At 30.4% G+C, this 57,671-nt stretch carries 48 protein-coding genes, 1 tRNA gene and 1 pseudogene (1 of these 50 running past the window's edge); 20 read left to right on the top strand and 30 right to left on the bottom strand.

Annotation, left to right across the window (positions count from 1 at the left end; all coding sequences use genetic code 11):
* Nucleotides 1–31 carry the 5' end (the start) of a tyrosine recombinase gene (locus tag AABM47_RS01925; protein ID WP_338409234.1) on the bottom strand. Its footprint begins 881 nt before the window's first position, so the window shows 31 of its 912 coding nt (coding positions 1–31); it begins with the start codon at nt 29–31; its stop codon lies beyond the left edge, outside the window.
* Nucleotides 32–117: 86 nt separating this feature from the next.
* Between AABM47_RS01925 and AABM47_RS01920 the strand changes: the two genes are divergently transcribed.
* The 3 genes from AABM47_RS01920 to AABM47_RS01910 all read left to right on the top strand — a co-directional run bounded on the left by AABM47_RS01920 (nt 118) and on the right by AABM47_RS01910 (nt 3,673).
* Complete coding sequence (locus AABM47_RS01920; RefSeq protein ID WP_338409233.1) at nt 118–660, top strand: porin family protein; 543 nt, start codon at nt 118–120, stop codon at nt 658–660.
* A 77-nt stretch (nt 661–737) separates the two neighbouring features.
* Nucleotides 738–1,151, top strand: a complete 414-nt coding sequence (gene aroQ / locus AABM47_RS01915; RefSeq protein WP_338409232.1) for a type II 3-dehydroquinate dehydratase — start codon at nt 738–740, stop codon at nt 1,149–1,151.
* 53 nt (nt 1,152–1,204) lie between these two features.
* Nucleotides 1,205–3,673 carry a DUF5686 and carboxypeptidase regulatory-like domain-containing protein gene (locus tag AABM47_RS01910; protein WP_338409231.1) on the top strand — a complete coding sequence of 823 codons (2,469 nt, stop codon included), beginning with the start codon at nt 1,205–1,207 and terminating at the stop codon, nt 3,671–3,673.
* A 26-nt stretch (nt 3,674–3,699) separates the two neighbouring features.
* Here AABM47_RS01910 and AABM47_RS01905 read toward each other — a convergent pair whose 3' ends face one another.
* From AABM47_RS01905 to AABM47_RS01890, 4 genes are all read right to left on the bottom strand, one after another.
* Nucleotides 3,700–4,467, bottom strand: a complete 768-nt coding sequence (locus AABM47_RS01905) for a TSUP family transporter (protein WP_338409230.1) — start codon at nt 4,465–4,467, stop codon at nt 3,700–3,702.
* A gap of 118 nt (nt 4,468–4,585) precedes the next feature.
* Nucleotides 4,586–5,899 (bottom strand): UDP-N-acetylglucosamine 1-carboxyvinyltransferase, encoded by a 1,314-nt coding sequence (gene murA, locus AABM47_RS01900; RefSeq protein ID WP_338409229.1) that lies wholly within the window; start codon nt 5,897–5,899, stop codon nt 4,586–4,588.
* 4 nt (nt 5,900–5,903) lie between these two features.
* Entirely contained in the window at nt 5,904–6,602 is a 699-nt protein-coding gene (locus tag AABM47_RS01895; protein WP_338409228.1) for a DUF4290 domain-containing protein, read from the bottom strand.
* A 21-nt stretch (nt 6,603–6,623) separates the two neighbouring features.
* Nucleotides 6,624–6,908, bottom strand: coding sequence for a DUF493 family protein (locus tag AABM47_RS01890; protein ID WP_338409227.1), 285 nt, complete (start codon nt 6,906–6,908; stop codon nt 6,624–6,626).
* Between the two features lie 126 nt (nt 6,909–7,034).
* Between AABM47_RS01890 and AABM47_RS01885 the strand changes: the two genes are divergently transcribed.
* The 5 genes from AABM47_RS01885 (at nt 7,035) to AABM47_RS01865 (ending at nt 11,557) form a co-directional block, all read left to right on the top strand.
* On the top strand, nt 7,035–7,574 hold the full coding sequence (locus AABM47_RS01885) for an ATP-binding protein (protein WP_338409226.1): 540 nt from the start codon (nt 7,035–7,037) through the stop codon (nt 7,572–7,574).
* 41 nt (nt 7,575–7,615) lie between these two features.
* A complete protein-coding gene (locus AABM47_RS01880) occupies nt 7,616–9,505 on the top strand; it encodes an ATP-dependent DNA helicase RecQ (protein WP_338409225.1) in 1,890 nt (629 codons plus the stop codon).
* Nucleotides 9,502–10,449: a methionyl-tRNA formyltransferase gene (fmt, locus tag AABM47_RS01875; RefSeq protein ID WP_338409224.1), complete on the top strand. Its 948-nt coding sequence runs from the start codon at nt 9,502–9,504 to the stop codon at nt 10,447–10,449. The genes AABM47_RS01880 and fmt overlap by 4 nt, the downstream gene beginning before the upstream one ends.
* 166 nt (nt 10,450–10,615) lie before the next feature.
* On the top strand, nt 10,616–10,891 hold the full coding sequence (locus AABM47_RS01870; protein ID WP_338409223.1) for an HU family DNA-binding protein: 276 nt from the start codon (nt 10,616–10,618) through the stop codon (nt 10,889–10,891).
* A gap of 111 nt (nt 10,892–11,002) precedes the next feature.
* Nucleotides 11,003–11,557, top strand: a complete 555-nt coding sequence (locus AABM47_RS01865; RefSeq protein WP_338409222.1) for a YqgE/AlgH family protein — start codon at nt 11,003–11,005, stop codon at nt 11,555–11,557.
* Between the two features lie 23 nt (nt 11,558–11,580).
* Here AABM47_RS01865 and AABM47_RS01860 read toward each other — a convergent pair whose 3' ends face one another.
* Complete coding sequence (locus tag AABM47_RS01860) at nt 11,581–12,417, bottom strand: aminotransferase class IV (protein WP_338409221.1); 837 nt, start codon at nt 12,415–12,417, stop codon at nt 11,581–11,583.
* Between the two features lie 49 nt (nt 12,418–12,466).
* Nucleotides 12,467–12,859, bottom strand: a complete 393-nt coding sequence (locus AABM47_RS01855) for an START-like domain-containing protein (RefSeq protein WP_338409220.1) — start codon at nt 12,857–12,859, stop codon at nt 12,467–12,469.
* A 143-nt stretch (nt 12,860–13,002) separates the two neighbouring features.
* On the opposite strand from AABM47_RS01855, the gene AABM47_RS01850 reads away from it, so the two are divergent.
* Nucleotides 13,003–13,076: transfer RNA gene (locus tag AABM47_RS01850), tRNA-Met, on the top strand.
* A 118-nt stretch (nt 13,077–13,194) separates the two neighbouring features.
* On the opposite strand, the gene AABM47_RS01845 is transcribed toward AABM47_RS01850, so the two are convergent.
* The 6 genes from AABM47_RS01845 to hisS form a co-directional block, all read right to left on the bottom strand.
* On the bottom strand, nt 13,195–14,373 hold the full coding sequence (locus AABM47_RS01845) for a TolC family protein (RefSeq protein WP_338409219.1): 1,179 nt from the start codon (nt 14,371–14,373) through the stop codon (nt 13,195–13,197).
* Nucleotides 14,363–17,458, bottom strand: a complete 3,096-nt coding sequence (locus AABM47_RS01840; RefSeq protein ID WP_338409218.1) for an efflux RND transporter permease subunit — start codon at nt 17,456–17,458, stop codon at nt 14,363–14,365. Before AABM47_RS01840 ends, AABM47_RS01845 begins: the two co-directional genes overlap by 11 nt.
* Nucleotides 17,459–17,468: 10 nt before the next feature.
* On the bottom strand, nt 17,469–18,965 hold the full coding sequence (locus AABM47_RS01835) for an efflux RND transporter periplasmic adaptor subunit (RefSeq protein WP_338409217.1): 1,497 nt from the start codon (nt 18,963–18,965) through the stop codon (nt 17,469–17,471).
* Nucleotides 18,966–19,024: 59 nt separating this feature from the next.
* Nucleotides 19,025–19,234, bottom strand: coding sequence for a hypothetical protein (locus AABM47_RS01830; protein ID WP_338409216.1), 210 nt, complete (start codon nt 19,232–19,234; stop codon nt 19,025–19,027).
* 124 nt (nt 19,235–19,358) lie between these two features.
* Complete coding sequence (locus AABM47_RS01825) at nt 19,359–19,736, bottom strand: hypothetical protein (RefSeq protein ID WP_338409215.1); 378 nt, start codon at nt 19,734–19,736, stop codon at nt 19,359–19,361.
* A 601-nt stretch (nt 19,737–20,337) separates the two neighbouring features.
* On the bottom strand, nt 20,338–21,711 hold the full coding sequence (gene hisS / locus AABM47_RS01820; protein ID WP_338409214.1) for a histidine--tRNA ligase: 1,374 nt from the start codon (nt 21,709–21,711) through the stop codon (nt 20,338–20,340).
* 154 nt (nt 21,712–21,865) lie between these two features.
* Here hisS and AABM47_RS01815 point away from each other — a divergent pair, with 154 nt between their 5' ends.
* A complete protein-coding gene (locus tag AABM47_RS01815) occupies nt 21,866–23,107 on the top strand; it encodes an ABC transporter permease (RefSeq protein ID WP_338409213.1) in 1,242 nt (413 codons plus the stop codon).
* Nucleotides 23,108–23,113: 6 nt separating this feature from the next.
* On the opposite strand, the gene prmC is transcribed toward AABM47_RS01815, so the two are convergent.
* Both prmC and AABM47_RS01805 read right to left on the bottom strand, forming a co-directional pair.
* Nucleotides 23,114–23,968: a peptide chain release factor N(5)-glutamine methyltransferase gene (gene prmC / locus AABM47_RS01810; protein WP_338409212.1), complete on the bottom strand. Its 855-nt coding sequence runs from the start codon at nt 23,966–23,968 to the stop codon at nt 23,114–23,116.
* Between the two features lie 18 nt (nt 23,969–23,986).
* Complete coding sequence (locus AABM47_RS01805) at nt 23,987–24,469, bottom strand: GNAT family N-acetyltransferase (RefSeq protein ID WP_338409211.1); 483 nt, start codon at nt 24,467–24,469, stop codon at nt 23,987–23,989.
* A 47-nt stretch (nt 24,470–24,516) separates the two neighbouring features.
* Between AABM47_RS01805 and ribD the strand changes: the two genes are divergently transcribed.
* Genes ribD through AABM47_RS01785 form a run of 4 tightly spaced genes read left to right on the top strand, consistent with a single transcriptional unit; the run spans nt 24,517 to nt 27,666 of the window.
* The gene (gene ribD, locus AABM47_RS01800; RefSeq protein ID WP_338409243.1) at nt 24,517–25,578 is read left to right on the top strand and encodes a bifunctional diaminohydroxyphosphoribosylaminopyrimidine deaminase/5-amino-6-(5-phosphoribosylamino)uracil reductase RibD; all 1,062 of its coding nucleotides are present in this window, start codon (nt 24,517–24,519) and stop codon (nt 25,576–25,578) included.
* Nucleotides 25,571–26,173, top strand: a complete 603-nt coding sequence (locus AABM47_RS01795; RefSeq protein WP_338409210.1) for an HAD family phosphatase — start codon at nt 25,571–25,573, stop codon at nt 26,171–26,173. The genes ribD and AABM47_RS01795 overlap by 8 nt, the downstream gene beginning before the upstream one ends.
* Before the next feature lie 3 nt (nt 26,174–26,176).
* Complete coding sequence (locus tag AABM47_RS01790) at nt 26,177–27,046, top strand: DMT family transporter (protein ID WP_338409209.1); 870 nt, start codon at nt 26,177–26,179, stop codon at nt 27,044–27,046.
* Between the two features lie 17 nt (nt 27,047–27,063).
* The gene (locus AABM47_RS01785) at nt 27,064–27,666 is read left to right on the top strand and encodes a YigZ family protein (RefSeq protein WP_338409208.1); all 603 of its coding nucleotides are present in this window, start codon (nt 27,064–27,066) and stop codon (nt 27,664–27,666) included.
* Here the strand turns inward: AABM47_RS01785 and AABM47_RS01780 are convergent.
* On the bottom strand, nt 27,663–28,064 hold the full coding sequence (locus AABM47_RS01780; protein WP_338409207.1) for a thioesterase family protein: 402 nt from the start codon (nt 28,062–28,064) through the stop codon (nt 27,663–27,665). The genes AABM47_RS01785 and AABM47_RS01780 overlap by 4 nt on opposite strands.
* Nucleotides 28,065–28,241: 177 nt before the next feature.
* Between AABM47_RS01780 and dnaA the strand changes: the two genes are divergently transcribed.
* From dnaA to AABM47_RS01765, 3 genes are all read left to right on the top strand, one after another.
* Nucleotides 28,242–29,669, top strand: coding sequence for a chromosomal replication initiator protein DnaA (gene dnaA / locus AABM47_RS01775; RefSeq protein WP_338409206.1), 1,428 nt, complete (start codon nt 28,242–28,244; stop codon nt 29,667–29,669).
* A gap of 3 nt (nt 29,670–29,672) precedes the next feature.
* Nucleotides 29,673–30,125 (top strand): low molecular weight protein-tyrosine-phosphatase, encoded by a 453-nt coding sequence (locus AABM47_RS01770; RefSeq protein WP_338409205.1) that lies wholly within the window; start codon nt 29,673–29,675, stop codon nt 30,123–30,125.
* Between the two features lie 62 nt (nt 30,126–30,187).
* Nucleotides 30,188–30,913, top strand: a complete 726-nt coding sequence (locus AABM47_RS01765; RefSeq protein ID WP_338409204.1) for an SAM-dependent methyltransferase — start codon at nt 30,188–30,190, stop codon at nt 30,911–30,913.
* Here the strand turns inward: AABM47_RS01765 and AABM47_RS01760 are convergent, their stop codons facing one another.
* From AABM47_RS01760 to dapF, 4 genes are all read right to left on the bottom strand, one after another.
* On the bottom strand, nt 30,914–31,558 hold the full coding sequence (locus AABM47_RS01760; protein ID WP_338409203.1) for a peptidoglycan-binding protein LysM: 645 nt from the start codon (nt 31,556–31,558) through the stop codon (nt 30,914–30,916).
* A 200-nt stretch (nt 31,559–31,758) separates the two neighbouring features.
* Nucleotides 31,759–32,802, bottom strand: a complete 1,044-nt coding sequence (gene mltG / locus AABM47_RS01755; protein WP_338409202.1) for an endolytic transglycosylase MltG — start codon at nt 32,800–32,802, stop codon at nt 31,759–31,761.
* Nucleotides 32,792–33,340, bottom strand: a complete 549-nt coding sequence (locus tag AABM47_RS01750; RefSeq protein ID WP_338409201.1) for a GNAT family protein — start codon at nt 33,338–33,340, stop codon at nt 32,792–32,794. Before AABM47_RS01750 ends, mltG begins: the two co-directional genes overlap by 11 nt.
* 109 nt (nt 33,341–33,449) lie before the next feature.
* The gene (gene dapF, locus AABM47_RS01745; protein ID WP_338409200.1) at nt 33,450–34,232 is read right to left on the bottom strand and encodes a diaminopimelate epimerase; all 783 of its coding nucleotides are present in this window, start codon (nt 34,230–34,232) and stop codon (nt 33,450–33,452) included.
* A gap of 134 nt (nt 34,233–34,366) precedes the next feature.
* On the opposite strand from dapF, the gene AABM47_RS01740 reads away from it, so the two are divergent.
* Nucleotides 34,367–35,755 (top strand): Do family serine endopeptidase, encoded by a 1,389-nt coding sequence (locus AABM47_RS01740; protein WP_338409199.1) that lies wholly within the window; start codon nt 34,367–34,369, stop codon nt 35,753–35,755.
* A gap of 148 nt (nt 35,756–35,903) precedes the next feature.
* A complete protein-coding gene (locus tag AABM47_RS01735) occupies nt 35,904–37,352 on the top strand; it encodes a glyceraldehyde-3-phosphate dehydrogenase (RefSeq protein WP_338409198.1) in 1,449 nt (482 codons plus the stop codon).
* Between the two features lie 150 nt (nt 37,353–37,502).
* On the opposite strand, the gene AABM47_RS01730 is transcribed toward AABM47_RS01735, so the two are convergent.
* From AABM47_RS01730 to AABM47_RS01700, 7 genes are all read right to left on the bottom strand, one after another.
* Nucleotides 37,503–39,767, bottom strand: coding sequence for an aconitate hydratase (locus AABM47_RS01730; protein WP_338409197.1), 2,265 nt, complete (start codon nt 39,765–39,767; stop codon nt 37,503–37,505).
* A gap of 277 nt (nt 39,768–40,044) precedes the next feature.
* Nucleotides 40,045–40,998 carry a MoxR family ATPase gene (locus AABM47_RS01725; protein ID WP_338409196.1) on the bottom strand — a complete coding sequence of 318 codons (954 nt, stop codon included), beginning with the start codon at nt 40,996–40,998 and terminating at the stop codon, nt 40,045–40,047.
* A gap of 41 nt (nt 40,999–41,039) precedes the next feature.
* Nucleotides 41,040–42,410 (bottom strand): peptidylprolyl isomerase, encoded by a 1,371-nt coding sequence (locus AABM47_RS01720; protein WP_338409195.1) that lies wholly within the window; start codon nt 42,408–42,410, stop codon nt 41,040–41,042.
* Nucleotides 42,394–43,245 (bottom strand): hypothetical protein, encoded by an 852-nt coding sequence (locus tag AABM47_RS01715; protein WP_338409194.1) that lies wholly within the window; start codon nt 43,243–43,245, stop codon nt 42,394–42,396. Before AABM47_RS01715 ends, AABM47_RS01720 begins: the two co-directional genes overlap by 17 nt.
* Before the next feature lie 4 nt (nt 43,246–43,249).
* Complete coding sequence (locus AABM47_RS01710) at nt 43,250–45,217, bottom strand: peptidylprolyl isomerase (protein ID WP_338409193.1); 1,968 nt, start codon at nt 45,215–45,217, stop codon at nt 43,250–43,252.
* Between the two features lie 155 nt (nt 45,218–45,372).
* Nucleotides 45,373–47,325, bottom strand: coding sequence for an OmpA family protein (locus AABM47_RS01705; protein ID WP_338409192.1), 1,953 nt, complete (start codon nt 47,323–47,325; stop codon nt 45,373–45,375).
* A gap of 10 nt (nt 47,326–47,335) precedes the next feature.
* Entirely contained in the window at nt 47,336–48,265 is a 930-nt protein-coding gene (locus tag AABM47_RS01700; RefSeq protein WP_338409191.1) for a type IX secretion system membrane protein PorP/SprF, read from the bottom strand.
* Nucleotides 48,266–48,478: 213 nt separating this feature from the next.
* Here AABM47_RS01700 and AABM47_RS01695 point away from each other — a divergent pair, with 213 nt between their 5' ends.
* The gene (locus tag AABM47_RS01695) at nt 48,479–50,068 is read left to right on the top strand and encodes a peptide chain release factor 3 (RefSeq protein WP_338409190.1); all 1,590 of its coding nucleotides are present in this window, start codon (nt 48,479–48,481) and stop codon (nt 50,066–50,068) included.
* 156 nt (nt 50,069–50,224) lie between these two features.
* Here AABM47_RS01695 and AABM47_RS01690 read toward each other — a convergent pair whose 3' ends face one another.
* From AABM47_RS01690 to rpoB, 3 genes and pseudogenes are all read right to left on the bottom strand, one after another.
* Nucleotides 50,225–50,536 (bottom strand): DUF3467 domain-containing protein, encoded by a 312-nt coding sequence (locus tag AABM47_RS01690; RefSeq protein ID WP_338409189.1) that lies wholly within the window; start codon nt 50,534–50,536, stop codon nt 50,225–50,227.
* A gap of 93 nt (nt 50,537–50,629) precedes the next feature.
* A pseudogene (rpoC, locus tag AABM47_RS01685) lies at nt 50,630–54,939 on the bottom strand (DNA-directed RNA polymerase subunit beta').
* Nucleotides 54,940–55,037: 98 nt separating this feature from the next.
* Nucleotides 55,038–57,671, bottom strand: a 2,634-nt coding sequence (rpoB, locus tag AABM47_RS01680; RefSeq protein ID WP_338409188.1) for a DNA-directed RNA polymerase subunit beta, incomplete at its 5' end; no start/stop codon positions are given.

Genomic DNA, 57,671 nt, shown 5'->3' with positions numbered 1-57,671 from the left:
ATTCTTTGATATAAGGCTGCCAATTATTCATATATCAAATTTACAAAAAAAAATAATTTAAACGCTTTACAAATATAATTTTAAAATATTACTTTATATTTGTTAAAATATATTTCAATGAAAAAAAATACCCTCTTAATTGTTGCAATATTATCATTAAGCACAACTATACATGCTCAATCTAATTTTAATTTTGGCGTAAAAGCTGGATTAAATTATGCAAATTTCATCAATACTGAAATACAAACAGATGCCATTACAAGTTATCATGTAGGTATTTTATATGAAATGCAATTGTTTGATAATCTTGCCATACAACCCGAATTGTTTTACTCTACTGTTGGTGCAACTTACACAAATACTATAGAAAACATTAAAAGTGAATTGGGTTATATTTCTATTCCACTTATCGCAAAATTTAATTTATCGGAATTATTTTATATAGAACTTGGACCACAAGCCTCTTTTTTGTTGATCAATAAAGACGACGTTTATAATGACTATAACAAATCAGATTTTTCTGTAAATGCTGGTTTAGGAATTAATTTATCAAAAAACATATTTGCATCAGCGCGTTATAATTTAGGCGTTACTGAAATTAGAAGAGATACTGAAATTAAAAATGCTGCAGTACAGTTTTCTGTTGGCTTTATATTTTAATAGAAATAATTTCATAAATTAATATTAAAACATATATATCCTAAGCAGGTTTTTATATTTTTACACAAAGAAAAAATATGAACATACTTATTATTAACGGGCCTAATCTAAATTTATTAGGTAAAAGAGAACCAGAAGTTTATGGGAATATCACTTTTGAAACTTATTTAACTCAACTTAAAACAAAATATCCGAATATTAATTTTACTTATTATCAAAGTAATATTGAAGGAGAGTTGATCGATAAAATTCAAGAATTTGGTTTTACTTCAAATGGAATAATTATTAATGCAGGTGCCTATACGCATACTTCCGTTGGAATTGGTGATGCTGTAAAAGCAATTACAACTCCAGTAATTGAAGTACATATATCTAATACTTTTTCAAGAGAATCTTTTCGCCATCAATCTTTTATTTCTCCAAATGCAAACGGAATAATCATTGGCTTTGGGCTTAAAAGTTATGATTTAGCCGTTGAGTCTTTTTTGTAGTTTATTTTTAATCTTTAGTTCCCTTTTTAAATCCATTTTTTCAAACACCTTTTATGAACAACAACTTATATACACTAATATTATGTTTTTTTTCAATTTCTTTTTTTGCCCAAATTAAAGGTAGTATAACCGACAACAAAGGCCAACCTTTAGCATTTGTAAGTGTTTATATTGAAAATACCTATACAGGAACCACTTCAAACGAAAACGGAAATTACGAACTTAACTATTCCGACAAAAAAAACATTACACTTATTTATCAATATTTAGGCTACAAAACGCAAAAAAAAACAATATCAACTGATACATTCCCAGTTATCAGTAATGTTACACTGTTGGAAGAAAGTTATAATTTAACCGAAATAGTGTTGACAAATGGAGAAAATCCTGCAAATCAAATCATCCGAAATGTCTTAAAATTTAAAAAAATTAACAGCTCAAAAACCGACAAATTTGAAGCCGATTTTTATTCTAGAGGTATTTTTAGGGTAAAAAATCTTCCAAAAAAAATTATGGGTCAACAAATTGGCGACATGGACGGCGATATAGATTCATTAACCAGAAGTGGCGTTATTTACTTATCAGAAACCGTTTCAAAAATAAAAGTTCAAAAACCAGATAAATTAAAAGAAATTATTGTTGCTAGCAAAACTGCTGGTGACAGCAAGGGATTTAGTTATAACACCGCATTAAACACCAATTATGATTTTTATGAAAACTATGTTGATTTTGATTTTAACATGGTTTCTCCAATTGCAGATAATGCTTTCAATTATTACAAATTTAAGTTAGAAAGCACTTTTTATGATGACAATAATAATTTGATTAATAAAATTTTAGTAACACCTAAACGCGATAAAGAACCTGTTTTTGAAGGCTATATCTTTATTGTAGAAGATTCTTGGGCTATATATGGTGTTGATTTAGACATAAAAGGATATCGTATGCAAGAACCCATTTTAGAAAACATGAAATTACAACAAAATTTTAGTTTCAATAAAGTAACTAATTTATGGGTTAAAAATGTGCAATCTTTAGATTTTAGTGCCGGAATTTTTGGAATAGGCTTTACAGGAAAGTTTACACACGTATTTTCAAATTATGTATTTAAAGAAGAATTTGCTTCTAAAACCTTTGGAAAAGAGGTTATCTCATTTGAAGAAAAGGCTAATAAAAAAGAAGATTCATATTGGACATCAAACAGACAAGTACCTTTATCTAATGAAGAAACAGTAACGTATGTTAGAAAAGACAGCATTTCAAAATTGCGAAATTCTAAACCCTTTTTAGATTCATTAGACACTAAGAATAACAAATTCAAACTTTTTGACCTCATCAATGGATATACATTTAAAAACAGTTTTAAAAATTGGTCTTTAAGCTATAAAGGAATTTCCGACATTATGTCAACTAGTTTTAATACGGTTCAGGGTTATAATTTTAATACAGGTTTTTCTTTTTCGCGATCTAATGATGACAACGGAAAAAAAACTTTCATAAACTCAAACTTCAATTATGGCTTATCTGACGATAAATTACGCGTTTCGGGAAGCTTTAATCATAGGTTTAACCTTCAAAATTTTGCTTCGTTTTCAATTTCAGGGGGTGTAGATGTCGCTCAATTTAATAATGAGGAGCCCATTAGTAAATTTTTAAACAGCATTAGCACCTTATTTTTCAAAAATAATTTCATTAAAATTTATGAGAAAAAATTTGCGCAGGTATCTTATGGTCAAGAAGTTACAAATGGATTATATATGAGTACTGGATTAATTTATGAAAAAAGAAAATCTGTATTCAATACAACAAATTATACTTTAATTAAAAAGGATGATGTATACACCTCAAATGATCCACTGCAGCCGTTAAACAATACTTCTGCACCATTTAACGAACACCACATTATTAAAGGGCAAGTATCAGCAAGGGTTAGATTTGGACAAAAATACATATCAAGACCTGATAGAAAAATTACGTTGCAAGATGCAGATTTTCCAACATTGTATTTTAATTATCAAAAAGCATTTTCAGCTAGTAACGAAAATTATAAATACGATTTTATTTCGGCAAGCATAACATACAACAAAACACTAAGCAATAAAGGGAGTTTTCGTTCTATGATACATGCTGGGATGTTTTTTAATGCAGACCAAATTTCTTTTGTAGATTACAAACACTTTAATGGAAATCAAACCCACATAAACATAGACCGAAAAATTAACTCGTTTAGCATATTGCCTTATTATACAAGTTCTACAAATGATGGCTTTATTGAAACCCACTTGGATCATAATTTTAAAGGCTTTATAATGAATAAAATTCCGTTATTAAATAAGTTACAATGGAATTTAGTTAGCGGTTTTCATCAATTAAATGTTCCCAACTACAAACCCTACCAAGAGTTTAATGTAGGCTTTGATAATATTGGTTTTGGTAAGTTTCGCATATTGCGCATTGATTATGTAAGAAGCTATCAAAATGGATATCAAGGAGATGGTTTTATGTTTGGTTTAAAATTTTAAAATTAGCAGAAAAGTAGCTGTTTTTTTTATTTTATAAACACATCATATCCAAAACGAAGCAATGCAATTCCAACAATAAGTAAAAAGAAAATACGTATAAAACCATTGCCTTTTGAAATGGCTAATTTTGCCCCAAGCCAAGCGCCTGTTGAGTTACAAATTGCCATAGGAATTGCTACTGACCAAATTATTTTTCCTTTCATAGCAAACAAGGTTATAGAACCAATGTTGGTAGCCAAGTTAACTAATTTAGCATAAATATTAGCTTGAAGAAAGTCAAATCCTAAAACAGCAATAAATGCCATTATTAATAAACTTCCTGTTCCTGGACCAATAAATCCATCATAAAAACCAAGAAAAACACAAATAATAATTGCATAAGTGTAAATTTGCTTTTGCGATAATTTATTCACTTGAAATTGTCCAAAATCTTTTTTGAAATAGGTATATAGAAGTAATAAAACCAATATTACAAACAACAAAGGTTTCATAAAATCATTTTGCATCACATTCAATAAACTGGAACCTAAATAAGCAAAAACGAATGACACAATTGCCATTAATCCAAACAACTTCCAGTTAACCGTTGCTTTTTTTAGGTAATGGTATGAAGCGATACTTGTGCCACTAAAACCAGGAATTTTTAAAGTTCCAATAATAGATGCAACACTTTGATTAGGCATTAATATTAAAGCTGCTGGCGTTTGAATTAATCCACCACCACCAACAATAGCATCAATAAATCCTGCAACGAATGAAGCGATACAAAGTAAAATTATGATATAGGTTTCCATTAGTACTTATAAAAAAATCCCAATTTATTTCTTAATTAGGATTTTGATTATTATTTATAGGGCATCTAATTTTTCAAGAAATTAACAACACCAATAATAAAGTTGATATAACCCTCTATTAACTAACCCTTACAATATGAGCACCTATAGCTCTTAATCGTTCATCAATTCGCTCATAACCTCTGTCTATCTGTTCAATGTTTTGAATGGTTGAAGTGCCTTTTGCAGAAAGTGCTGCAATTAATAACGAAATTCCGGCTCTTATATCGGGTGAAGACATAGTTGTAGCTTTTAATTGCGATTCAAAATTGTGTCCCATAACCGTTGCTCGGTGTGGATCACAAAGAATAATTTTAGCACCCATATCTATTAATTTATCAACGAAAAACAATCTGCTTTCAAACATTTTTTGATGAATTAAAACATCTCCTTTTGCTTGTGTTGCAACCACAAGAATAATACTCAATAAATCGGGTGTAAACCCAGGCCAAGGAGCATCGGAAATGTTTAAAATAGAACCGTCAATATCTGTTTTTACTTCGTAACCGTCTTTATGTTCTGGTATATAAATATCATCACCTCTTTTTTCTAAAGTAATTCCTAGTTTTCTAAATACGTTTGGAATTTGACCTAAATTATCCCAACTCACATTTTTAATAGTGATTTCGCTTTTTGTCATGGCAGCAAGACCAATCCACGAACCTATTTCAATCATATCAGGCAAAATTTTATGCGAACAAGCACCTAGTTTTTCAACACCTTCAATGCTGATTAAATTAGAACCAACACCTTTAATATTTGCCCCCATTGAATTTAACATTTTACACAATTGTTGTAAATACGGTTCGCAAGCAGCATTATAAATTGTAGTTGTTCCTTCTGCTAAAACGGCAGCCATAACTATATTTGCTGTTCCTGTTACTGATGCTTCATCAAGCAACATATAGGCTCCTTTTAATCTTCCAGTATTTTCTACACCATAAAAGTGATCTTCGTTGTTGTATCTAAATTTAGCTCCCAAATTTATAAACCCTTCAAAATGAGTATCTAATCTTCTGCGTCCTATTTTATCACCACCTGGCTTTGGAATATATCCTTTTCCAAATCGAGCTAACAAAGGCCCAACTATCATAATAGAACCCCTTAGCGAGCCACCTTCTTTTTTAAAGGCTTCTGTTTCTAAATAATTTACATTTACCTCATCGGCTTGAAAAGTGATATTTCCTTGGCTATTTTTAGTTATTTTTACTCCTAAATTTTCTAAAAGTTTAATTAGTTTATTAACATCAATAATATCAGGAATATTTGAAATTGTTACTTTTTCTGAAGTTAATAAAACAGCACATAAAATTTGCAATGCTTCATTTTTTGCTCCTTGTGGTGTAATTTCGCCTTTTAATGATATACCTCCCTCAATTTTAAATGTTCCCATAGAATTATGCTTTTCTATTTTTTTGATTCGTTTTTTTTACAATTTTAATTTTAGGACTTGTAGAAGATTTTCCGTTTGAAGCAAATTGAGTTTTGTTAGATTGTTTCTTGTTAACTTTTAATAAATCAAAAGAAGTAGAAAGTTCTTCATTGGTTTTAGATAAATCAATTTTACCATCAGAGAGCTCAAATAAATGATGAAATACAGCCGAATCTTCGACCGTGTCCTTATTCCAGCTCAGATAACTCTTTTTCATGTGATTTGCTATCACGATAATGAGTGCGTTTTTTAATTCCCCTTCTTCCCATTTGTTGGCAACGTCTATCATATATTTGATATTGTTTCCATAAAAACGATATTTCGGGTAATTTTGAGGATATTTTAAACGATCTGGTTTTTGATTTAAAACTTCTCTTGAAGGTATGGGGTATGGGGAATCAACTTCTAATCTAAAATCAGACATGATGAACAATTGATCCCAAAGTTTATGTTGAAAGTCAGGAACATCCCGTAAATGAGGATTTAATGTTCCCATTACGTCTATGATATATTTAGCCGCTTTATTTCGTTCGTCTTTGTCTTTAACTTCTGTGGCTAAATCTATTAATTTTTGTAAATGTCTGCCATATTCCGGAATAATTAAATGCGAACGCTCGGCATTATATTCTAGATTAAAAACAGCATCTTGTGTATCTAGTTTCATGTATTGATATTGATTTATATTTTATAAAGAAATTATTCCTTCAATAACAGTCAATTCTTTGTATTTATCTATTATAGATTGAGCATTTTTCATGGTTACATTGACAGAAATACTGGTATATTTTCCGTTTTTAGAAGTGTTTGTTTTAATAACAGCTCCTAAATTATCAAAAGATTTTTCGATTGTAAGAATTTTATTTTTGTCGGTTGGTACAATAAACTTAAATAAATATTCTGAAGGCCAAATTGTAGAGTTTGTTAATTCATTTTTAAGCCTAATATAAAAATCTTCAGTTTTGTTATCCATTTATCACATAATTTCTTGAAGCAAATATACTTTTTTATGTTCATACTTAAAAGTAAGTAACTTATAATTTTTTAATCGTGTATGTTTTTTAAAAAATAAACTATTTTTGTAACTTATTTCAAAGCAATGAATAAGCAAATCATACTTCTTATTGGAGGTCCTAGCTCTGGCAAAAGCACATTAATAGAACAATTAAAACAAACTGGCTATGTTTGTTATCCCGAGATATCGAGACAAGTTATCATAGAAGCACAACAACAAGGAATTGACCAATTGTTTTTAGAACAACCCTTACTTTTTAGTGAATTATTATTAAAAAGCAGAATAAAGCAATATAATTTGGCCCAAGGAGAAAATGCAAATTTAATTTTTATTGATAGAGGCATACCTGATGTTATTGCCTACATGGACTATATTGGCAACCCTGTTCCAGCCTTTTTTGATGATGCCTGCAAAACACATATATATTCTAAAATATTTATTTTACCCATTTGGAAAAAAATTTACGTTAGTGATAGTGAACGTTATGAATCCTATGAGCAGGCAATCTTAATTCAAAAACATTTAATAAAAACTTATAAAAAATATGGCTATGAGCTAATTGATGTTCCAAAAGATACTGTTGAAAACAGATTGCAATTTATAATAGAAAATTTAAATTTTTAAATAACATTTGTATTTTTATACTTTTTTATAACTAAATCTAAATGTCTAAAGCCTTACAAATTCTTCAAAAATATTGGAAACACGATGCCTTTAGAGATCCTCAAGAGCAAATTATAAATGCTGTTTTGGAAGGTAAAGACACATTTGTTTTATTACCAACTGGTGGAGGAAAATCGATTTGTTATCAAATTCCAGGAATACTTTTAGATGGTATTTGTTTGGTTATTTCTCCCTTGATTGCATTGATGAAAGATCAGGTAGAAAATCTTCAAAAAAAAGACATAAAAGCCATTGCATTAGTTGGTGGTATATCACAAAACGAAATCATTGATGTTTTAGACAATTGCCAATTTGGAAATTATAAATTTTTATACCTTTCACCAGAAAGACTACAACAAGATTGGATTGTGGATAGACTTAAAGAATTAAAAATATCTTTAATTGCAATTGACGAAGCTCATTGTGTGAGCCAATGGGGTCACGATTTTAGACCAGCATACTTAAAAATATCAAAGCTTAAAGAAGATTTTCCTGCGATACCATTTTTAGCTTTAACCGCCTCGGCTACAGCAAAAGTTCAAGATGACCTAATTAAACAATTGGCTTTACAAGATCCTAAGATATTTAAAAAATCGTTTGAACGTAAAAACATAGCTTATCATGTAATTAAAACAGAAAATAAACTCTCCAAAATTAAACAAACGCTTAGTCGCAATTCAGAGTCTTCTATAATTTATGTAAGCAATAGAAAAGCATGTATAGATATGTCGAGTCAATTGAACCATTTGGGATTTGGCTCAACTTATTATCACGGAGGATTATCACATAAAGAAAAAGAAAAAAACAGATTGCTTTGGATGGAAAACAAAGTTCAAGTTATTGTGGCTACCAACGCTTTTGGAATGGGTATTGACAAACCAGATGTTAAAACGATTATTCATGTTCATTTGCCTCAAAATTTAGAAAATTATTATCAAGAAGTAGGTCGATCTGGTCGAAACGGTAAAAAAGCATTTGGTATTTTATTAACCAGTTCTTCCGATATTATTTCAGCGAAATCTCAATTTATTTCGATTTTACCAGACACTTCTTTTCTCAAAAATGTTTATATTAAACTCAACAATTACTTTCAAATTGCTTATGGCGATGGCTATAACGATAATTTTTCTTTTAACCTTAATCATTTTTGTTCGCAATATCAGTTTCCAATTTTAAAAACATACAACAGTATTCGGTTTTTAGACAGACAAGGGATTATTACTTTGCAAAATTTATTTTCAGAAAAAATTTATTTGCAATTTATTATCCCAAGCAAAGAAGTGATTCGATATATGAGTTTAAACACACACGATGAAGAAATAATTGCAAGTATATTAAGAACGTATACTGGGGTTTTTGAAATGGAAACTGCAATAAATCCTATTTTAATAGCAAAAAAATCAAACACCACAGAAAAAAATGTTTTAGAAGCAATTTACAAAATGCATCAAAGCAATGTGATTCATTTAAAAATTCACACTAATGATAGTAATATTACATTTAATGAAGCTCGAGAAGATGAATTAACGATTAATAGAGTTCGGAAATTTTTAGAAACACAAAATCAACAAAAAGAAGAAAAATTTAAAAAAATAGTAGACTATATTGAAAATGTTAGCATTTGCAAAAACAAGTTACTTCTCACCTACTTCAATCAAGAAACTATATTAGATTGTGGCATTTGCTCTACATGTATTTTGAAAAACAAAAAAAACAACATAAATTTAGTACACCAAGTAGCAGCATTACTTCAATTAGAACCTTATTCATCTTTGGAAATTGAAAATAAACTTTCTATAACTACCGAAGAAACTATCTTTGCATTGCAGGAACTATTAGAGCAAAATAAAATTTTAATCCACTCAAATAATAAATATTTTTTTAAACAATGAAAAAACTAAAAATAGTATTCATGGGAACACCTGACTTTGCAGTTGGAATTCTAGATACCATTAATAAAAATAAATATGAAATTGCAGCTGTAATTACAGCTCCAGACAAACCTTCTGGACGTGGACAAAAAGTTAGCATCAGCGCTGTAAAAGCTTATGCTTTGGCAAACAACTTGCACATATTACAACCCATTAATTTAAAAAACGAAGATTTTTTATCTGAATTAAAAAGCTTAAACGCAAATTTACAAATAGTTGTTGCATTTAGAATGCTTCCTGATGCCGTTTGGAAGATGCCTAAATTAGGAACTTTTAATTTACATGCATCCTTGTTGCCTGAATATCGAGGTGCAGCACCTATTAATTGGGCGATAATAAATGGAGAACTAAAAACAGGAGTAACTACATTTTTTATAGATGATAAAATTGATACCGGTGCCATTATATTAAAAAAGACTACAGAAATTGGTACTACAGAAATAGTTGGACAGCTTCACGATAGATTAATGCTACTAGGTAGTACAGCAGTTTTAGAAACCTTATCGTTAATTGAAAATGAAAAAGCTACGCCAAGCATACAAACTGAATCAAAGGTCTTAAAAACGGCCTACAAACTCAATAAAGACAATTGCAAAATTGATTGGTCAAAAACTGGAGCTGAAATATATAATTTAATTAGAGGTTTAAATCCATATCCGGCAGCTTGGACCTATTTTATTGATGGAGAAAACAAAATGAATGTTAAATTATTTGACGTTGCTTTCACAGAACAAAAACACCTATTTGAAGCAGGCAAAATAGTGGTTACAAAAAAAGAAATTTGGATTTATACTTTAGATGGTTATATGGATGTAAAAGCCCTACAAATGCCAGGAAAAAGAAAAATGGATGCTAAGGAATTGTTAAATGGCTGGAATTTTTCTGATGAAATTAAAGTAAATTGAAGTCAAAAAACCAATAAACACACTAAATCAGGCTTGGTTTATTAACATTTACTAGAATTTATTAACATTATTGCACAAAACGTAAGCAAATACTTGCGCCGTTGGGAGATACTGCTAAATTTGTAAGAAGTAAAATTAAGTATAACCAAATATTAAAAACAGAATTATGAACAAATCAGAATTAATTGATGCAATGGCAGCAAGTGCTGGTATCACAAAAGCAGCAGCTAAATTAGCATTGGAGTCATTTTTAGAAAATGTTGAAGGAACTTTAGCTAAAGGCGGAAGAGTTTCATTAGTAGGTTTTGGATCATGGTCAGTATCTAACAGAGCTGCAAGAGATGGGAGAAATCCTCAAACTGGAAAAACTATAAAAATTGCTGCTAAAAATGTAGTGAAATTTAAAGCAGGGTCAGATTTAGAAGGATCTGTAAACAAATAATAATGTTTCAGACTTAAAACTTAACCTCTCCCTAGTGAGAGGTTTTTTTTTACATGTATTTTAATCATTTATAAAATTATTTTTTTTAACTTTAATTAATAATACAAGCTTATGAATAAAATAAAAAAAGGACAACTATTAGTTTCAGAGCCTGCTTTAATTGGCGAAAACACTTTTAACAGATCTGTTGTTTTATTAGCAGCATATTCAAATGATGGTGTCGTGGGTTTTATACTCAACAAACCTCTTTTGTATTCAATACATGATTTACTTCCAGAAATAAATTCAAATTTTACTATTTATGATGGAGGGCCTGTTGAACAAGATAATTTATATTTTGTCCATACTGTTCCTTTAAAAATAAAAAACAGTTTAGAAATTTCAAATGGTCTTTTTTGGGGTGGAGATTTTGAATTATTAAAAGTTTTACTAAACGAAAATCAAATATCAAAAACCGAAATACGCTTTTTTCTTGGATACAGCGGTTGGAGTAAGGGCCAACTAGAAATGGAATGTGACCAAAAAAACTGGCTTATAATAGACAATAAAGAACATACAACTCTTTTTTCAAAACCTGCAAAGAAATTTTGGAAAGAAAAAATTGAAGCACAAGGCGGAGACTATATTTTATTTTCTAATGCACCCGAAAATCCAATATTGAATTAAAATAAATTTAATTTAAACTTTTTTTAGACTTTAAAAGTTAGATTTAACTTGTCTATTAATTGCTTTGAAACGTTAGTTTCAAAAATCTTTTTTCTATATTTTGTAATCGGCTGAATGCCTTTTATTACATTAGAAATAAACAACTCATCTGATTTTTGCAAATCAAAAGGAGAAATTGGTTTTTCTAAACATTCAAAACCATCTGTTTTATTTATTAACCCTATTATTTGTTTTCTCATAACACCATTTAAACAACCTTCAGAAATTGGTGGTGTAATGATTGTGTTATTCATTTTCATAAAAACGTTTCCGTTGAGAGCTTCAACTACATTTTTATCATCATTTATTAAAAAACAATTGTCATAATCGTTTTCTTTTGCAAAAATACTACCTGTAATATGGATCATTTTATTAGTAGTCTTTAATGTAGAAAGCAAATGCTTAGAAACATAAAAATCTTTATACAATTCAACTTCATAGGCAGCGTTTGAATACAAATAGGACTTTAATTTTAAAGATTGCGCTTGTATTATAAAGTGAATATCATTTGTGTTTGGCAAATATAAACCGCCAGAATTTCTATAAACACTCAAACGTACTCTAGCAGAATTACTAATTTGCAATGAATTGGTTAAAGATAGTATTTGATCTTCAAAATATTCAAAAGTAAAATTCATAGGAATCTCCATTCGACAAATACGCATTGATGCCATAAGTCTAAAATAATGGTCTTCAGCAAATAATACATTTCCATCTACCATTTTTATGGTTTCAAAAATAGCATCTCCAAAAAGAAATCCTCTGTTATTTTCGATTAAATGATTGCTTGAATCTAATATAGTTCCGTTAAAATTTATCATAAAAAAATCCCGATTAAAATCGGGACAAATATACCTTTTATATTTATTATTATACTGATCCTAATACATGTTTAAGATCAGAAATTTGATTTTCCCACAATAATTTAGATTCTTCAACTTCATCCTCGTCAGCAAAATCAACAATTACTATAGATACATCTTTAGTAATTTCGTCAACCATTAATTTTATTTCAAAATAGTACTCGGTTTCTGAATTATCGTAATTTAACCACTTAAATTTTATTCTTTCATCTGCCTTTTTAGACATCAATTTTGCTTTTTCTTCACTATCTTCCCATATAAAAGTAAAAAACTCACCTCTTGAGTTTACATTGTCTGCAAACCATTCAGACAAACCTGACGGAGTTGATATATAAGGATATAACAATTGTGGTGAAGACTTTATTGGAAACTCTATTTCATATTTTACTTTAACTTCCATCTATATAATTTAATTTTTTTCGAATATATAATAATTCTATTGAAATAAAAACTAAAAACAGAAAATAATTTTTAATAAAACATTTGAATTCGAAGCAAATAATTATATATTTGCACCCGCATTGAGAAAATGCTAAACCTTTTGGCGAGGTAGCTCAGTCGGTTAGAGCGCAGGATTCATAACCCTGAGGTCACGGGTTCAATTCCCGTCTTCGCTACAAAAAAAAACCTTAAACAACAACTGTTTAGGGTTTTTTTTTATTGTTTAAAACTCTATAAAAATCAAAAACCTCTTTAGCATGGAGCGAGAAAACAAAGTAATGAATTTGTTAAATACTAAAACTGATACTTCAGCAAAGTAGCTACAACTTCATAATATTCTTTTTCAATTTTAAGAAAAGAATTATAAGAGTCATTATAATAGTTCAATTCCACAAAGTATTCCAAAACGGATATTTGACCAGCTGCTAAAGCTTTATCCAAAAGCGGCATAGGTGCAACAGATTGATATATATATTGATACTCATCCAAAATACTTTTCAAACTTTCATAGCGACCATACAATTGCTTAATTTCATAATAATGTTCGTTAGTATGGTCTGTTAAAACACTTTCAGCAAAAGTCATTTTAGCCTTTTGAAGCTTTACGGTGTTTCTACTTTCCCAAAGGGGTAACGAAATACCAGTATGAATTCCGTTATAGGTTTGTCCCAAAATACCTTGATAATGATACCCAACTTCCATTTTTGGCAAAGCCATAGCCTTACTTACATCCATTTGTTTTTGAGCAATTACTTTTTCTAGCTCTAACTTTTTTTTGAGATAATCATGTGCATCAATTTCCTTTTCTAATGTTTCAAAATCAGGAATCACAGGAATATCAAAATAAGCAACATCAGTAATAACAAGAGCATTACCACCATTCAAACTTGTCAATTGTTCATTAAGTTTAGCAACAGCAGAAGCATTGTCTTGAAACTGTTTTTTAATTTCAAGCAACTGTATTTCGGCTTTGTTTATATCTAAAATAGTACCATCACCAACTTCCAATTTCTTTTTAAAATGAGCTAACCATTTTGCAGTAGCTTCTTTCCTTTTAGTTAAGGGAAGTTGTAATTTGTTTCGATAAACCAATTCAATACAAACTTTTTTAGCTTCAAACAACAAGGTTTGATTAGCCGCTTTTAATTCAAAATCAGCTTGATTAGTCAATTCTTTTGCTAATTGATTTTTCTTTCCATAAACGGTTGGAAAATCAAAAGATTGTGTAATAACAATATCCGTTTGATTTCCTGCATTTGCAGGAGTACCTTGCAAATAGTCATACTCTACCGTTGGGTTATACAAAGAATTTCCAGTTTTATACTGTACTTTCTGTGCATTCCAATAGTTAGTATTCGCTTGTATGGTCTTGTTGTTTTTGGCAATCTCGGTTAATGCTTTATCAATAGTTGATTGAGCAGTAATAGTACCAAACGACAAAAGGACAAAACCAAGTAGTATGTTATATTTCATTTGTTGCTTTTTTACGATTAGACAAATAATACACTACAGGAACAATAAAAATGTTCAATAATGTAGAAGTAAATAAACCACCTAAAATAACTTTTGCCATCGGACTCTGAATTTCATTTCCTGGCATATCACTAGCTATAGCTAAGGGTATCAAAGCTAATCCTGCCGTTAGTGCAGTCATTAAAATAGGACTTAATCTATCTTTTGAACCTTGAATTACGGTTTCATAAAGTGCTAATCCTTCTTTTTCCAATGTTTCATAATGCGATACCAATAGAATTCCGTTTCGTGTAGCCACTCCAAAAAGTGTAATAAAACCTATAATAGCAGGAATACTCAAAATACCACTGGTAAAATAAATACTAAACACACCACCAATTAAGGCTAAAGGAAGATTTAACAAAATGATAGAAGCAGTTTTTACTTTTTTAAATTCTTGGTACAGAATTAAGAATATAGCCAATAAGGATATAAACGAGGTTAAAACCAATGTTTTTGAAGCTTCAGCTTCGGCTTCAAATTGTCCACCATATTCAATATGATATTCTTCTGGTAATTGTACTTCGTTATTTATGATTTTCTGAATATCAGCCACAACGCTTTTTTGGTCACGACCAGAAACATTAGCAGAAACCACTGTTTTACGTTGCACGTTTTCACGATTGATTGTGTTTGGTCCAGATGTGCTAACAATATCTGCAACATAGTATAAAGGAATTTTTTTACCAACATGCGTATCAATCATCGCATTTTTAATGTGCTCCATTTTACCTCTATTAGCATCGTCAAATCGAAGAATTAAATCAAACGTTTTGTTACCTTCATAAATTTCAGATACTTTTTCTCCTGCAAAAGCAACATCGACAAACTCATTAAATTGACCAATGGTAATACCATAATGATTTAAAATATCTCGTTTTGCCTTAATCTGAATTTGTGGAATTTCTACTTGCTGCTCTACGCTCAAATCTACCAATCCTTCTACATTCTGAATTTTAGTTTTAATTTCGTTTGAAAGCGTAAACAATTTATTCAAATCAGAACCAAAAATTTTAATAGCAATATTCGCTCTCGTACCAGATAACATGTGGTCAATTCTATGCCCAATAGGTTGTCCAATAGTAATATTAGCACCAGTAACTCCTGCCAATTTTTTACGAACATCAGCCATAAATTTCACTCGGTCTCTTTCTTCTAAAACAAAAGGTGCTTCTACCTCTGATGAATTTACACCTTGTGCATGTTCATCCAGTTCTGCTCTTCCTGTTCTTCGAGTAGTAATTTTTATTTCAGGAACAGATAGCAATGCTCTTTCCACTTGCGTGCCTATTTTATTACTTTCCTCTAAAGAAATTCCAGGTAAACTGACCGCACTAACGACTAACGAACCTTCATTAAATTCAGGCAAAAAACTTCTACCTAACTGACTCATTACTAATAAAGCAACTAAAAATAATACACCAGCACTAATAAGTACTGCTTTTTTCATTTTCATTACTCTTTGCAAAGCATTGGAATAACCTTTTTGCAAATGTTCAACCAGCCAACTTTCCTTGTGCTGTTTTAAAAGCATTTTGTCACTAGTTAATAAGTAACTTGCTAAAACGGGGGTAAGTGTAATAGAGACAATCAATGAAGCAAACAAGGCAACTATAAAAGCTATTCCAAGTGGTGCTAACAATTTGCCTTCCATTCCAGATAAAAAGAATAAAGGCAAAAAGGCAACAATGATAATAAAGGTTGCATTAATAACCGAACTTCTAATTTCAAACGAACCGTCAAAAATAACGGTGATTTTATCTTTCTGTTCTGTTTTAGGTTTTAACGCATTTTCTTTGAGTCGTTTAAATACGTTTTCTACATCTATTATGGCATCATCTACCAAATCACCAATAGCAATAGCCATACCTCCTAAACTCATTGTATTGATAGTGAAACCAAGCCATTTTAAAGTTAATATGGCAACAATTAACGAAATAGGAATAGCTAATAAGGATATAAAAGTCGCTCTCCAATTCATTAAAAATAAAAACAGAATAATAATAACAAATGCTGTTCCTTCCAACAATGTTTTCTTAATATTGCTGATAGATGCATTGATAAAATCTGCCTGACGAAAAATTTTTGTATTAACCTTAACATCGCTTGGGATATTTTTTTGAATATCAGCAATGGATGCGTCTATTTTTTCGGTTAATTCTAATGTATTAATACCTGGTTGTTTTGCAATTGCCAATACTATAGCTGGTTTTCCATTGTTTGAAGCATCTCCAATTTTAGGAGCTGCACCAATTTTAATTTCGGCTACATCTTCAATTTTAATTGGGTTTCCATTTTGGATTTTTATAATTGACTTTCCAATTTCTTTTATATCATTAGTTCTACCAATACCTTTAACAATATATTCATTATGGTATTCATTCAAAAAACCACCAGACGAATTACCATTAGAATCTTCACTTGCTTTCAATAATTCATTTAAAGAAACATTGTAGTAACTCATTTTTTGAGAAGAAGCCAATATTTGATATTGTTTATATTCTCCACCAATAACTGTTACTTGTGCAACTCCACCAATTGCAAGAAGTCTTGGTCTAATAGTCCAATCTGCAATGGTTCGTAACTCTATTTGACTAGTTGAATCCGCAGACAAACTAACGTACATGATTTCCCCCATAATACTTGATTGGGGCGCCATTGTAGGATTACCAACACCTTGTGGTAATTTTTCAGATACTGCTATTATTTTTTCATTTACAATTTGTCTTGCCCTAAAAATATCAGTATCCCATTCAAACTCTACCCACACAATAGAAATTCCTGCGGAAGAGGAAGAACGAACTCGTCTTACATTCGTTGCACCATTTACTGAAGTTTCTAACGGAAATGTAACTAGTTTTTCTACTTCTTCTGGAGCCATACCATGTGCTTCTGTAAGTATTACAACCGTTGGAGCGGTTAAATCAGGAAATACATCCACTTCCATTTTAGAAGCGACAACACTACCAAAAATTAACAGTAAAATGGATGCTATCACTACAAAAAATCGATTGTGTAATGAAAATTTAATTATTTTATTTAGCATAAGTTATAGATTAATGTTCGTGTCCGTGAGCAGGCAAAGTGCCTGATGCACTAGATAATTTTATTTGATAACCACCTTTTGTAACTACTCTTTCACCTTGTGTTATCCCTGACAAAACTTGCACATTTACACCATCGCTAGCACCTAATTTTACTTCTCTTTTTTGAAAGCTTTCACCGCCTGTTTGCACATAAACATAAAACAATCCTTGTTCTTCAATTAAGGAAGTTGTAGGGATTATCAAGGCATCTGGTATAGCAGTAGATTTTAGATAAACTTCCACAATTGAACCAGCTATAAAATTTCTCGTATTATTAATTTCAAAAGTTACAGGAATATAAGGAGTTGAGGCAGAAGTACTCTTTCCATAAGAAACAATTTTACCATTTAATTCTACAGTATTGTAAACTACATCATTTTGTGGTGTTTTAAAATTAGCAGAACGAATACTAGATAAACTACTAAAATTATTTTGAGATACATTAGCTTGTAATAGTAAATTCTTGTTTTTTGAAATAGTGGCTAATGGTGTTCCAAAAGATACATATTGTCCTTCCGTTACCAATACATTTTTAACAAAACCAGATATTGGAGAAAGTACATTCTGACCTTTAGTAGTATAGTTTTTTGATACTGTATTATAAGCAGTTTGAGCATTATCAAATTGTAATTTCACATGTTGATGGTCTCTTTCCGAAACAATTTTATCTGCTACCAATAATTTCGAACGCTCATAATCGGCTTTGGCTTTTAAATAATTGGTTTTAGCTTCTTTAACTGAAGCATCAATATTACTTTCTGTCATATCAGCACCAGTAATAGTAAAGAGTAAACTCCCTGAAGTTACAGAAGAACCAACAATAGTATTTTTACCAGAGAAAACAACCACACCACTTGCTTTTGCGGTGACTATCCTTTCATCTCCAGGTGCAGAAAGAAGTTGACCGCTTGTTTTGATAACAGCATTAAAATTTTGTTTTGTTACTGCCGTATTGGCAAATTCAACTTTCCATGCTTGTTCTTTTAAATAGGAAATATCCCCACTTTCTAAATGTTCAGGTTGCTTGGCTAAAGCTGTTTTTTCATCAGGATTAACCACTACATTTTGTATGGTAATTTTTTCCGTATATTCTTTAGTTACAATATCAAAAACTAAAGTTCCTGTTCCAGCAGTTTCGGGTGCTAGAACCAATCGGAATATACCAGGAGAACTTGGAGCAGCAACTGAATTTTTAATACCATTACTTCCAACAATCAAACTTACTGTAATTTTTGCATCGGTTAAAGCTTTAAAATTTTCACCCAAAATAGTAAAATGAGCAGCAAAATTTGATGTGCTACCAACAACCAAAGGTTTAAACTCTACAAACAATTCAGTATGTGCTGTATAAAGTGTATAGGCTAATGGTTCAAGGGAAGAAGCATTACTAGCTTGCTCCTTATTATTGCAACTTGTAAATCCTATCATAAAGAAAACAAGAAGCGTTATGTTTTTTATTATTTTCATATATATAAAAGTAAAATTAGATGTCTGTAAAAAAATAAATATATAAGCATCTAATAAGATTAATGTTCGTGTTTTTCTCCATTTTTATGTTCATGATCGTATGCTTCTTTTGCAGCAACACTATCATTCGAAACTGTAAATTTTTCTTGATTTACCGTTTGGTCTGCATGACTCACATGTACTTGCCCATCTTCATGTTGATGAGTTCCATTCATATAGTTATGCCCGTGTTTGATTCTTTTTTTTTCATTACATGCAGTAAAAAGCATAGCGATAACTGTTATTGAAAGTAATAATTTTTTCATTTTTTTGTTTTTAAAAATTAAGATATATGAAAATAACTTATAGCTTAGAAATGGCAATAAGAGTCTTGTAATTCAAATATTGAATAATTTAGATAAAAAGTGTGGGTGGCCCTCGAAATTGTAAGGAATGTAAGTGGGGAGAAATAAAGACATGCGAATCTTTATTTTGAATCACCTCTTTTTTAAAATAAAACCCAATTGAATTGGTAAAAGATAAAATTCCTTGAACTAAAACAATTGAATCAGGAACTTTTTTATTGGTTTTTACAGTATCTTCTATATGATTATTCGAAAAAAAATCACAAGAATGATTAAGATGACAAAAGAAATGTGACAACGTGTTATCTTCAGAACCTTCATTATGATGATGGTGCTCCTCTACATGAGTATGAAGAAACAAGCTATGTCCTAAATAAAGAGAACTAGCCAAAACAAGAAATAATATAGATACTGATTTCTTAAACATCTTTACAAATGTAGGGAAAAAAATATTGAAAATAGTTTTTACTATTATATAAATACAGCGTGAGGTAAGGAAACTAAAAGCTTTAAAATTGATTTTTAAACATTCATGTATCCTAAAAATAAAGGATTACTGTGTTTATAATTGATTTTTACAACCCTGGTTCCCGTCTTCGCTACAAATGTTAAAATCATAATATCTAGATTTATAAAGGATTAATTTTTAATCCTTTATTTATGGCTTATTTTTTCGAAAAAATATTTTTATACTTTATCGCATTTTTAAATATTAGACGTAAAAAACAAAATTTATCCAATTTTGATTAAATTAATTAACAAAAAAAGAGTTTTAAGCCACGTTAACGATAAAAAATTGCATTTTAACGATTTTTTAAATAAATTTAAGTACATTTCTTCAACAAATGTGTAAATATTAAAAAACATTTAGTTATATTTGTACTATAATTACAATAAGGAGTTAGGGGACTTTATTGTTTAATTTATAATAAAAAATTGAAATTTTAATTTTGATTTTTATTAGGAGTTTGTATGTTTATTATAAATCCAACCTAACGGTTGGATTTATTTTTTAGTACACCTCAAAATTATTTATTTAATTCTTCAGCAAGTTTTTCTAAGCTTAATTTTATTTGTTCTCCTGACTTTAAGTTTTTTAGTATAAACTCTTGTGTATTCATTTCATGATCACCAACTAAAACAGCGAAAGGAATGCCTCTTTTATCTGCATATTGAAATTGCTTAGCAATCTTTGCATTATCAGGATACAATTCAACTTTTATATTATTAGACCTTAGTTTAGTTATAGCCTTCATGCTGTATAAAGCTTCTTTATTTCCAAAATTTATAAACATAGCTTTTGAAGTTGACAAAACAGTTTTAGGAAATAAGTTTAATTCTTCGATTACTAATGCAATTCGGTCTAAACCAAAAGAAATACCCACACCGCTCATGTTTTTTAATCCAAAAATCCCTGTCAAATCGTCATATCTTCCACCTCCACCAATTGAACCCATGGCAACTTCTTTTGGTGCTGTAACTTCAAAAATGGAACCTGTATAGTAATTTAGTCCACGAGCTAAAGTAACATCTAAATCTAATGACGCTGTTTGCAATCCTAAATCTTGAACAGCAGAGCAAATAAACTTCAATTCTTCTACTCCTTTCTTTCCTTCTTCAGAAGATGCTAGCAAATGAGATAGTTTTTCAATTTTTTGCTGAACTGTTCCCGTTAAATTAAATAATGGTTGAACCTTTTCTATAGCTATTTCAGAAATACCTTTTTCTAACATTTCCTTTTTAACACCATCTTCGCCAATTTTATCTAACTTATCTAAAGCAACAGTAAAATCAATTAATTTATCTGATGCACCAATCACCTCAGCAATACCTGATAATATTTTTCGGTTGTTAATCTTAATTATTGTTTTATGTAATCCTAGTTGACTAAAGACACTATCATATAATTGAATCAACTCTATTTCTTGCCATAAAGATGTTGAACCTACAACATCAGCATCACATTGAAAAAACTCTCTAAAGCGTCCTTTTTGAGGCCGGTCTGCTCTCCAAACGGGTTGTATTTGATATCTTTTAAATGGAAAGTCAATTTCGTTTTGATGTTGCACCACGTACCTAGCAAATGGAACTGTTAAATCGTAACGCAATGCTTTTTCAGAAATTTTAGCACTTAACTTTTTGTAGTTAATAGCCTCTAAATCGTCCGAAGAAACTTTATCTAAATAATCACCAGAGTTTAATATCTTAAAAATCAATCGGTCGCCTTCTTCGCCATATTTACCCATTAAGGTATCTGAATTCTCAAACGAAGGCGTTTCTATAGGTTGGAAACCAAAATTTTCAAAATTTGATTTTATAACATCAAAAATATAATTACGCTTAGCTACTTCTGTAGGTGAAAAATCTCTTGTTCCTTTTGGAATACTGGGTTTTTTTGACATATTATTGAATTCTAGAGTTATTAGGTTTTTCAGATTATTGAGCTTCAAAAACAAAATTAATCCTTATTCTTTTGCAAATATCTTACTTTTAATAGAATTTAAAGAATTGTAAACTAAATTTGTAACAAAAAAATATTTTTTAAGTCTTATAGCCATGGTAGGATTATTTAAAGAAAACACAAAAATTGCAATAGACTCTATTAGAAGTCAAGCTTTGCGAACGTCTTTAACCGTTTTTATTATCGCATTGGGAATAACGGCATTAGTTGGTATTCTTACCGTTGTTTCTGCCTTAAAAAACACAATATTAAATGATTTTGCATCAATGGGCGCAAATACATTTTCTATAAGTAGATACGATTTTTCTTCGGAAATTAATAAAAATGATGTTGATGTTCGTGTAAATCCCATATTAAATTATCCTCAAGCCAGAGATTTTCAAGAAAAATACAACTTCCCGTTTACCACTACATCATTGTCCTTTTCTGCAGCCAGCGGGATTGAAGTTAAATATAAAGACAAAAAAACAGATCCTGAAATTAATATTATAGGTGTTGATGATAATTTTTGTCCTAATAAAGGTTTAAATATTGCAAAAGGGCGAAATTTTAATTCATTTGACATTGCTAATAATAATTATGTGTGCGTTTTAGGCTCAGATTTTGAAAAAGGTTTGTTTAATGGCATTAATCCTATAGATAAAATCATCTCTATTCGTGGAGCCAAGTTTAAAGTTATTGGTGTTTTAAAAGAAAAAGGATCCACTTTTGGAAACAATCAAGATTTACGTGTTTTAATTCCAAATCAAGTGGCTCGTTCTTTATTTTCGGTACCCAATATAAATTATGACTTAAATGTTATGGTTACTAACGAAGCTTTGTTAGACGAAGCTGTTGAAAACGCTTTAATTACCATGCGACAAGTGCGCAAACTAAGTCCTGTTGAAAAAGAAAATTTTGGTATTGAACGAAGTGATGATTTAATTCAAACATTGTCATCAAATACAGAGGTTTTAAGTATTACAGCATGGGTAATAGGAATTATAACTGTTTTTGGCTCATCGATTGCCTTAATGAATATTATGCTGGTTTCTGTTAGCGAACGAACAAGAGAAATCGGAATTAGAAAATCGTTAGGAGCAAAAAGCAGTACCATTGCTTGGCAATTTTTTACGGAAACACTAGTAATAGGTCAATTAGGTGGACTTGTAGGTATTATTCTTGGAATTTTGATAGGTTATGCTATAGCTGTTGCTATTGGTTTTGTTTTTACAATACCTTGGATGGCAATGATAGCTGCCTTTATTACCACATTTGTAGTTACCATTGTTTCTGGCGTATATCCTGCTATGAAAGCGTCTAAATTAGACCCTGTTGAGGCTTTGCGTTACGAATAACAAGTTTTATCTTTGACAACTAATCATTCTGTCGTTTCCATACACATCTTGAAACAATTGAATAGTATTAAATCCTAAATTTTTAAGTAAATCAACCGTTTCCTTTGCTAAGTATTGATTGATTTCAAAATATAACTTTCCGCTTGGGGTTAAATTTTTTAGTGCTAATTGTGCAATTTTTCTATAAAATAATAAGGCATCTGTATCTTCAACAAATAGTGCTAAATGAGGCTCATAGTCTAAAACATTTTTATTGATTGCTACTTTTTCTAAATTTCGAACATATGGCGGATTAGAAACTATAAGGTCAAATTCTTGAAAAAGATCATCTGTTTTTAAAATGCTTTGTTGTAAAAACACAATTTCAACTTTGTTATCCAAAGCATTTTTTGTGGCAACCGTTAAGGCTTTTTTAGACACGTCTAAGGCATAAACTTCTGCGTTTGCTATATGTTTAGCTAAACATATAGCAATGCAGCCTGATCCTGTTCCTATGTCTAAAATTTTAGGTTTAAAAGTTGAACTGCTCCTTTTATTATTTGAAAGAATTAATTCAACAAGCTCTTCGGTTTCGGATCTTGGGATTAACGTATGCTCGTTTACAAAAAAGCGCAAACCAAAAAACTCTGTTTCTCCTAAAATATATTGAATGGGTTTTTCTTGTTTAAGTTCATCTACTATAGATTTCCATTTTTCTAATTCTGTTTCAGTTAAAACAAAATTGGGATTTAAAGCTAAATCTACTCGCTTTTTTTGATGTAAATATTCAGTTATAATGTAAAAAAAACTGTCTATTTCATGATTGTCATAAATTAGAGCTAACGACTCAATAAACTTATTTTTATATTCTTTTAATATCATGTTTTTTATTCTATTCAATTAAGCATTCAATTCCTTTATCATCCATACTGGACAACTGGTATGACCTGTTCCTCCCATTGGTTTAGTTAAGTAAACAAAACCGAGTTTGTTGTATAATTTTTGAGCAGCTAGCATTTCGGGTAGTGTTTCTAAATAACATTTTTCGTAACCCATTACTTTTGCCATAACCAAGCATTTTTGAATCATTTCAAAACCAACACCTTTGCCTCGAACTTCTTGTAAAAAATACATTTTTTGCAATTCGCAAATATTTTCACTTGAGTTTTCTAACTGACTTATACCTGCACCGCCAATAATGACATCGTCGTGTTCCACAACAAAATAAATAGCTTTTGGCCTATCATAAGCTTCATACATAAAATCCAATTGAACATCCGCAAAAGCAGTTCCTGACTTAGGGTAGTTGTCCGATATAAAAACGGCTCTAATTACTTGTGCAATTTGTTCATTATCTTTTTTTTCAATCTTTCTAATTACCATAAAATAAAAAATAAAAATTCTAAATACAAATGTACTATTTTTGCAGAGTGAACAAACATCAAAAATATATAAATCGTTGCATTGCCTTAGCTAAAAATGGTTTAGGCACAACCTATCCAAATCCTTTGGTAGGAAGTGTTGTTGTATTTAACGATGAAATTATTGGTGAAGGTTGGCATAAAAAAGCAGGTGAGCCTCATGCAGAGGTTAACGCAATTAAATCTGTAAAAGACAAAACATTACTTTTAAAATCAACTATTTATGTTAGTTTAGAACCCTGCAGTCATTTTGGAAAAACACCCCCTTGTGCCGATTTAATAATACAGTATAAAATTCCAAATGTAGTTATCGGAACTTTAGATCCAAACGAGAAAGTGGCTGGAAATGGCATTAAAAAATTAATAGAAGCAGGTACACATGTTACAATTGGAATTTTAGAAAAAGAATGTGCCAATTTAAATAAACGCTTTTTTACATATCATCAAAAAAAACGTCCATATATTATACTTAAATGGGCTGAAACAGATGATGGTTATATCGCCCCTGATAAAACACTGAGACAAGTAGATCATACCAAATTAGAACCGATTTGGATTACCAATAACCATTCCAGACAAATGGTTCATAAATGGAGAACAGAAGAACAAGCTATTTTGGTAGGCACAAATACAGTTTTAAATGATAATCCTAGTTTAAATGCACGCAGTTTTTATGGATCAAGTCCAATACGAATTGTGTTAGACAAGTCTGGCAAAATTAACGAATCATTTCATGTAAAAAACAACAGCTTAAAAACCATATTTTTAACCGAAAACAAAGATTTTAAATCAACTAAAAATTGCATTTATGAGTATTGTGCTTTTGATTCTCATTTGATTCAAAACATAATAGAAATTTTAGTAAAACACAACATTCAGTCACTTATTGTTGAAGGAGGAAGTCAAACCATTCAAACTTTTATTGATGAAAATACATGGGATGAAGCACGTATTTTTAAAGGGAAAAATATGTTTAAAAAGGGATTAAAAGCTCCTATAATAAAAGGTTTAACAGTTAAAAAAATAAACCTACTAGATGACCAACTCATACTTTTAAAAAATCATGATTAATACTATTATTTTTGACTTTGGTGATGTTTTTATCAATTTAAATAAAACTAAAGTTGAGCAAGAATTACAAAAATTGGGTTTAACCCAATGGAATGATAATTTAAATCATTTAAATTATCAATATGAAATAGGAGCAATAAATGAAATGGAATTTTTGAGTGGATTTCAAAAAGAAATTCCACATATTGATCCTATAAGCATTAAAAAGGCATGGAATAGTATTTTGGTCAATTTCCCTTTATATCGATTGGAGTTTTTAGAGCAACTTGCTTCAAAATATAAATTATTTTTATTAAGTAACACTGATTATACCCATATAGAAGAATTTAAGCGAAAAGTGGGATCTGCATTTTATAATCGTTTCATCAATTGTTTTGAACATGTATATTATTCATTTGAAATGGGCCTGCGCAAACCCGATAAAAACATATATAAATTTATCATTGAAAAACACCAACTAATTGCAAAAAACACTTTATTTGTAGACGACAAAAAAGAAAACACAGATGCTGCAAAAAAAACCGGGCTTAGTGTGTGGAATTTACAAGTCGGAAAAGAAGATGTAACCAACTTATTTGATAATTTCATTCCTTAAACAGTGATATATTTAATTTTAAGCATTTTTTTTAATGCTATTCTTTTTGTTATTGTAAAATTATTTGCAAAATATAAAATTGAAGCTCTTCAGGCCCTGGTAGTCAATTATTTTGTAGCTTTTTTGGTTGGTGTATCCTTTTTGCCAAATTCCTATCATTCTATTAAATTTAATGAATTTAGTAATGAAAGCTGGTTTATAGGCAGTGTACTTTTGGGCCTAATTTTTATAGGTACCTTTTATGTAACGGCTTTAACATCTCAACAAAATGGTCTTTCTGTAGCTTCGGTAGCTTCAAAAATGTCAGTAATTATTCCTATTATTTGCGGCATCGTATTGTATAATGAAATCCTTAATTTTATTAAAATAGCAGGAATTATATTAGCGTTAATAGCAGTCTACTTTAGTTCTAAAAAAGAAATAGGAGAAATTCAAAAAAAGAAGGACTTAATTTTTCCGGCTTTAGTCTTTATAGGAGCAGGAACAATTGACTCCAGTTTAAAATTTTTACAAACATATCATGTAAGTTCAGAAAAAGTAACTTTATTTTCTTGTATTACTTTTTTATGTGCTTTTATTGTAGGTATTATACTCATTACAATTCAATTTCTAAGAAAAAAGATTAAATTAGAAGCACGAAATATCATTGCAGGCATAATATTAGGGTTGCCTAATTATTTTTCTCTATATTATTTAGTAAAGATGTTAGAAGCGAAAGCATTTCAAAGTGCTACTTTGTTTACAATTCACAACATATCAATTGTAATTATTACTACACTTGTAGGATTATTGTTTTTTAAAGAACAATTTTCAAAACGAAATGCTTTTGGAATTACTTTAGCTATAGTTGCAATAGTACTAGTGACGATTTAAAATGAATAAAACGGAACATGGAAAGCTACAAAACCATATCACAACCTTCTGAAGAAGTACTTTTTAAAGAAAAAAATAGTAAATTTTTTAGCTATGCCTTTCCAGTTTCTAACGAGGATGAAGTCAAAGAAATCATTTTGTCATTAAAAAAAAAACATCATACCGCACGACACTTTTGTTACGCCTACCAAATTGGAACAGAAAATCCATCGTACAGAGTAAATGATGATGGAGAACCTAACAATAGCGCTGGTATGCCAATATATGGTCAAATTCAGTCATTTGAGTTAACAAACACCCTTATAGTTGTCGTTCGTTATTTTGGCGGAATAAAGTTAGGCGTCGGTGGCTTAATGTCTGCTTACAAAACCGCTGCTCAATTAGCGCTTGAAAATTCACTAATTACCAATAAGACAATAGACATTAATTTTATAATTTCATTTGATTATAAAAACCTTAATAATGTAATGCGTGTTACAAAAGAAAAAAATATACAAATTACTTCACAAAAAATGGAACTAAATTGCGAAATTGAAATAAGCGTACCAAAAAAAAATGCCCAAAATATATTCACCATTTTTAGTTCTTTTTATGAAGTTATTATTAAAAAAAAATGTTAAATACAATTTAATTTATCCTTAATATAATTCGGTGGAATTATTGGTTTACTAGTTTTCATATCAACAAAAACCAACATGGAATATGCAGTTGTTAACAATTCTTGCTTTTCATTATATATTTCATAGTCAAATTCTATCTTTACAGACGTCTGCTTTTTAAAAATAGTCTTAACGGTTATAAGGTCATCGTATCGAGCTGGCTTTTTATAATTTATAGTTAAAGAGACAACAGGAAGCATTACACCACTGCTTTCCATCCATTTATAAGAAATACCAATGTTTCTGAGCCACTCAACTCTGCCCATTTCAAAATATTGAGCATAATTACCGTGATAAACAACACCCATTTGGTCTGTTTCAGCATATCTAACACGTACAGAAAATTGATATTCTTTCATATATATATATATTTTTTTTTTATACATTATACTATACAATTTTAATTTTTAATAATCAACCCCTATTTCATTTTTTTTATTAAAAAAATGTTCACATATTTGTGTCCCCGATTTATTGGAGCCACAATTGTTAATTTTAACAATTAAAAACATACAAAACCTTATAGAATTTCATTTATGACAAAAACTGCGCAATCAGTATGGAAAAACTGTTTAGAGTTTATCAAAGATAATATTCAAGACCAAGCTTTTAAAACTTGGTTTGAACCTATCAAATCAGTTGAACTAACCGATAACGCGTTGTATATTCAAGTGCCAAGTAAATTTTTTTATGAATGGCTTGAAGAGCATTATGTTAAATTATTAAAGGTGGCTCTTACCAAAGAGCTAGGTCCAACGGCTAAGTTACTATATAAAATTAAAATGGAAAACACTTATGGTAATAATGTTCCGTATACGGAACAATTACCAAGTTCGCAACGATCAAGTGTAAAGCCTCAAGAAGTAGATTTTCCTGTTGTAAATAAAAATACTGAATTAAGAAATCCGTTTGTAATTCCTGGAATTCGTAATTTAAAAATTGAATCTCAATTAAATCCCAATTACAGCTTTGATAATTTTCTTGAAGGTGATTCGAACAGACTGGCTCGTAGTGCTGGAATGGCCGTTGCAAATAAGCCTGGAGGAACATCATTTAATCCCTTACTAATTTTTGGCGGAGTTGGTTTAGGAAAAACCCATTTATCTCATGCTATTGGTGTTGAAATAAAAGACAAATATCCTGAGAAAACAGTTTTGTATATCTCTGCTGAAATTTTTACGCAGCAATATATTGACTCTGTAAAGAAAAATACAAGAAATGATTTTATTCATTTTTATCAATTAATTGATGTTTTAATTATTGATGATGTTCAATTTTTATCAGGAAAATCAGGAACTCAAGATGTATTTTTTCATATTTTTAATTATTTACATCAAAATGGAAAGCAAGTAATTCTTACTTCTGACAAAGCTCCTATTGACATGCAGGATATTGAGCAACGCTTACTTTCTCGCTTTAAATGGGGATTATCAGCAGAATTACATCAACCTGATTATGAAACAAGAATTTCTATATTAAAAAATATTTTATATAGAGACGGTGTTGAAATGTCTGATGATATCATTGAATATGTGGCAAAAAACATCAAATCTAACGTAAGAGAATTAGAAGGAGCTATTATTTCTTTAATTGCACAATCTTCTTTTAACAAAAGAGAAATAACCGTTGAACTGGCTAAACAAATCGTAGAAAAATTTGTTAAAAATGTAAAAAGAGAAATTTCAATTGATTACATACAAAAAGTAGTGTCAGAATATTTTCAATTGGACTTAGATATTTTACAATCAAAAACAAGAAAAAGACATGTGGTTCAAGCACGTCAATTGGCTATGTTTTTTGCTAAAAAATACACTAAAAATTCGTTAGCAAATATTGGTTCACAAATAGGAGACAGAGATCACGCAACAGTTCTTCATGCCTGTAAAACAGTAGATAATTTAGTTTCAACAGACAAACAATTCAAAAAATTTGTTGAAGACATAAACAAAAAATTATCGTTATAAATCATGATTAAAGTTGTAATGGTTTGCTTAGGAAACATTTGTCGTTCTCCATTAGCAGAAGGTATTTTACAATTAAAGGTTGATTCAAAAAAAATTAGTGTTGATAGTGCTGGTACTGCTAATTACCATGTAGGCCTCCATCCCGATAAAAGATCTATTGCTGTTGCTAAAAAACACGGTATTGATCTTAGCCATCAAAAATGCAGACAGTTTACAAAAAATGATTTCAAATTGTTTGATTATATTTATGTAATGGATAAATCTAATTATGAAAACATAATAAAACTTACATCTTCAAAAAAAGAGACACAAAAAGTTAAACTTATATTAAACGAATTACCTCCTTACAAAGACATGGAAGTTCCAGATCCTTATTATGGTGGTAATGAATATTTTGAAGTAGTATATCAAATGTTAGACAAAGCTTGTAATGTAATTGCAGATAAATTAAAATAAATATTTAAGGTTAATTTTAAACTAAATCACATTACAATTTAATTTGTAAAAAATCAGATCATATGTTAGGCAAACTCTATTTAATTCCGTGTACGTTAGCTAACCCAGGAGAAATAACATGTTCGCCTGATGATGTTTTGCCTCAAAGCATTAAACGCACAATTGACTTTATAGATTATTACATTGTTGAAAACGAAAAAACAGCCCGTAGATTTATTAAAAGTATTAATCCTGAAAAAAAACAACCCTCGTTGCATATTTCATTATTAAACAAACATACCCAAGTTTCTGATCATTTTGAAATGATAAAACCTTTATTAGATGGAGAAAATATAGGATTATTGAGCGAATCGGGTTGTCCTGGAATTGCTGATCCTGGTGCTGTAATTGTAAAATTAGCACATGAAAAAGGAATTCAAGTAATTCCGTTAGTGGGGCCTAGTTCTATTTTATTAGCCTTAATGGCCAGCGGAATGAATGGGCAAAGTTTTACTTTTAATGGCTATTTACCTATTGATAAAGATGAAAAAAAAGTAGTTTTAAAAAACTTAGAACGATTGTCTTTTGAGAAAAATCAATCGCAACTATTTATTGAAACACCTTATAGAAATAATAAAATATTAGAAGATATTTTACAAACATTACAGGCAAATACGCATTTATGTATTGCTTGTGACATTACACTACCTACCGAATTTATTAAGACAAAAACCATCAAAGAATGGAAAAAACACAAGGTCGATTTACATAACCGACCTTGTATTTTTATTATGCATAAAATGTATTGATTAATCCAGTTTTACTTTTGCGTTCTTATCTGCTTTAATATGAGAGATGTCATAAGAAGCAAATTTCTCCATATAACTTCTTAATGAAGTACCAAAACCATCTTTAAAACCACTATTGCCATTACTTCTTAGATATTTTTTTACAGAACCAGCACCTCCTAAATGGGCCGCTGCTATTATACCCGATTCGGTAATTTCAATTCCATTGATTACTCTTCCTGAATAAGTTGAAATTTGTTTACGCAATTCCCACTTATTTTTAGCTACTAGAGCAGTAAATGCTTTATCTTGAATTTTTACATTGTTCAAAAAGGCATCGAAGTCATAAACACCAATTCTTCTTAAAGTGCTTTTTCCAAATTGATATTTTCCCATATAACCAAAAGGGTTTATCAAATTAGATTTTCCTCTAGACTCTCTAAAAGCTAGTGCTTGTCTAAAACCTATAAATGTTTTTCCTACATAAGGAATTTTTGTTACGGATTCCATTTTATCAGTTTCACCTTTTGTAGGAACATGATAATTAATTACTTCATCATAATTGATGTGAAATCCATCTACTTTAACAATTTTAAAGCTGCTAAAACCAAAAAAGGCTAAAGCAAGAGAACTTATAAAACTTATAAAAAATATATATTTTTTCATTTTCGTTTGATTAAATAAAAAGGTTTAACATTCTTATTAATTCAGCATGCAAATATACAAAAAATATTATTTAATTGATTTTCAGTGTGTTAAATTTCGTTAAACGAAGTAAACACAGTGTGTTAGTCCCCTTTTTTAACTCTTAATGAGATCGAAATTTAGTGTAAAACAGTTTTAAAAAAAAGGAAAAATCTTGTTTTTTATCGTTTTATTCCTATTTTATTTACCCAGATTGAATATTTTTTAGCATTAACTTGATGTGCCGCATAATTTGAAGCAAAATCATGATATCCAAAGCGTTCAACACTTGCGCAAAAGTATATGTAGTCGTGTTTTTCTGCATTTAAAACAGCATCAATAGCCGAAATATCAGGCATGGATATTGGTCCTGGAGGCAAGCCTACATATATATAGGTATTATAAGGAGATATTGCACCTTTTGTGTCTTTAGAGTACACACGTTTGATAATTTGATCAAAATTTCCTGAAATTTTTTTCATAGCAAAAATAACAGTTGGATCTGCTTGAAGCGGCATGTTCTGAGCTAATCGGTTTAGATAAACGCCTGCTATTAAGGGTCTTTCGCTTACTTTTACTGTTTCTTTATGAACAATAGATGCTAATACCGACACTTGAATAGGTGTTAAATTTTTTTCAAATGCTTTAGCTTTTCGTTCGTTGTTCCAAAAATTATGGTAGTTTTTTACCATTTTTTTTGCAATCTTTTCCGCGCTGGTATTCCAAAAAAATTCATAGGTATTTGGAATAAAAAGAGCTAAAATAGTTTCTTCATTAAATCCATTTTCTTTCATAAAAGCAGGATTTGTAAATGCTTTAATTAAACTGGGGCCATTCGGTTCAACTTGAGTAGTTAATCGCTGAACTAGTTTTTCTAAACTTTCTTGATTGTTAAATACTACTTTAACTGGAATATTATTTCGCAAAGCTTGTATAACATCAAAAGAAGTCATGTTCTTTACTAATAAAAATTTTCCCGACTTAACATTGGCTTCATAATTTCTTTTATGAGATACAAAATCAAGTTTATCCATGTCTTTTATAAAAGGATCTAAAATTTTTTTTACTTGTTCATAGGTGGAGTTTGAGGGTATAAATACAAAAACTTCGTTTTGTGTAAAAGTCGTGTTAGCCGTAAATGCCTTATTGTATAAGTAATAAGTTACAATTCCAAGAATAAAAACACTTGCAATTGTGGCTATAGAAATTAATTTTTTAAAGTTCAAAGTCTTGATATTTCGTGTTAATTAATTGGTAAAAGGCTTCATCTTTATATTGATTATTGACCTTATTCCATTGTTTTTTTATGCCTACTAATTCAAATTCAAATTTAGTAAAAAGATCAATACTACTTTTATTTTCAGTACTAATATTTGCATAAATTTGATGCAGTTGCAATTGAAAAAAACTATAATTAATTAGCAATCTTAATGCTTCTGATCCATATCCTAACTTTTTATAATTGTCGTTGTGAATTACAATTCCGATTCCTGCTCTATTATGTAACGGATCAAAGTCAAATAAATCAATTAATCCAATAGCATTATTTGAATTAATCAAACAAATAGCCAACCTCAATTGTTTCGCTTCAAAAATATCTTGATGGGCATTTTCTAAATATTGTTTCAATACAAAACGGCTATATGGAGCTTGAGTATTGCTTACACTCCATATAGACTCATCATTTTCTATGGTGTATATAAATTCCAAATCGTTTGGCTCTAATGCTCTTAAAAAAACTGAATTTCCTTTTAATGTTATCAAGTGTTATTTGTTTTTCTTGTTAAATAAAACAGCCACTGCTGTGCCTACAACAAGCATTAGTAAAATTAAAAACACAACAAAAATTGCCATCATACTACTTTATTTTAAATTAAAAAGTTAAAATTCCTTCAAAAACAAAAACGGCAGGGCCAGTTAAAAAAACATGGGTAAATATATTGTTTTCAATTTCAAATTTAACTTTTAATTCGCCTCCTTCTACTAATACGTTTATTTCTTTACAATCTGTTTTGTTTGTTTGAAACATCGCTATTGCAACTGCTGTAGCACCTGTTCCACATGACAACGTTTCATCTTCAACGCCACGCTCATAGGTGCGAATTTTAAAGGTGTTGTTTTTTATTTGATGAACAAAATTTATATTACTTCCTTCCTTTTTATACAATTCTGAAAATCTTATTTTTGAACCTCGACTTTTGACATCTATACTTATTAAATCGTCTACCAGTTCAATATGATGTGGTGAACCTGTATTTAAAAATGTATAATTTTTTTCAATTTTAATATCTTTCACATCTTTCATTTGAAGCGATACAACTTCATCAGCATCAATAGTGGCATAGTGATACCCATCAATCGCTTCAAAAGAAGCACTATTTTTAACAACGTTCATTTTTTTTGCAAAAGCAACCAAACATCTTCCGCCATTTCCACACATGGTACTTTCATTTCCGTCAGAATTATAGTAGACCATTTTAAAGTCTAAAGTAGGATGGGTTTCTAATAAAATTAAACCATCAGCGCCCACGCCAAATTTTCGATCACACAGCTGCGCAATAAGTTTGGTATTGTTTTTGGGAAATAAATTTTGTCTGTTATCAAGCATCACAAAATCGTTTCCTGTACCTTGATATTTATAAAATTGTATGTTCATATAAAATTATGTTAATACAAAAGTACAAAATATTAATAAGATGTTAAAGATTGTTAAGTGTGCGTTAAACAGATTTTTTTATCTAATAGAATTAATAATTTTACTTAATCATTTAATTTAATACAAAGTTACTTATGAAAAAATTTGGAAGTTTATTATTGTTGTCGATTATGAGTGGTGTAATTACATTGAGTGCTTATAAACTATTTTTTGATAAAGTTAAAAGCAATAGCGCAACAACTGTTTCACCCAATTATTCAAAAAATGTAAACTTAGAAGCTGAATCAATTGATTTTACGAGTGCTGCAGAAAGTGCCGTTCACAGTGTAGTTCATGTTAAAAATATATCGACTCAAAAAGTGTATCGAGATTCTTTTGAATATTTCTTCGGAAATGGTCGTGGCGGAAATCAAGAACAAACACAAGTTGGAACAGGCTCTGGTGTTATTATCAGTGAAGACGGTTTTATTGTAACAAACAATCACGTAATTCAAAACGCTAGTGAAATTGAGGTAACGATGAACGATAATAAATCATACAAAGCAAAACTCGTAGGAACCGATTCAAAAATGGATATCGCATTATTAAAAATTGATTCAGATGAAAAATTACCTTTTACTGTTTTTGGCGATTCAGATGAAATAAAAGTTGGAGAATGGGTTTTAGCTGTAGGAAACCCCTATAATCTGACTTCTACCGTTACAGCAGGTATTGTTTCGGCAAAAGCAAGAGATCTAAGCAATAGAGGCATACAATCATTTATTCAAACAGATGCTGCTGTTAATCCTGGAAATTCTGGAGGCGCTTTGGTAAACATAAAAGGAGAATTGATTGGCATTAATACCATGATTTCATCACAAACGGGGTCATATGTAGGATATTCATTTGCTGTTCCCTCTAACATTACTCGAAAAATTGTTGAAGATTTAATGCAGTTTGGTAATGTTCAAAGGGGTGCGCTGGGAATCGAAGGAATTGAATTAACTGGAGAAATATCAAAAAGTTTGGGAATAAAGCAAACTCAAGGTATTTATATAAATAAAGTATCCAAAAATTCAGGTGCTCAAAAAGCAGGTATAAAAAAAGGAGATATTATTACCCTATTAAATAATAAAAAAATTAAAAACATGTCTGATTTATCATCTACTATCCAAACTAAAAGGCCTAACGAGTCATTAAATGTAGGGGTATTGAGAGATGGAGAGTTAAAAACAATTTCTGTAAAATTGATTAAAACCGAAAATACAACATATGAATTTAATAAAATTGAATTTGAAAACATTTCTGATGCAGATAGAGAAAATTATAATTTAGATTATGGAATAAAAATTAAAACCGTAAACAATGAAAAATACAAAGAATACAAAAGCATTTTAGAAGGCAGTATTGTTTTGTCTATAGATCAAATAAAAGTCATTGATATTGAAACCGTTTCCAGCTATTTAAACCAAAAGAAAACATCAAAAGCTATTTATAAATTAATTACAAAAGATGGAGAGTTAACTCAAATAATTATCAATTAAACGTTAAAGCAACTAATTTTATCAAAGCGTCAAACAATTTATTTATATTATGTTATTTTTTTATAAATAAGTGTCAATATGTTTTACGAAAACGTTTGAAATATATACTTTTGCAAAAAAATATATAAAATTAATCTATAATTTATTTATGAGTAATATCAATTTATACGAAAAAGAACTTTCTTTTCAGGCAGATCGAAGAAAAGCAGGTGTAGAATTCATAAAAATTGTCAGCGATTTATGGTATGACAAATCAATTGAATTAGTTATATTTAGAAATCAATTGATTGATAGAAACGTAAGTGATATTATGAATTTACACGAATATGCAGGTGCATTTGTTCAAAAACCAATTCATATTTTTGATTCTGTAGAAATTGCTTTAGCTATTAACAGTCTAGATTTGCCTCCCTCAAAAATTGATATTGGAAAACTAACTTATGAATATCATTTAGAAGATTCTAAATACAACAATTCAAAAGCTTTTGTAATTGACAAGTTAAAAAACGCAAAAAACACAATTGAAATAAAGCCAAAAGATGTAGTTCTTTATGGATTTGGTAGAATTGGTCGATTATTAGCTCGTGAAATGATGAGCAAAATAGGCAAAGGACAACAATTGCGCTTGCGTGCCATTGTTACACGTGATAAAGATGATGTAACTGTTTTAGAAAAAAGGGCTTCTTTGCTACGAAATGATTCGGTACATGGCGATTTTGAAGGTTCTGTTGAAGCCGATGCAGAAAATAAAGCTTTAATCATAAACGGAACAACCGTTCATATGATTTCTGCAAATGGTCCAGAAGAAATTGATTATACCCTATATGGCATTAACGATGCTTTGGTAATTGACAACACAGGAGCATTTACAGATGAGGAAGCTTTAAAAAGACATTTAAGTTCAAAAGGAGTAAGTAAAGTTATATTAACTGCTCCAGGAAAAGGAATTCCTAATATTGTTTATGGTGTAAATCATGATGAATATGACCCTGATGAAATCGACATTTTTTCAGCAGCCTCTTGTACAACTAATGCTATTACGCCTATTTTAAAAGCAGTTGAAGACACTATGGGTGTTGTTAAAGGTCATTTAGAAACGATACATTCGTATACAAATGATCAAAACCTTGTAGATAACATGCATAAAAAATACAGAAGAGGTCGTGCTGCTGCATTAAATATGGTAATTACAGAAACTGGTGCTGGTGCTGCCGTTGCTAAAGCATTGCCAAATTTAGCAGGAAAATTAACTTCTAATGCCATTCGTGTTCCAGTACCTAATGGCTCGCTGGTGGTATTAAATTTAGAGGTTGGTAAAGAAACTTCGATTGAAGAAGTTAATAATATTATGAAAAAGTATGCCCTTGAAGGAGGTTTAGTAGAACAAATAAAATACTCTTTAAGTAACGAACTAGTGTCATCTGATATTATTGGAACTTCTGCTCCTTCTATATTTGACAGCAATGCCACAATTGTTTCTAAAGACGGCAAAAATATTGTTTTATATGTGTGGTATGATAATGAATATGGCTATAGTCATCAAGTTATTCGTTTAGCAAAATATGTTGCAAAAGTAAGACGATTTACTTATTACTAGTAGTTGATTATAATTCAAAACTAAAAAGGCCGCCCTCAATAAAAAATGAAGGCGGCCTTTTTAATATATTAAAGTACCAATTATTTTTGAACAAAAAAAAACCCTAACTATTATTAAAGAAAGGGATATTTTTTGTTATTTAGGAAAAAATTAGGCTTTCCCTGCTGCAATTAAATTTAAAGCAGAACCTGCTTTAAACCATTCTATTTGGCTGTCATTGTATGTATGATTTGAAAGAATTAAATCTTTTGAACCATCTGCATGAACAAATTCTAATGTTAAAGGTTTACCTGGAGCAAAAGAAATTAAATCTAAGAAGTTGATTGTATCATCTTCTTGTATTTTATCATAATCAGCTTCATTTTTAAAAGTTAAACCAAGCATTCCTTGCTTTTTAAGGTTAGTTTCATGAATACGAGCAAATGATTTAACCAAAACAGCTTTTACACCTAAAAATCGTGGTTCCATTGCAGCATGTTCACGAGAAGAACCCTCACCATAATTATGATCACCCACAACTATTGTAGGAACACCTGCTGCTTTATAGGCTCTTGCTGTTGCAGGAACAGTATCAAAGTTACCTGTTAATTGATTTTTAACTTTATTAGTTGCTTGACCAAAAGCATTTACTGCTCCAATCAACATATTATTTGAAATATTATCTAAATGACCACGAAAACGCAACCATGGCCCTGCCATTGAAATATGATCAGTTGTACATTTTCCAAATGCTTTGATTAACAATTTAGCACCTGTAATGTTTTTTTCGTTCCAAGCATCAAAAGGTGTTAGTAATTGTAATCTGTCTGATGTTTCAGAAACCGCTACTTGAATAGCACTTCCATCTGCAGCTGGAGCTTGAAAACCTGCATCTTCTACATCAAAACCTCTTTTTGGCAATTCATCACCATAAGGGGTTTGTAGCATTACTTCTTCCCCTTTGTCGTTAATTAAGGTATCTGTTAAAGGGTTAAAATCTAACCTTCCTGAAATTGCTAAAGCTGCAACCATTTCTGGTGAAGTTACAAAGGCGTGTGTATTAGGGTTACCATCGGCACGTTTAGAAAAATTTCTATTAAACGAATGTACAATGGTGTTTTTTTCTTGTTTGTCTGCTCCTGCTCTATCCCATTGACCTATACAAGGTCCACAAGCATTTGTGAAAACTTTAGTTCCCATTTTTTCAAAAGTAGCTATAATACCATCTCTTTCTATGGTAAATCTAATTTGTTCTGAACCTGGATTTATACCAAATTCAGCTTTTGGAGTAATTCCATTATCAACAGCTTGTTGAACTATAGATGCAGCTCTTGACATATCTTCGTAAGAAGAGTTTGTACAAGACCCTATTAATCCCCATTCAATTTTTAGTGGCCAATCGTTGGCTTTTGCTTCCTCTTTCATTTTTGAAATTGGAGTACCTCTGTCTGGCGTAAAAGGGCCGTTTATATGTGGTTCTAATTCTGATAAGTTAATTTCTATTAATTGGTCAAAATACAATTCAGGATTTGCATAAACTTCAGAATCTGCTGTAAGATAGTCAGCTACTTGATCAGCTGCATCTACAACATCTTGACGACCAGTTGCTGCTAAATACCTACGCATAGAATCATCGTAACCAAAAGTAGAGGTTGTAGCTCCTATTTCGGCACCCATATTACATATTGTTCCCTTACCGGTACAAGACATTGATGTAGCTCCTTCTCCAAAATACTCAACTATAGCACCTGTACCACCTTTTACTGTAAGAATATCAGCAACTTTAAGAATTACATCTTTAGGCGCTGTCCAACCTGATAATTTACCTGTTAACTTAACTCCAATTAATTTTGGAAATTTTAATTCCCATGACATTCCAGACATTACATCAACCGCATCTGCTCCACCAACACCAATTGCTAGCATACCTAATCCACCTGCATTAACAGTATGAGAATCAGTACCGATCATCATTCCTCCTGGAAAAGCATAATTTTCTAATACAATTTGATGTATAATTCCAGAACCTGGTTTCCAAAAACCGATTCCGTATTTATCTGAAACAGATGAAAGAAAGTCAAAAACCTCTTTAGATTGATTATTTGCCAAAGCTAAATCAGATTTAGCACCATCTTTAGCTAAAATTAGGTGATCACAGTGAACGGTAGTTGGAACTGCAACAGTTTTTTTATTGGCATGCATAAATTGCAACAAAGCCATTTGAGCTGTTGCATCTTGACACGCTACTCTATCTGGAGCAAAGTCAACATAGTCTTTACCTCTAGCAAAAGCAGTTGATGGAGATCCTTCCCAAAGATGGGAATATAATATCTTTTCCGACAAGGTTAATGGATGTGCTACTATTTCACGAGCTTTATCAACTCGTTCTGCCATAGATGCATATACTTTTTGAATCATTTTAATATCAAATACCATCGTATAATTTAGTTTAATTATTTGTTTTACAAATTTACGAAAACGTTATTCTATTTAAAAATATTTATCAAATAATCTTCAACAGGATTGATGTATTGTTAAATCGACATTTAAAACAATATAAATTACTAATATGATATTATTTTGGGTGTAAAAATGAAATTAATTAAATATGTTAAGGATTAATTTTATTACTAAACATAAATAGCACTATATTTATTTTATCTTTTAAAATTTACAGCTTAAATGTTCGAGTAGATTAATTATTTTTTAACATTTAAAACAATCTTTCTATAATCATTTCTTCTGTTATACCCTCGGCATCAGCTTTATAATTTTTTACAATTCTGTGTCTTAATATACCTTTTGCAACAGCTTTTACATCTTCAATATCTGGTGAATATTTACCCTTAAAAGCTGCATTAGCTTTTGCGGCCAATATTAAATTTTGCGAAGCTCTTGGGCCTGCTCCCCAATCAATATAAGTTTTTACAAATTCGGTCGCGAGCGGATTATCTGGTCTGGTTTTACTAACTAGCGTAACGGCATATTCAATTACATTATCGGCTACAGGAATTTTTCGAATTACGTTTTGAAAATGAATAATATCTTGAGCTGTAAACAAGGGGTTTACTTGAGGTTTATTATTTGAAGTAGTTGCTTTAACCACATCAACTTCTTCTTGAAAACTAGGGTAATCTAATTTAATGGCAAACATAAAACGATCTAATTGTGCTTCTGGTAATGGATATGTTCCTTCTTGCTCAATAGGGTTTTGTGTTGCTAAAACAAAATAAGGTAAATCTAATTTATAATGATGCCCAGCAATGGTTACTGAACGCTCTTGCATAGCTTCTAAGAGCGCTGCCTGAGTTTTTGGGGGCGTTCTGTTAATTTCATCTGCTAAAATAATATTAGAAAAAATGGGGCCTTTTATAAATTTAAACTGACGGTTTTCATCTAATATTTCACTTCCTAATATATCTGAAGGCATTAAATCTGGTGTGAACTGAATTCTTTTAAAATTTAAACCTAATGCTTGAGAAATTGTATTAACCATTAAAGTTTTAGCTAATCCTGGCACTCCAACTAAAAGAGCGTGTCCGCCAGAAAAAATACTCAAAATTATTTGATTCACAACAGCATCTTGCCCAATAATCACCTTAGCAACTTCTTTTTGAAGCTCTTGTTTTTTTTGAACCAGTAATTCTAATGTTTCAACGTCTGACATATGTGTTTTTGTAAAGTGGTTTTTAATTGCTAAAAATAATATTAGTTTACATTTTGCTTCAACCAATCACTTGCAAATTCACAGTCACGATACTCACCATTAATTTTAATATAGGTTTGACTAATTTTTTCTTTTGTCCATTTAGAAACAGTAGTAATTTGTTTATCCTTTAAAGCTATCTCTTTTATTTTAATAAAATCTTTAGAAAAATCTGCTGTATGTTCGTCAGATCTTTCATTGATGTTTATTATTTTAAAAAACTTTCCTTCGCCTGCAATTTCATCGGTGATAACTCTTGAAATTTCGTTAACTTTTAATTCCGATATTTCATTATATAATGATGGATCCATTTTGGTAAGTTCAAATTTTGGTTCAAGTGTTTTTGGATTTAATAAAATTCCACCATTATTTTTTGTTTCTTTTTGATCTGAAAAAGATTTTGCTGCTTCAGAAAAAGTAAGTTCCTTACTTATTATTTTTGCTCTAATATTCTCAATTCTAGTTTTTGCTTCATTAAAGGATGCTTCACTTACTTTTGGGGACATTAATATATGTCGTAACTCAATTTCTTGACCTAAAATACGCTCAACTTTAATTATATGATAACCGTATTCTGTTTTAAATGGATCTGAAATTTCGCCTTCTTGAAGACTAAAAGCTACATCTTTAAATTCTTTTACAAATTGAGTTTTTTTATTTATTTTATAATAACCTCCATTTGACGCAGAAGCTCTATCTTCAGTATATAAAACAGCTTTTGTAGTAAAGCTAGAGCCGTTTTCTAATATGTCTTTTTTAATATCTAAAAGTTTATTGATTACTTTTTGATTTTCTTCTTCCGAAATTATAGGTTTAGTAATGATTTGTGCAATTTCAACTTCAGCACCAATAGCAGGAAGGTCTTCCTTAGGTATTTTATTATAAAACGTTCTTACTTCTTCGGGTGTGATTTCTATATCATCGACAATTTTTGCATTCATTGCTGATACCAATTTGTTCATTTTGATGATGTCAAAGAAATAGTTTTTAAATTCATCAAGATTTTTTTTATTGTAATATTTTACAACTTTATCAACACTTCCTAATTGCTCAGTCATTACGCCCAATTGTTCATCCATTACATTTCTTACATCGTCATCCGAAACGATTAAGCTGTCTTGAATGGCATGATGAGCGTATAAACGATCTTCCAAAAGTTTACCAAGCAGTTCACATCTTGTTACATCTTTACTTGAAATACCTTGAGCTCTTAACTCTATCAACATTAAATCGATATCTGAATCTAGAACTACATAATCACCTACTACAGCAGAAACACCATCAATTTTTTGTTTTTTTGGTTGAGCATATAATGCTGTTGAAGCTATAATAACAAGGGCTAAAAGATTTTTTATTTTATTTGTATATTTCATATTTTTTGTCTTTGAGAGCATCTTTTGTAATGTCTTTTTGAAATTTATTTATTAATTCTATTTTACGTTTATTTAGGATAACATTTTTTAATGTTGGTTTTATATATTGAAAGGGTGACACTTGATTTCTTTCAATATAATTAGATGTTTTAATAAAAAAAACATCGGTTGAATCTGTGAATTTCATTATTCTATCTTTTACTATGTAATTCTCTTTGTTTTCAATATTTATAAATGAAAAATTTTCATAAATTTGGTTCATATCAATCCAAATAGAATCGTTGAAAGCATAACTTTTTAATTCAATTGCATTTTTTTTTAATACATCTTTACTTTCTTTTGAGCCTTTTGCAAAATTACTTGAAAGTAATTTAAGTTTTAAACTGTTTTTATTTACCTGAATATAACTCAATTTTACAAGTGCTGTATTTGTTTTAAATTTTTCTTTATTATGTTCATAATAGCTACTCAATTCTTGTTCTGAAACTATTGTGTCAAATGATTTGTAGACTAATTGCTCTATGTATGCTTTTAAGTATAAGTCTTTTTTATATTGATCTACAAGATTATTTAATTCCGCTTGTTTTTCATCAGATAAATTTACTTCAGCTGCATTATAAAGTAATTTTTGAGAGGCCCATCTATCTATAAAATCGTTTACAATAACAATACTGTCTTTTTTTGTTGTACCAAAAGGCACTAAATCTATAAGGTCTTCTTTTACTAATATAAAATTACTTACTCGCGCTATTATACCATTGTCTTCTTTGATTGTTTCTTTTTTACAAGAAAAAAAAACAAAAAGTATTGTTGCAACCAGAAGTTTTAATTTCATAATGCTATTTTAATAGTATTTTTACTTTTTCTAAAACCTCTTTATTCACCTTGATTGTTACGTCATTTTTTAACTCATTAACCCAATTGGAATCTAAAAATTGTTGATAATCATTAATTATTTTACCTTTTGCATCTTCGAATTTTTTAGGCTCCGAATCTGTTATTTTTGAAGTATTTAAAAAGAAATAATAATCTCCTTCTTTTACTATTTTAGATCTTTCAACTTTATATTTAATGCTTTTGGGCAAAAACTTATCCCCTTCTTCAAACAAACCTGTTTGAACCATTATGTTTACTTTACCATCTTTGTTTAATTCGTTTTTAATAAATATAACTTCTTTTCCCTTTTCAACAAGTTTTAAGGCTGCTTCTAAATCTGATCTATTGGTTGAAGAATAAATATCTGCTTGAATTCTTTTCTTCCATGTATAGTTTGCTTTATTGTTTAAATAAAATTCTTTTTGACCTATAGTATCTGATTTAGAACGATCCCATATTTCTTTTTCCATCAAATCAAATAGCAATAAACCGTCTCTATATTCTTCCATTATGTTTTTAAATTCAGAAAATTCATTTTCTAAATTGGAATCATAATATTCTTTTAAATTAACATCTATAAATAAAGCATAAAAATGATCCACAAGTGCAGCAACTGGTTTAATTTGAAGATTTTGTTTTTGCATTGTTTGTAAGTACTGTAAAAATACAGATGCTTTTATTTTTAAATCATTATTAATAACTAATAAATCTATATTGCTTTCTTTCAACACATCTTGCGAAACTTCCCAAACTTGATTATAAAAAGTATCATCTACTAAACTTTTAACTAATTTCATCACTTTATCATCAGTAGACGAAGTATATTTTTTGTTTAATTTATCGCTTAAAGAATTTGAAATTAGTTTAGATCGGTCATCTCTTCTGATTTTATTTTCCAATTCATATTTTGCCTTTTCATAGGTTTCAACAGAATGCTTTTCAATTAATTTGACAATATGCCATCCGAAATTTGATTTAAATGGTTCTGAAGTTTCATCAACTTCTTTTAAAGAAAAAGATATGTTTTCAAATTCTATTGAGCTCAATTGCCCTGCACCAAAACGATTTAAAACACCGCCTTTATCAGAAGACGATTTGTCTTCAGAAAATTGTTTTGCTAAGGCATCAAATTTTTCTCCTTGTTGCAGTTTTTGATATATTTCATCTATCGTATTTTTTGACATGTCAGAACCATCATCAGCTTTCTTGTCTAAAACCATAATATGAGCAACTGTAACCTCACCTCTGTTGTCTCTAGCATCTGTTACCTTAATTAAATGATAACCAAAACGAGTTCGTGTTGGTTTTGAAACAGATCCAACTTTAGTGTTATAAGCGGTAGACTCAAAAGGGTAAACCATTCTAAAAACAGAAAAATAACCTAGATTTCCTTTATTATCTTTTGCCGAGGGGTCTTGAGAATAAGTTTCTGCAGCCTGTTCAAAAGAAAGTCCTTCGCTTATTTTATTTTTTATTTCTAAAGCCTTATTATAAGCGATCAATGTGTCAGCAGGCAAAGCAAATTCATCCAATAAAATTAAAATATGTGATGCTTTTATTTCCTTAAGCGAACGTTGATAAGCTTCTGTTTTTAGAACTTCAGTTACCTTAGAGTCACTTGTGTAGTTTTTTGAAAGCTGTGTTCTGTATGAAGCTAATTCATTTTTGTATTTCAGGCTGTTTTGAAGTCCTATCTTATACGCTTTTTCAACTTTAAGTTTATAACCTAAAAATAAATCGAAATAAACATCAATGTTTTTTTGCGAATCATCTTTAACCAAGTCTATATTTTTGTTATAAACCCTAATAAACTCTTCTGTAAAATAAGGTTTATTATCAATTGAAAATAATTCCTCATTTTTTATTTCTTGAGAAAAAACTTGATTAAAATTTAACAGTAAAAATAATCCTAAAACAAAATAGTTTTTCATATTCTTTAATTAATTTAATAAAATGTAACAATCAACAAAAATAATAATTCAAAGTTATTAATCAAGAATAACTTAATCTATTAACAAAAAATTATACCAAAAAAAACAACTAAGATATTAATTTATATGTAAATATTAAATACCACCTGTATTTTTTATAATTTAAGCACTATAAATTCACTACGTCTGTTTTGTTGATGTTGCTCTTCGGTGCATGTAGAATAATTTGTAGGCTCACATGTACATCCATTTATTAATTGACTTTCTCCAAATCCTTTACTAGATAATCGGTGCTTTTGAATTCCATTTTTCACAAACCAATCCATGGTCGATTTTGCTCTTTTATTTGATAAAATTAGGTTGTATTTTTCTGTTTGGCGGCAATCTGTATGAGACCGAATGTCAATTTTCATAGTTGGATTTGATTTTAAAATTTCTAAAATCAATTCTAACTGAATTTCTGCATCTTTTCTGATGTATGATTTGTCCAAATCAAAGTATATGATTTTAAAAGCTAACAAAGTGGCTAAATCATCATTTTCATGGACTTTAATACTGTTTTTATTCAATGGCAATTCAACAAAAACTTCACTGTTTTTACTAGAAAGACTAATTTGCTTTTCATTTGAAGAATATCCATTTGAACCTATTGCTCTTAAAATATATATTTTATCACATGCTATATTAAAAATAAAACTTCCTAAATCGTTTGCAGTTGTTTGTTGTACTTCTAAAAAGTTTTCATCAAACAAAACAAGAGCTGTGTTTGGTAGTTTTTTATTGCTTATTGCATCTATAACAATTCCTGATAATATATATGTACAATTAAACACTAAGGGTTTAATTTCTTTTAATTTATAAATATCATCATATCCTTTACCATCTGGTCTATTTGAAGAAAAAAATCCTCTTTTTGTTTCTGTGTCAATTAAAAAGGCAAAGTCATCGTTTGAACTGTTAATAGGTTTTCCTAAATTATAAACTTCATTAAAGGATCCGTTTTTTTCAATTTTAGAAACAAAAACATCAAAACCACCTAAGCCTTGGTGGCCATCAGACGCAAAAAATATTTCGTTTTGATCGCTTATAAATGGAAATGATTCTCGTGCTTCAGTATTTATTTTTGTACCTAGGTTAATTGGCTTTCCATAATTTTGTCCATCTATTGAAACTTTATACAAATCTGATGCACCAATTGAACCCGGCATATCTGATGCAAAATATAGCGTTTTCTCATCTGGTGAAAGTGCCGGATGTGCCACATTATATTCATTATTATTAAATGGCATTTCAACTATTTTTTGCCATTTTTCGTCAATAAATGTGGCTTTAAAAATTTTTAACAATACTGCTTTTTTACTGCTTTTTTTCTTTTTGCCATCTATATAATTATTCCGGGTAAAGTACATGGTTTGCATGTCTTTTGTAAAAACGGCTGAGGACTCATTGTATTTAGATTCTACTCCTTTTAAAAATGCTGTTGCCGCAGCTACATTTCCATTTGTTTTAATATTGGATTGATATAAATTTGTAAAAGATTGATTGGTCCATTTATGCTTTCTGCTAAAAATTTTTGAGGTATCTCTTGCAGAAGCAAAAACAAGAACATCACCAAAATAAGCAGATCCATAATCTGAATATTTTGAGTTTATTGAATCTGCATTTTCAATTGTATAATGGCCCGAATTTTTATCAATTAGGTTTAAATAATCATTTTCTAACCTATACTTTTTTCCTCGACTATCTGTTAAATTTGTAGCCCTAAATTTTTCAAACATTATATTGGATTTCTCATAATCTCCAATAGATTTTAAAGCATGAGAAAATCGAAAGTAATATTCAGGGTCTAATGGTTTTTCTAAATCTATTAATTTTTGATACCAATAGGCTGCCTTGTTTAAATTTGAATTAAAATAATAGGCGTTTCCAAGTTTTTCAAAAATTTCGGCTGACACATATCCTTTATTAGCTACTTTTTCATAAATTGTAATAGCATCTATATAGGCATATGAATTAAATTTTTTATCTGCATCAATTAATTGACTTTTTTGCCCATATACTGAAACCGAGCAAATAAAAAGAATTGATAAAATTATACGTGTTTTCATGCTATGTACTTTAGAAAAATCGAGGTGAAACAATTCGATCAAAATGATTAAAAAATTCGTACCGCAAGAAAATTTCATGTGAACCTGAGTTATAGTTTCCAATATTTGTGGTATCAAAATCATAAGCATAACCTACAAACCAACTTTGGTTTACTTGAAAACCTAACAGCGCACTTAATGCAGCATTAAAACGATAGGCTAATCCTAAATTAAGCTTTTCTTGAATGAGTATGTTTGCCGAAACATCTAATTGAAGCGGAGCACCTTGAACTATTTTTGTTAAAAAAGCAGGTTTAAATTTCAGGTTTGGGTTTAGATCAAAAACATGACCTCCAATTAAATAATAATGCAAACGTTCTTTTGCTAAAAAAACTGAATTTGAATTTGAAATGCTTTCATCAAAATGTTTGGTTTCAAAAAAATTTGGAATTGACAAGCCAAGATAAGATCTGTTGGAATACAAATATAATCCTGCACCAATATTTGGTGAAAACTCATGGTCTATGTTATTTTGAATTGTTAAATCTTCGGCGTTATAAATATTGAGTTGTGTAAAATCAATATTTAATAAATTAGCTGTAGCTTTTACTCCAAAAGCTAATTTAAAATTTTTTGATGTGCGAAAAAAATAAGATATATCTGCAGAAATACTTGAATCGGTTAACGGACCAATTTTATCATTCATAAAAGACAAGCCTAAACCTATATTAGAATTATTAATAGGCCCATTAATTGAAGCAGTAGCTGTTATAGGGGCTCCATCTATTCCTAGCCATTGATTTCGATACAAACCAAAAATGCTAATTACTTCTCTAGAACCTGCATAAGCGGGGTTTACATGTATTGTATTATACATATATTGAGTAAACTGAGCATCTTGTTGGCCAAACAACGCTAAACTCATTAAAAATACAATTACTATGAACGATTTTATTTTCATTTACAAGCCATTTCTCAAATACAATTTGATGCATTTCGATATAAAAATACAGAAAAAGTATCAATTGAATCAAAATTTAGTTAAAAATAATAAAGCTCAATAAACTATACAATGTGATTTTATTGTTTTAAACAACGCTATCAATTAAAACATTATAACTTTTAATGGTTAAATTCACATTGATTTTAATAAATTTGCATCTTTATTATTATTATGAGTTTAGAAAAAGAAATTTTAAGAAGAAGAACATTTGGAATTATTTCACATCCCGATGCTGGAAAAACAACCTTAACCGAAAAGCTATTGCTATTTGGAGGTGCCATTCAGGAAGCAGGAGCCGTTAAAAACAATAAAATAAAAAAAGGAGCAACTTCTGATTTTATGGAAATTGAACGTCAGAGAGGAATTTCGGTTTCTACTTCGGTTTTAGCTTTTATATATAAAGACAAAAAAATAAATATATTAGACACTCCTGGGCATAAAGATTTTGCTGAGGACACCTTTAGAACCTTAACAGCAGTTGACAGCGTAATCGTTGTTATTGATGTTGCAAAGGGAGTTGAGGAACAAACCGAAAAATTAGTTGAAGTTTGTAGAATGCGAAAAATTCCTATCATTGTTTTTATCAATAAAATGGATAGAGAAGGAAAAGATGCTTTTGACTTATTAGACGAAGTAGAACAAAAATTAAAACTAACGGTAACACCTTTGAGTTTTCCAATTGGAATGGGTTATGATTTTAAAGGAATTTATAATATATGGGAAAAAAACATCAATTTATTTTCGGGTGATAACCGCAAAAATATTGAAGACACTATTGCAATTTCCGATTTAAGCAGTCCCTTATTAGATGAGTTAATAGGTTCAAAGCCAGCAAAAAATTTAAGAGAAGACATAGAATTAACAAGTGAAGTTTACCCTCAGTTTGATAGAGATGCATACTTGGGAGGAAATTTACAACCCGTTTTTTTTGGCTCGGCTTTAAATAATTTTGGTGTTCGAGAATTATTGGATTGTTTTGTTGATATAGCCCCGTCTCCAAGACCTAAAGAATCTGACACAAGATTGGTTGATCCAAATGAGCAAAAGCTAAGTGGTTTTGTTTTTAAAATTCATGCAAATATGGATCCTAAACACAGAGACAGATTAGCTTTTATTAAAATCGTATCGGGTACTTTTGAACGAAACAAAGCCTACCATCATATGAGGCTAAATAAAAACCTCAAATTTTCGAGTCCTAATGCATTTTTTGCCGAAAAGAAAGAAATAGTTGACATTTCGTATGCCGGTGATATTGTTGGGCTACATGATACAGGTAATTTTAAAATTGGAGATACACTCACAGAAGGTGAGTTAATGAATTTTAAAGGTATTCCTAGTTTTTCACCAGAACATTTTAGATACATCAACAATGCTGATCCTTTAAAATCTAAACAATTAGAAAAAGGAATTGACCAATTGATGGACGAGGGTGTTGCTCAATTATTTACGCTAGATTTGAACGGAAGAAAAATCATTGGAACTGTTGGAGCTTTACAATATGAGGTTATTCAATATCGATTAGAGCATGAGTATACCGCTAAATGTACCTATGAAAATTTTGCTGCGTATAAGGCATGTTGGGTTAAACCAAATGATCCAAAAAACGAAGAGTTTTCTGAATTTAAACGAATTAAACAAAAATTTTTAGCTAAAGATAAATATGGTCAATTGGTGTTTTTAGCGGATTCTGAATTCTCTATACAAATGACCAAACAAAAATTTCCAAGTGTAAACTTATTTTACACTTCAGAAATTGATTAAAAAAAATAAAAAAACCACATCGCAAATGATGTGGTTTTTTTATACTAATGTCTGTCTTGTCCTAAAATAGTGATACACAAAAAGTATCCAAATAGAAAACCTTAAAAAAATCGCTATGTAAAGCGTACACAAAAAGACTACACCATGTTTTTCAAATTAAGCCTGTCCTGCTGGACCAAAATTTAGAGGGATTTGCGGAGCATCTCCTTCTTTTATTTCACCATGAGCAGCCTCAAATCTATGAATGTTTTCGGCCAAGGCTTTTAAAAAACGTTTAGCATGCTGTGGTGTTAATACAATTCTCGATTTAACTTTTGCTTTAGGCACTCCGGGCATCATAGTTACAAAATCTACTACAAATTCTGAATTAGAATGGTTGATAATTGCTAAGTTTGAATAAATTCCTTCAGCTATTTTTTCATCTAGTTCAATATTAATTTGGTTTTGCTGTGGATTGTTCTCGTTCATGATTTTATTTTTTTTATGGTATTAAACAAAAAACCATGAGTTTATCAATTAAGATATATCCTCATGGTTTTTTAAATTATATAAGTCTATAACTTAATAGTTATACGTTTCTTTTACTGAAACCATGTCGTTATATTCTTCACTAGACCCTACAATCATATCGTCATAATCTCTCATACCTGTTCCGGCAGGAATTCTATGACCTACAATTACATTTTCTTTAAGACCCTCTAATGTATCAATTTTACCTGCAACAGCAGCTTCATTTAATACTTTAGTTGTTTCTTGGAAAGATGCAGCTGATATAAACGATTTTGTTTGTAACGATGCTCTAGTAATTCCTTGAAGGATTGGCGTAGCGGTTGCTTGAATAATATCTCTTGCGGCAACTATGTTTTTGTCATTTCGTTTTAATAACGAATTTTCATCTCTTAATTGTCTAGCAGAAATAATTTGACCTGCTTTTAAGTTTTCAGAATCACCTGAATCTTCAACAAATTTCATTCCGTATAATTTATCGTTTTCACGAATAAAATCACTCGTATGAACCAATTGATCTTCAAGCATTAATGTATCTCCTGGATCTTGAATTCTAACTTTTCGCATCATTTGACGTATTACTACTTCAAAGTGTTTATCGTTAATTTTTACACCTTGAAGACGGTACACTTCTTGAATTTCGTTTACTAAATATTGTTGAACAGCAGAAGGTCCTTTAATTCTTAAAATATCTTCTGGAGTAACAGCTCCATCCGAAAGTGATGTTCCTGCTTTAACAAAGTCATTTTCTTGAACTAAAATTTGATTCGAAAGTTTAACTAAATATTTCTTTACTTCACCAAATTTAGATTCGATAGCAATTTCTCTGTTTCCTCTTTTAATTTTACCAAATGTAACAACACCATCAATTTCTGAAACTACTGCAGGATTTGAAGGATTACGAGCTTCTAATAGTTCCGTAATTCTTGGCAAACCTCCTGTAATATCACTTGATTTAGAAGAACGACGTGGGATTTTTACAAGAATTTTTCCTGCTTTAATTTTTTCGCCATCATCTACCATAAGGTGAGCTCCAACTGGTAAGTTATAAGAACGAACTAATTCACCATCTTTAGCATAAATTAATAAAGTTGGAATTAATTTTTTACTTCTAGAGTCTGATATTACTTTTTCTTGGAAACCTGTTTGCTCATCAACTTCAACCATGAACGAATGTCCTTGCTCAATATCTTCATAAGCTACTTTACCGGTAAACTCTGAAATTATAACTCCATTATAAGGATCCCATTTACAAATAATAGTATCTTTAGTTACTACATCTCCGTCTTTAACAAAGATTGTAGATCCGTAAGGAATATTATGCGTATTTAAAAGAATACCTGTTTTAGATTCAATTAATTTTAATTCAGTAGAACGAGAAACTACAATGTCAACTGCTTTTCCTTCAGCATCTTCACCTTTAACCGTTTTTAAATCGTCTAATTCTAAACGTCCTGCAAACTTAGTTTTAATGCTTGATTCTTCTGAAAGTCCACCGGCAACTCCACCAACGTGGAATGTACGAAGAGTTAACTGTGTACCTGGTTCTCCAATAGATTGAGCAGCAATTACACCCACCGCTTCACCTCTTTGTGTCATTTTGCCTGTTGCAAGGTTTCTTCCATAACATTTAGCACAGATTCCTTTTTTAGCTTCACAAGTTAAAGGAGAGCGAACTTCTACTTTTTCTATTGGTGATTCTTCAATTCTTTTAACATGAACGGCTACAATTTCTTCACCTGCATAAACGATAATATCGGTTGTTAATGGATCAATAACATCTTGCAATGCTACACGACCTAAAATTCTATCACCTAGGCTTTCAACAATTTCTTCATTTTTCTTTAAAGGAGAAACTTCAATTCCTCTTAAAGTTCCACAGTCTACAGAGTTTACAATAACATCTTGAGATACATCATGTAATCTACGTGTTAAGTATCCTGCATCTGCAGTTTTAAGGGCAGTATCGGCAAGACCTTTACGTGCACCGTGAGTAGAAATAAAGTATTCTAAAATAGAAAGACCCTCTTTAAAGTTTGAAAGAATTGGATTTTCAATAATTTCACCACCACCAGCTGTAGATTTTTTAGGCTTAGCCATTAATCCACGCATACCAGTTAACTGACGAATTTGTTCTTTAGAACCCCTTGCTCCAGAGTCAAGCATCATATACACTGAGTTAAAACCTTGTTGGTCTTCTCTAATGTTTTTCATTGCTAATTCTGTTAATTGAGCATTTGCAGAAGTCCATATATCAATAACTTGGTTGTAACGTTCGTTATTAGTAATAAGACCCATGTTATAGTTGACAGAAATAGCGTCTACTTGAACACGTGCATCAGCAATTAACTGACCTTTTTGTTCTGGAATTCTAATATCACCTAATGAGAATGATAATCCACCTCTAAAGGCAAATTTATATCCCATGTCTTTAATATTATCTAAGAATGCAGCTGTTATAGGCACATTCGTAGCGTTAAGAATTTTATGAATAATATCTCTTAACGATTTTTTTGTTAAAACTTCATTTATAAAACCTGCAGCTTCTGGAACAACTTCATTAAATAAAACTCTTCCGGCTGTAGTTTGAATAATTTGATAAACTAATTCACCAGCTTCGTTAAAATCTTTTGCTCTTATTCTAACTTTTGCATTTAAGTCTAATTTCTCTTCATTTAATGCTATGTTTACTTCTTCTGCTGAATAGAACGTTAAACCTTCTCCTTTAATTTTTACTTCAGGAGTTGAAATACGTTCTTTAGTCATATAATATAACCCAAGTACCATGTCTTGAGAAGGTACCGTAATAGGGGCACCATTCGCAGGATTTAAGATATTATGAGAAGCCAACATTAACAATTGACATTCTAAAATAGCTTCAGGTCCAAGTGGTAAGTGAACGGCCATTTGATCCCCATCAAAATCGGCATTAAAGGCAGTACACACTAAAGGGTGTAACTGAATTGCTTTACCTTCAATTAATTTTGGTTGGAATGCTTGAATACCAAGTCTGTGCAATGTAGGAGCACGGTTAAGCATAACCGGGTGACCTTTAATTACGTTTTCTAAAATATCCCAAACAACTGGTTCTTTTTTATCTATAATTTTCTTTGCCGATTTAACCGTTTTTACGATACCTCTTTCAATCAATTTACGGATAACGAAAGGTTTGTATAATTCGGCTGCCATATCTTTTGGCAATCCACATTCAAATAATTTTAATTCTGGTCCAACAACAATTACAGAACGAGCAGAATAATCTACACGTTTTCCTAGTAAGTTTTGACGGAAACGACCTTGTTTACCTTTTAATGAATCTGATAAAGATTTTAAAGGTCTGTTTGATTCTGTTTTAACAGCAGAAGCTTTACGCGTGTTATCAAATAGTGAATCAACAGATTCTTGCAACATACGTTTTTCGTTTCTTAAGATAACTTCTGGAGCTTTGATTTCCATAAGTCTTTTTAAACGATTGTTACGAATAATTACACGTCTGTATAAATCATTTAAATCTGAAGTTGCAAAACGACCACCATCTAAAGGTACAAGAGGACGTAATTCTGGTGGAATAACCGGAATTGCTTTAAGAATCATCCACTCAGGGCGATTTTCTCTGTTTTTATTAGATTCTCTAAACGCTTCTACTATTACAAGACGTTTTAAAGCTTCTGTTTTACGTTGTTTAGATGTTTCGTTGTTAGCAGCATTTCTTAATTCATAAGATAATGTTTGTAAATCGATACGCGCTAATAAATCCATAATACATTCAGCACCCATTTTGGCGATAAATTTATTAGGATCATTATCGTCAAGATATTGATTTTCCATAGGAAGCGTATCTATTATATTTAGATATTCTTCTTCTGTTAAAAAGTCCAATCTTTTTAATTCTTCACCATCAACATTTTTTGCTATACCCGTTTGAATTACTACATATCTTTCGTAGTAAATAATCATATCTAATTTCTTAGAAGGTAAACCTAAAATATATCCTATTTTATTTGGCAAAGATCTAAAATACCAGATATGAGCTATAGGCACAACAAGGTTGATGTGTCCTACTCGATCTCTACGTACTTTTTTTCTGTTACTTCAACTCCACAACGGTCACATACGATACCCTTGTAACGAATTCTTTTATATTTTCCACAAGCACACTCATAATCTTTTACTGGACCGAATATACGCTCACAAAAAAGACCATCTCTTTCTGGTTTGTGTGTACGATAGTTAATGGTTTCCGGCTTTAAAACCTCACCTCTTGATTCTCCTAAAATTGCTTCTGGAGAAGAAAGTCCTATCGTGATTTTATTAAATCTCTTGATTGGATTACTTTTGTTGTCTCTATTTCTATTGTTCATCATAGTCTTACTATTGATTTTATTGAAACTATTTTTTAAGTATTCAGTGTTCAGTATATAGTGTTCAGTAAACTGATTACTGAACACTGATAACTTTTTTTTTACTCTTCTAATCTAATATCTAAACCAAGTCCTTTTAATTCATGCATTAATACATTGAATGATTCTGGTAATCCTGGTTCTGGCATAACTTCACCTTTTACGATTGCTTCGTAAGTTTTAGCTCTACCAATTACATCATCAGATTTAACGGTCAAGATTTCTCTTAATGTACTTGATGCACCATAAGCTTCAAGTGCCCAAACTTCCATCTCTCCAAAACGTTGACCTCCAAATTGTGCTTTACCACCAAGAGGTTGTTGTGTAATAAGTGAGTATGGACCTATAGAACGAGCGTGCATTTTATCGTCAACCATATGTCCAAGTTTTAACATGTAGATAACACCTACTGTTGCTGCTTGATGGAAACGTTCACCAGTTCCTCCGTCATATAAATAGGTATGACCAAATTGAGGTATACCAGCTTCTTCGGTTAGTTCATTAATTTGGTCTATTGTTGCACCATCAAAGATTGGTGTTGCAAATTTTCTACCTAATTTTTGACCTGCCCATCCAAGAACTGTTTCATAAATTTGACCAATGTTCATACGAGAGGGTACTCCAAGAGGGTTTAATACAATATCAACAGGTGTTCCGTCTTCTAGGAATGGCATATCTTCATGACGAACGATACGAGCAACAATACCTTTATTTCCGTGACGACCTGCCATCTTATCTCCTACTTTTAGCTTACGCTTTTTAGCGATATAAACCTTAGCTAGTTTTAAGATACCTGCTGGCAATTCATCTCCAACAGTGATCGTAAATTTTTCTCTTCTTAACCAACCTTGTAAATCGTTTAATTTGATTTTATAGTTATGAATTAAGTCGTTTACTAATGAATTTGTATGATCATCAGTTGTCCATTGACCTTTAGTTAAGTGAGCAAAATCTTCAACTGAAAATAACATTTTTTGTGTAAATTTTTTACCTTTTGGCAATACTTCTTCACCCAAATCATTCATTACACCTTGAGAGGTTTTTCCGTTAACAATAGTAAATAATTTATCGATAAGTTTTTCTTTTAACTCGTTTGATTTTACATCAAATTCGGTTTCAAGTTTGTCAATATCTTCTTTATCTTTTGTACGTTTACGCTTATCTTTTACTGCTTTTGCAAACAATTTTTTATCTAAAACTACCCCATGTAATGAAGGTGAAGCTTTTAATGAAGCATCTTTTACATCGCCTGCTTTATCTCCAAAGATTGCTCTAAGTAATTTTTCTTCAGGTGTAGGGTCAGATTCTCCTTTAGGTGTAATTTTTCCAATAAGAATGTCGCCAGGTTTAACTTCGGCACCAATTCTTATCATTCCATTTTCATCTAAATCTTTTGTTGCTTCTTCACTTACGTTTGGAATGTCATTAGTTAACTCTTCGTTACCTAATTTAGTATCTCTAACTTCTAATGTATAATCATCAATATGAATTGATGTAAAAATATCATCACGAACTACTTTTTCTGAAATAACAATTGCATCCTCAAAGTTGTAACCTTTCCATGGCATAAATGCTACTTTAAGATTTCTTCCTAATGCTAATTCTCCATTTTGTGTAGCATATCCTTCACAAAGTACTTGTCCTTTAACAACTCGATCCCCTTTTCTTACGATTGGTTTTAAGTTAATTGAACTACTTTGATTGGTTTTTCTAAATTTAATTAGGTTATACGATTTTTCATCTGAATCAAAACTTACAAGTTTTTCTTCTTCAGTTCTATCGTATTTTATAGTAATTGAATTTGCATCTACATATTGAATGATACCATTTCCTTCTGCATTGATAAGTACACGTGAATCTGAAGCCACTTGTCTTTCTAATCCAGTTCCTACAATAGGAGCTTCTGGACGTAATAAAGGTACGGCTTGACGCATCATGTTTGAACCCATCAAGGCTCTATTTGCATCATCATGTTCCAAGAATGGAATTAATGAAGCCGATATAGATGCAATTTGGTTAGGTGCAACATCTGCATAATGAATTTTAGATGGCTCAACGACTGGGAAATCTCCTTCTTCACGAGCAATAACTCTCTCTGCTAAAATTTTACCATTTTTGTCTATTTCAATATTTGCTTGAGAAATCATTTTACCTTCTTCCTCTTCAGCACTTAAGTATATAGGCTCATCGGTTAAATTAATAACTCCATTGTCTACTTTACGGTAAGGTGTTTCAATGAAACCCATTCCGTTAACTTTTGCATAAACACCAAGTGACGAAATAAGTCCGATATTTGGACCCTCTGGAGTTTCAATCGGACATAAACGACCATAATGCGTATAGTGAACATCACGAACCTCAAATCCTGCTCTTTCTCTAGATAAACCACCTGGTCCAAGGGCAGAAAGTCTACGCTTGTGCGTAATTTCTGCTAATGGATTGGTTTGATCCATAAATTGAGATAACTGATTGGTTCCAAAGAATGAGTTAATAACAGATGATAATGTTTTTGCATTGATCAAATCAATTGGAGTAAACACCTCATTATCTCTAACATTCATTCTTTCGCGAATTGTTCTTGCCATACGAGCAAGACCTACACCAAATTGTTGAGATAGTTGTTCTCCAACAGTTCGTACACGTCTGTTTGATAAGTGATCAATATCGTCAATATCTGCTTTTGCATTTATTAATTC

The sequence above is a fragment of the uncultured Flavobacterium sp. genome, from assembly GCF_963925415.1.
Taxonomy (GTDB): Bacteria; Bacteroidota; Bacteroidia; order Flavobacteriales; family Flavobacteriaceae; genus Flavobacterium.
The sequence above is the reverse complement of the archived record's forward strand: the minus strand, read 5'-3'. Positions and strand labels throughout refer to the sequence as shown.

Coding starts and splice junctions, on each gene's coding strand:
- AABM47_RS01920 (WP_338409233.1), top strand. CDS start 118: ATGAAAAAAAATACCCTCTTAATTGTTGCAATATTATCATTAAGCACA.
- aroQ (WP_338409232.1), top strand. CDS start 738: ATGAACATACTTATTATTAACGGGCCTAATCTAAATTTATTAGGTAAA.
- AABM47_RS01910 (WP_338409231.1), top strand. CDS start 1,205: ATGAACAACAACTTATATACACTAATATTATGTTTTTTTTCAATTTCT.
- AABM47_RS01905 (WP_338409230.1), bottom strand. CDS start 4,467: ATGGAAACCTATATCATAATTTTACTTTGTATCGCTTCATTCGTTGCA.
- murA (WP_338409229.1), bottom strand. CDS start 5,899: ATGGGAACATTTAAAATTGAGGGAGGTATATCATTAAAAGGCGAAATT.
- AABM47_RS01895 (WP_338409228.1), bottom strand. CDS start 6,602: ATGAAACTAGATACACAAGATGCTGTTTTTAATCTAGAATATAATGCC.
- AABM47_RS01890 (WP_338409227.1), bottom strand. CDS start 6,908: ATGGATAACAAAACTGAAGATTTTTATATTAGGCTTAAAAATGAATTA.
- AABM47_RS01885 (WP_338409226.1), top strand. CDS start 7,035: ATGAATAAGCAAATCATACTTCTTATTGGAGGTCCTAGCTCTGGCAAA.
- AABM47_RS01880 (WP_338409225.1), top strand. CDS start 7,616: ATGTCTAAAGCCTTACAAATTCTTCAAAAATATTGGAAACACGATGCC.
- fmt (WP_338409224.1), top strand. CDS start 9,502: ATGAAAAAACTAAAAATAGTATTCATGGGAACACCTGACTTTGCAGTT.
- AABM47_RS01870 (WP_338409223.1), top strand. CDS start 10,616: ATGAACAAATCAGAATTAATTGATGCAATGGCAGCAAGTGCTGGTATC.
- AABM47_RS01865 (WP_338409222.1), top strand. CDS start 11,003: ATGAATAAAATAAAAAAAGGACAACTATTAGTTTCAGAGCCTGCTTTA.
- AABM47_RS01860 (WP_338409221.1), bottom strand. CDS start 12,417: ATGATAAATTTTAACGGAACTATATTAGATTCAAGCAATCATTTAATC.
- AABM47_RS01855 (WP_338409220.1), bottom strand. CDS start 12,859: ATGGAAGTTAAAGTAAAATATGAAATAGAGTTTCCAATAAAGTCTTCA.
- AABM47_RS01845 (WP_338409219.1), bottom strand. CDS start 14,373: ATGAAATATAACATACTACTTGGTTTTGTCCTTTTGTCGTTTGGTACT.
- AABM47_RS01840 (WP_338409218.1), bottom strand. CDS start 17,458: ATGCTAAATAAAATAATTAAATTTTCATTACACAATCGATTTTTTGTA.
- AABM47_RS01835 (WP_338409217.1), bottom strand. CDS start 18,965: ATGAAAATAATAAAAAACATAACGCTTCTTGTTTTCTTTATGATAGGA.
- AABM47_RS01830 (WP_338409216.1), bottom strand. CDS start 19,234: ATGCTTTTTACTGCATGTAATGAAAAAAAAAGAATCAAACACGGGCAT.
- AABM47_RS01825 (WP_338409215.1), bottom strand. CDS start 19,736: ATGTTTAAGAAATCAGTATCTATATTATTTCTTGTTTTGGCTAGTTCT.
- hisS (WP_338409214.1), bottom strand. CDS start 21,711: ATGTCAAAAAAACCCAGTATTCCAAAAGGAACAAGAGATTTTTCACCT.
- AABM47_RS01815 (WP_338409213.1), top strand. CDS start 21,866: ATGGTAGGATTATTTAAAGAAAACACAAAAATTGCAATAGACTCTATT.
- prmC (WP_338409212.1), bottom strand. CDS start 23,968: ATGATATTAAAAGAATATAAAAATAAGTTTATTGAGTCGTTAGCTCTA.
- AABM47_RS01805 (WP_338409211.1), bottom strand. CDS start 24,469: ATGGTAATTAGAAAGATTGAAAAAAAAGATAATGAACAAATTGCACAA.
- AABM47_RS01795 (WP_338409210.1), top strand. CDS start 25,571: ATGATTAATACTATTATTTTTGACTTTGGTGATGTTTTTATCAATTTA.
- AABM47_RS01785 (WP_338409208.1), top strand. CDS start 27,064: ATGGAAAGCTACAAAACCATATCACAACCTTCTGAAGAAGTACTTTTT.
- AABM47_RS01780 (WP_338409207.1), bottom strand. CDS start 28,064: ATGAAAGAATATCAATTTTCTGTACGTGTTAGATATGCTGAAACAGAC.
- dnaA (WP_338409206.1), top strand. CDS start 28,242: ATGACAAAAACTGCGCAATCAGTATGGAAAAACTGTTTAGAGTTTATC.
- AABM47_RS01770 (WP_338409205.1), top strand. CDS start 29,673: ATGATTAAAGTTGTAATGGTTTGCTTAGGAAACATTTGTCGTTCTCCA.
- AABM47_RS01765 (WP_338409204.1), top strand. CDS start 30,188: ATGTTAGGCAAACTCTATTTAATTCCGTGTACGTTAGCTAACCCAGGA.
- AABM47_RS01760 (WP_338409203.1), bottom strand. CDS start 31,558: ATGAAAAAATATATATTTTTTATAAGTTTTATAAGTTCTCTTGCTTTA.
- dapF (WP_338409200.1), bottom strand. CDS start 34,232: ATGAACATACAATTTTATAAATATCAAGGTACAGGAAACGATTTTGTG.
- AABM47_RS01740 (WP_338409199.1), top strand. CDS start 34,367: ATGAAAAAATTTGGAAGTTTATTATTGTTGTCGATTATGAGTGGTGTA.
- AABM47_RS01735 (WP_338409198.1), top strand. CDS start 35,904: ATGAGTAATATCAATTTATACGAAAAAGAACTTTCTTTTCAGGCAGAT.
- AABM47_RS01730 (WP_338409197.1), bottom strand. CDS start 39,767: ATGGTATTTGATATTAAAATGATTCAAAAAGTATATGCATCTATGGCA.
- AABM47_RS01725 (WP_338409196.1), bottom strand. CDS start 40,998: ATGTCAGACGTTGAAACATTAGAATTACTGGTTCAAAAAAAACAAGAG.
- AABM47_RS01720 (WP_338409195.1), bottom strand. CDS start 42,410: ATGAAATATACAAATAAAATAAAAAATCTTTTAGCCCTTGTTATTATA.
- AABM47_RS01715 (WP_338409194.1), bottom strand. CDS start 43,245: ATGAAATTAAAACTTCTGGTTGCAACAATACTTTTTGTTTTTTTTTCT.
- AABM47_RS01710 (WP_338409193.1), bottom strand. CDS start 45,217: ATGAAAAACTATTTTGTTTTAGGATTATTTTTACTGTTAAATTTTAAT.
- AABM47_RS01705 (WP_338409192.1), bottom strand. CDS start 47,325: ATGAAAACACGTATAATTTTATCAATTCTTTTTATTTGCTCGGTTTCA.
- AABM47_RS01700 (WP_338409191.1), bottom strand. CDS start 48,265: ATGAAAATAAAATCGTTCATAGTAATTGTATTTTTAATGAGTTTAGCG.
- AABM47_RS01695 (WP_338409190.1), top strand. CDS start 48,479: ATGAGTTTAGAAAAAGAAATTTTAAGAAGAAGAACATTTGGAATTATT.
- AABM47_RS01690 (WP_338409189.1), bottom strand. CDS start 50,536: ATGAACGAGAACAATCCACAGCAAAACCAAATTAATATTGAACTAGAT.